We start from the raw sequence: 57085 nt of genomic DNA on the forward strand, positions 1-57085 counted from the left end.
GCCGCCGGTGCCGCCCGCGCCGCCGTGGCCGTCGCCGAGCGAGGCGCCGCCGGCGCCCCCGTTGCCGCCGCGACCGCCGGCCCCGCCGGCGATCCCGAGCCCCCCGTTGGCCCCATTCGCGCCGTCGCCGCCCGATCCGCCGGCTCCGCCGTTGCCGTGCAGGCTGCCGGTGCCGCCGCCGCCGCCGTTGCCGCCGTTGGTGCCGGGGGCGGCGTTGGGGTCGGCAGCCGCGTTGTAGCCGTTGCCGCCCGCACCGCCGTTGCCGGCGTAGTCCGATGGTGTACCGGTGGCGCCGTGCAGTCCTTGGACCGAGCCCGCCCCGCCGTCACCGCCGAATCCTCCGGCGCCGAAAGCGCCGCCGTTGCCGCCGCGTCCCCCGTCTGGGTTGCTGGCGTCGCCGTGGCCGCCGGCTCCGCCGTCGCCGGCGGCCCCGCCGGAACCGCCGTTGCCGCCGTTGCCGCCGGCACCCTGCAGGCCCGCAAGCCCGTGGGCCGAGTCGCCGCCGGCGCCGCCATTGCCGCCCACCCCGCCGTAACCGCCCTGCATGCCGTCGCCGCCGTTGCCGCCGGTCCCGCCCGCGATGATCGCGTCGATCCCGTCAACGCCGGCTCCGCCGGCACCGCCCCCTCCGCCGTTGCCGCCGGCCCCACCACGGCCGCCGTCGCCGTACTGGGCCAGGCTCGCCCCGCCGGCGCCGCCGTTTCCGCCCTGCGCGCCGTTGCCCCCGGTGAAGCCGGCTGCACCCGCATCACCGGCGGTCCCGGTTCCGCCTATTCCGCCGGCGCCGCCGTTGCCGAACAGCCAGGCGAGGGCGTCGCCGCCCGCGCCGCCGACACCAGCGGCCTCGCCGTCGATACCGATTCCGCCGGCGCCGCCGACACCGCCGTTGCCCATGAACCACCCGCCGGTGCCGCCGACGCCGCCTGCCGCGCCGGCCCCGCCGTCACCGCCGGCCCCGCCGTCGCCGAACATGCCGGCCGCTCCGCCGTTGCCGCCGGCCACTCCGGCGGCGCTCTGGTCGAAGCCGTCTCCGCCGTCGCCGAACCACAGGCCGCCGGAACCGCCGTTGGGGTTCAGTTCGGTGCCATCAGCACCGTCACCGATCAGAAACTGCCCGGCCGCGGTATTGATCCAGCCGTTGACCATCGACCCGAAGTCACTGTTGATCCAGTTCTGCATCGACGTGTGCAGCGGGTCGTAGAAGAGCTGATCAAACCACGCCGCGGAGTCGATGGGGGTCTCTGCGGCCACCCCGGCGACCGGCGTGAACATGTCGATCAGCCAGTCGAAGTCCAAGCCGTCGGCGTGTGCCGACGGGGTCGCGGGCGTCAGCCCGACGGCGAGGAAAGTGCCGACCGCCGCTCCGGCTCCCGCCAGGCGCCGGCGTGCTGACTTCGACGTGCCCGGCCCAGCCTGACGGTTCATCGCCCCAAAGTACTAGCTGAGTGATACCTGAGCAAAGCAGAACAGCGAACTGCTCACAGAAATAGTGCTTGTTAAGTCAGGGCGCTGGCGTGAGCTTCACCACCGGGATCGGCCGGGTGGTGCGGCGCTGGTAGCCATCGTAGCGATTGGCGTTGTTGGCGTTGACAATTCGCCACAGCCGGGCGTAGTCCGGGTCATCCGGCAGCACCGGCTGCGCGGTGGCCCGCAGGCGGTTGGGCCCGACGTTGATCTCTAGCTCAGGGTTGGCTTTGAGGTTGTGGTACCAGCCGGGGGAGCGGGGCGCGCCGCCCATCGACGCCACGATCAGATAATCGTCGCCGTCGCGGGCATAGCTCAGTGTCGAGGTGCGGGCCTTGCCGGTTTTCGCGCCGACGGTGTGCAGCAACAGGTTGGGCGGCAGACCCGGGATCTTGTGGCCGATCCGGCCGTCGGTCCATTGGTAGATCAGGTTGTGCAGGGTGAGCGCTCGGACGCCCACTTTTTCAATCCACGGGAGATGATCCATCGGTTCAGTCTGACTGGGTGGTGCCGCTGCTCGCCAGTGCGGTCCGCAAGATCCTCCCGGTGCCTTCGCGGTCCGGATCGCGGCGCACCAGCAGTCCTTTGGCGAAGGACAGCCGGTCACCGTCTCGGCGCGGGACCACGTGCAGGTGAATGTGGAACACGCTTTGAAAGGCTGCCCGGCCGTCGTTGATCACCAGGTTGTTGCCGTCGGCGTGCAGCCCGGAGGCGCGGGCGGCCTGGGCGATCCGCTGCCCGACGGTAAGCATGCCGGCCAGGGTGGCCGCCGGGGTGTCGGTCAAATCCACGAAGTGCTGTTTGGGGATCACCAGGGTGTGGCCGCGGGTGAACGGCCGGATGTCGAGAAACGCCAGGTACTCGTCGTCTTCGAAAACCCGTACCGCCGGCGCGGTACCGGCGACTACGGCGCAGAACACGCAGGACATGCCCGCCACGTTAGCGGCAGCTGTCACTGCAGCGCACCGGCCATCGCTTCGATCGCCCGGTCCAAGATGGCCCGGGGGGTCGCGAAGTTCAGCCGCGCGAAGCCCCGCCCGCCGCCGAACGGGATGCCCGGACTCAGCGCCACCCGTGCGTCGGCCAGCAGGATCTCGGCCGGTTCGACGGGCAGGCCCAGCGCCCGGAAATCCAGCCACGCCAAGTAGGTCGCCTCGGGATGGCTGACCCGCAGGCCCGGCAGCGCCGCGGGCAGCGCTCGGCTGAGGTGGTCGCGGTTGGCCCGCAGGTAGGTCAGCAGGGAGTCCAGCCAGGGCCCGCCGCGGGTGTAGGCGGCAAGGTTGGCGCTGATGCCGACGGTGGCGGCGCCCATGGTGTGCAGCATGTTGATCCGGCGCCAGTCGGCGGCGTCGCGCGGATTGGACAGGATCACCTGGGCGCACATCAGCCCGGGCAGGTTCCAGCCTTTGGAGGCCGACATCAGTGTGATGACAGTGTCGGCGGCGGCGGGCGATACCGAGGCTGCCGCGACGTGGGGCCGGTCGTAGACCAGCGGGGCGTGGATCTCGTCGGCGATCACCCGGGCGCCGTGGCGCGCGGCGATGTCCACGATCGCACTGAGCTCTTCGGCAGTGAATGCGGTGCCCAGCGGGTTGTTCGGGTTGCACAAGATGAGCGATCCGGCGCCGGCGGCGAATGCGGCGTCCAGCGCATCCAGATCCATGAGATAGCGACCCGAGTCCTGCTGCGTCATCGGGATTTCCACGCGCTGACGTCCGGTCACGGTCAACAGGTCGAAGAACGGCATGTAGGCCGGCACCGGCAGTACCACCGGGCTCTCCGGGCGGGTGAGGAACTCGATCACCACCTCCATGCCCTTGAGGACGTCGGGCACCACCCGCACCCATTCGGGCTGGATAAGCCAGCCGTAGCGCCGTTCGCACCACTGCGTGAGCGCCACCGGCAAGGTATCGGAGCTCAGCGCGGGATACCCGAACTCCTCGTTGGCCACGCAGGCGCGCACCCCGTCGAGCACCTCGGGTGCGGTGGGGAAGTCCATCTCGGCGATCCACAGCGCCAGCACGTCGGGGGCGAAGTGATTCCACTTGATGGTGTTGCGGGCACGGAGTTGTTCGGGGGTCAGCGCATCGAAGACTTCAGCCACCTCGTCAGTCTGCCGCGAGATACGTTTGGCGGTGTGGGGGACGCCGAGATCGAGGACTTGCTGGCCGGGCTGGAGGGCACTGCGCGTGCCGAGCGAGCCGAACTGATCGAATGGCTGCTGGGACAGGGCATCACTGCCGAGGAGATCCGCGGGAATGTCTCGCCGATGCTGCTGGCGTCGCGGCGGCTGGTCGGCGACGACGGCAGCTATGTCTCGGCGCGCGAGATCAGTGAATCCACCGGGGTCGGCCTCGAACAGTTGCAGCGGCTGTTGCGTGCGGTCGGGCTGCCCTGGATGGACGATCCGGACGCCCCGGCGCAGATGCGCGCCGACGCCAGCATCGCCATGCACGCGCGCCGCTTCATCGACGCCGGCATCGACGCCGAGCAGGCCCTGCAGACCGCTCGGCTGTTGGCCGACGGGCTGGCGCACACCGCGGAATTCATGCGCTTCACGGTGTTGTCTGCGATCGGCGAACCGGGTGTCACCGAGCTGCAGATCGCCCAGCGGTCGCGGGATCTGGTGGCCGGGCTGGCACCGATGTTGGGTCCGTTCGTGCAGGACATGCTGATGATGCAGCTGCGTCATCAGCTCGACATCGACGCCGTCACCGCCGGGGAGCGCTTGGCGGGCGCACCGCTGCCGGGAGCGCGTCAGATCACCGTCGCGTTCGCCGACCTGGTCGGCTTCACCCGGCTCGGGGAGATGGTGCCGCCCGAGGAGCTGGTGCAGCTCGCCGAGCGCCTGACCGTACTGGGCCGCGAGATCGCCGTTCCGCCGGTGCGATTCATCAAGACCATCGGCGACGCGGTGATGTTCGTCTGCCCGGAGCCGGCGCCGCTGGTCGATGCGGTGCTGAGGCTGGTCGAAGCGGCCCAGGCCGACGACACCCTGCCCCGGCTGCGTGCCGGCGTCGCCTCCGGGGAGGCGGTGAGCCGGGTCGGGGACTGGTTCGGCAGCCCGGTCAACACCGCGAGCCGAATTACCGGGGTCGCCCGACCGGGCACGGTGCTGGTCGCTGAGTCGGTGCGAGAGGCGTTGGCCGAATCTGCGGACTTCCAATGGTCGTTCGCCGGCGGACGTCACCTCAAGGGCATCAAGAATGAAGTGACTCTGTTCCGCGTCCGCCACCGCGCCGGTGACTGATTCGGGGTCCGACGCCGACTGGCCGGTGACCAACGGCCCCTGTTGCTCCTGGGAGCCGGCTGGGAGGCTGAAGGCGACAGACCCGCTGGAGGTGGCTGATGCTGGACATGACCGTGGATTACGAGGTCTTCACCGAAGCGGTGCGGTTGGCCTGCCGTGCGCCGTCGTTGCACAACAGCCAGCCATGGCGATGGGTGGCCGACGGAAGCCGGCTGCACCTGTATCTGGATCCGACTCGCGGTGTGCATGGCGACCAGTCGGCGCGGGAAGCGTTGATCAGTTGCGGCGCCGTCCTGGATCACCTGCGGGTCGCGATGGCCGCGGCCGGCTGGACCGCCGAGATCGAGCGGTTCCCTGATGCCGCGCAGCCGGAGCACTTGGCCTCGATCGGATTCACCGCCGCAGAACGGGTCACGGATCTGGACCGCTATCGCGCCGGCGCGATCCTGACGCGCCACACCGATCGACTTCCATTCATGGCACCGAGCAACTGGGAGCCCTTCGAGACGGTGCTGTACGACACGGTGACCGACCCGGTGCAGCTGAGCGTCCTCGCCGACGAGCTGCGCTCCAGACTTGCCGAGGCTTCCCAGCTCACCGAGGCGCTGCGCTTGTACGACTCGTCGTATCACGCTGAACTCGGCTGGTGGACAGCACCATTCGAAGTCTCTGACGGGATTCCCGAGAGCGCACTGATCTCGGCCGCCGAAAGCGACCGGGTGGACATCGGGCGGACCTTCCCGGTCACGCACAACCGGGAACGACGCGTCGAGGTCGGCGACGACCATTCGAAGATCGTGCTGCTGTCGACCGCCAGCGACGAGCCGGGCGATGCCCTGGCCTGCGGCGAGGCACTCTCGTCAGTGTTGCTGGAATGCACCATGGCTGGCCTGGCGACCTGTCCGGTAACGCATTTGACCGAGGTGCCCGCCGGCCGGGCGCTGCTGGCCGGACTGGTCGGGGGCGACGACCTTCCCCAGGTGCTGGTTCGAGTCGGTGGTGCGCCGGCGCTGGAGAAGCCGCCGGTGCCGACACCGCGGCGGCCACTGGCCGATGTGCTGCACCTGAAGCTCTGATCGGCGACCCCCGCGGTCTGGCGGCGCCTGGGGGATTAGGAGAGTTGCCCGCCTTTGAGCGACAACTGGGGTGCGTGGACGAGCGCGTTGCGTTTTGTCGCTCAAAGGCGGGCAACTATCCCTATGGTTCGGATTTCGACTGGTTCGGGATGTAATCGCCCCCATGGTTCGGGGTTCAGCCCCGACCGGCTCCGGATTGGGCCGCCACCGGAAAATTAGGGCAGGCTCGGACTGACAGGGGAGCGTCTACACTTCCAGCGCGGCTGGCTTTCACCCTCTTGTCCAGCTCTTCGGATTACGGTCATGTCCGAGCCTGCTTCGCAGTCGAATCTACGCCGACGGCCACCGGTGGGCAATGGTTGATCTCGGCTGAACTTCCAGCCGATTTCAGCTGCCCTCGGCCATCGCCCAGTAGGCCCCGCGGCGGGCCAGCAATTCGGCGTGAGTGCCCTGCTCGACGATCCGGCCGGCCTGCATCACCAGGATCAGGTCCGCGTCACGGATCGTCGAAAGCCGGTGGGCGATAATGAAACTGGTGCGGCCCCGGCGCAACTCCCGCATCGCCCGCTGAATCAGCAGTTCGGTGCGGGTGTCCACCGAACTGGTCGCCTCGTCGAGGACGAGCAGCTGCGGCTGGGCCAGAAACGCCCGGGCGATCGTGATCAGCTGTTTCTCGCCGGCGCTGATGGCCCCGCCGTCGTCGTTGACCCGGGTGCCGTAGCCGTCCGGCAGGGTTCGCACGAAGGCGTCGACGTGCGCGGCGCGGGCCGCCTCGACGATCTCGTCCTCGGTGGCATCAGGCCGGCCGTAGCCGATGTTCTCGGCGATGGTCCCGGTGAACAGCCAGGTGTCCTGCAGCACCATCCCGATCGAGGAACGCAGCGCGCAGCGGTCCACGCCGGTGATGTCGGTGCCGTCGATCAGGATCTGCCCGCGGTCCACGTCGTAGAAGCGCATCAGCAGGTTGACCAGGGTGGTCTTGCCGGCCCCGGTCGGGCCCACGATGGCCACCGTGCTGCCCGCCGCCACGCTAAGCGACAGGTCCTCGATCACCGGCACGCCGGGCCGGTAGCCGAAGCTGACGTCGCGGAACTCGACGCGGCCGCGCGGGCCGCCAAGGTCACCCCACAGCGGCGCCGGCGGAGCCGGAGGCTCTTCGGGTTCGTCGAGGAACGCAAACACCCGCTCGGCGCTCGCGGCACCGGACTGTAAGGCGTTGAACAATGACGCCAGATTGCCCAGCGGTTGATTGAACTGGCGCACGTAGGCGATGAACGCCTGGACGCTGCCCAGCGTGATCTGTCCGGTAGCCACCTGGAATCCGCCGATCACCGCGACCGCGACGTAACCGAGGTTGGCGATCAGTCCGGTTGCCGGCGCGATCAGCCCGGAGAAGAACTGGGCACCGAACCCGGCCCGGTACAACTCGTCGTTGCACTCGTCGAACTGTTGCTGCGCCCAGCCTCGGTGCCCGAACGTCCGCACCAGCGTGAAACCGCTGTAGGTCTCTTCCAGGTGGGCATTGAGTCGCCCGGTGGCCGCCCACTGCGCGGCGAACAGTCGTTGCGAGCGCCGGGTGATCGACCGTACCGCCAGCAATGTCACCGGGACTCCGGCCACGGTGATCACGGCCAGCAGCGGCGAGATGGACAGCATCATCGCCAGCACCACCAGCACGGTCAGCACCGAGGAGAACAGTTGACTGACCGTCATCGACACCGATGTCGCGGTGTTGTCCACATCGTTGGTGACTCGGCTCAACAGCTCGCCGCGCCGTTGAGTGTCGAAATACCGCAGGGGCAGTCGATGCAGCTTGTCCGCGACATCGCGGCGCAGCGCCCGCATGGTGCGCTGCAGGATCACGTTGAGCAACCGAGCCTGGGTCCAGACCATCAGCGCCGCAATCAGATACAGGCCCATCGCCAGCGCCAACGTGCGCGCCACCGCGGCGAAGTCGACGCCGGAGCCCGGGATCACGTCCATCCGCGACAGCATCTCGGCGTAGGTGCCGTGGCCGGCGGCCCGGGCGTCCTCGACGGCCTGCTGCTTGGTGATGCCCGCCTGCAGGCCGCGGCCGATGATGCCGTTGAACACCAGATCGGTGGCGTGTCCCAGGATGCGCGGCCCGGCCACGCCGAGCGCGATACCGCCCAGCGACAGGCTGAACACCGCCGCGACCAGCCGGCGCTGCGGGCCCATCCGGCGGGCCAGGCGCAGCGCGGTCGGCCAGAAGTTCGCGGCCCGCACCGTCGGAGCCGCCACCGGTGCGGTCACAGGCCACCGACCCCGGCGGCCACCGACTGGGATTCGGCGAACTCGGCATAAGCCGGGCAGTCGGCCAGCAGCTCGCGGTGGGTTCCACTGCCGACCACCCGGCCGTCGTCGAGGACGATCACCTGGTCGGCCTGGGTGACGGTGGAGATCCGCTGCGCCACGATGATCACCGTCGCGTCGGCGGCCACCTCGCGCAGTGCGGCGCGCACCCGGGCGTCGGTGCGGGTGTCCAGGGCAGAGAACGCGTCGTCGAACAGATAGATCGAGGGCCGCCGGATCACGGCCCGGGCGATCGCGAGCCGTTGCCGCTGCCCGCCGGACAGATTGATCCCGCCCTGAGCCACCGGCATCGCCAGCCCGTCCGGGTGGGCCGCCACGAAATCGTCGGCGGCGGCCACCCGCAGGGCCGCCCACATCTGCTCGTCGCTCACGACTGCCCCCGCCGCGGCGCCGTAGCGCAGGTTGTCGGCGACGGTGCCGGAGAACAGGTAGCCGCGCTGGGGCACCAGGCCGATACCCGACCACAGCTCCTCGGGGTCGCGGTCGCGCACGTCCACGCCGTCGATGAGCACCGCGCCGTCGGTCGCGTCGCGCAGCCTGCAGATCAGCGACACCAGGGTGGACTTGCCCGAACCGGTGGAGCCGACCACCGCGGTGGTGGTGCCGGGCCGCGCAATCATTGACACCTCGGTTAGCACCGAGCGGTCGGCGCCGGGGTAGCGGAAGCCGACACCGTCGAGGCGGACCTCGCCGGTCGGCGAGGGCGGCGACACCGGCTGGGCGGGCGGCCCGATGGTCGGTTCGGTGGACAGCACCGCGGTGATCCGCTCGGCGCAGACCGCGGCGCGCGGCAGGATCGCGAGCACCATGGTGGCCATCAGCACGGCCATCAGGATCTGCATGAAATAGGACAGGAACGCGATCAGCGACCCGATCTGCATCTGCCCGGCATCGATGCGCAGCGCGCCGAACCAGATCAGTACGACGCTGGAGGCGTTGATGATCAGCGTGGTGGTCGGCAACATCAGTACCTGTAGGTTCCCGACGGTCAGCGAGGCGTCCGACAGGGCCGTGTTGGCCTGGGCGAACCGGTCCTTTTCGAAAGGCTCACGGGCGAACGCGCGGATCACCCGGATGCCGGTGAGCTGGTCGCGGAGTACTCGGTTGATGTTGTCGATCAGCATCTGCATGCGGCGGAACAGCGGCAGCATCCGCGACACGATCAGGTAGTTGGTCAGTGCCAACACCGGCACACTGACCGCCAGTAGCCAGGCCAGTCCTGCGTCCTGGTGCACCGCCATCAGCACCCCGCCGACGCACATGATGGGCGCGGTGACCAGCGTGCTGGCGCCCAGCTGCACCACCAGCTGGATCTGGCGGACGTCGTTGGTGGTGCGGGTCAACAGGGTTGGCGCCCCGAACCTCGTGGTTTCGCTTTCGGAGAACCGGATCACCTGGGCGAACACCGCCCGGCGCAGATCGCGTCCGAAGCCGGTCCCGGTGCGCGCGCCGAAGTAGACCGCGGCGATGGCGCACAGCATCTGCACGCCGGTGACGCCGAGCATCACCGCGCCGAGCCGAATGATGATCGCGGTGTCCCCGCGGACCACGCCGTCGTCGATGATCGTGGCATTGACGGTCGGCAGGTACAGCGAAGCCAGGGTGCTGATCAGTTGCAGTGCCATCACCGCCGCGACCGGCCGGCGGTAGGGCCGCAGGTAGCAGCGCAGCAGCGCCAGAAGCATGGGGTTACTGTCGCACATCCGTGCGGTCGCGGCGTTGCTGTGACGCTACGCGGCGACACAAACCGACTGGTCACCGCTGTGTCGTGGTTGACGGGCGGCGGTGCCGCTACAGTGCATCGTGTGCGGCTCAAACTGACGGTCCCGGCCCTGGCGGCCGCTGCCCTGATTCCGATGGTCGGCGGATGTTCTGACTCCGACTCGCCTGAAGCTGCGGGCGGCAGCCAGTCTGCGTCGCCGACGGCCGAGCAGAGCAATCATGGTCCGTCGTTCCCGCAGTGCGGTGGCATCAGTGACGAGACGATGGCCAACCTGACCCGGGTGTCCGGGTTGGTCAGCACCGCGCAGAACTCGGTGGGCTGCCAGTGGCTGCTGCGCGGCGGGATCATGGGCCCGCACTTCTCCTTCTCCTGGTATCGCGGCAGCCCCATCGGTCGCGAGCGCAAGACCGAAGAGGTGTCGCGGACATCCGTGGAGGACATCAACATCGACGGCCACAGCGGTTTCATCGCGATCGGCACCGCCCCGACGATGGGCGACAACCTGTGTGAGGTCGGCATCCAATTCAAAGATGACTTCATCGAGTGGTCGGTGAGCTTCGCTCAGAAGCCGTTCCCGGATCCGTGCGACGTCGCCAAAGAGCTGACCCGCCAGTCGATTGCGAACGCCAAATGAGCCGCCGGGTTCTGGCCAGTGCGGTCGCGGTGCTGGCAGTGTTGACCAGCTTGACGGGCTGCTCCCGTGAGGTGGGCGGCACCGCCGTCAAGGCCGGCGCGGGCGACACCAAGCGCAACAACAACTCCGAGCGGCAGTACCCGAACCTGCTCAAAGAGTGCGAGGTGCTGACCACCGACATCTTGGCCAAGACGGTGGGAGCAGACCCGCTCGACATCCAGAGCACCTTCGTCGGCGCCATCTGCCGCTGGCAGGCGGCCAACCCGGCCGGGCTGATCGACATCACCCGGTTCTGGTTCGAGCAGGGCAGCCTGGACAACGAACGCAAGGTCGCCGAGTTCTTGAAGTATCAGATCGAGAACAAGACCATCGTGGGCGTGCCCTCGATAGTGATGCGTCCGGCCGACCCGAATGGCTCCTGCGGGGTCGCCAGCGACGCCGCCGGGGTGGTCGGCTGGTGGGTCAACCCGCAGGCGCCCGGGATCGACGCGTGCGAGCAGGCGCTCAAATTGATGGAGCTGACGCTCGCGACGAACTCGTAGTCGCTCGGAGGCGGCGCCCCAATCCCAGGTGAAATAATTGTTTGGCTATCGAAATGACAATTTTCCGGCGGGGCGAAATTGATTAGTTTCCGTTTGAACCAATTGGCCCGGCCCGGAGGTTCTCTCTTCGGTCCATAGTGTCCTGCTGACCTGCGCCATCACGCAAAATTGTCTTTGCTGAGTGTCGTTCGTGTCGCTGCGAATCCAGGTGACGTGTCGGAACTGACACGCGTTATCCATTTCTGAGGCGCATCCTTCGATAGCATCGCGCGCCGTGGACGAGATGCATGAACTGCAAGCAATAGCTTGGCTTCCTGGGCTCAATGGAATCGAGCAACACTGCTGGCAACAGTTTCTGGCTTGCTCACTGAACGTCGTTGACGCGGTGAATGTTTGCCTCAAGAACGCACATGACCTCTCGATACGTGACGTCCTTCTGCTGGAGCTGCTGAGCAGGCCTCGGCGTCGGGAGCACCGGCTGTGTGTCTTGGCGGAGAAGCTGGGTGTCACGCAGGGGCAGTTGTCTACCCAGATCCGCCGGTTGGAAGGCCATGGCTGGATCACCCGCAGCCCGAGCCCGGGGGACCCGCGCGGCATTCTGCCCCGGATCACCAGTGCGGGGCATACCCGGCTGCACGCGGTGATGGAGACCTACGCGCAGGGCATCCGCGTGCACTACCTCAACCAGCTCAAGCACGAGCAAATGGTGAATCTGGTCGACAGTTGCCAGCGGATCAACGACTCGCTCAGCACGAATCGGGGTCGACAGGCGCTCAAAGCCGCCCGCTGAGGCGGGGATGGGCGCCGGTCGCCGTCTGTTGGGGAAAGCTATTGCGCCGCATGCCCGCCACCGGTTGCCAGCGCGCGCAATTCGGCAACCACCTGCTCTGCCGTCGGCGCGCTGTCGGGGTCGATCAGTGACTGGATCATCATGCCCAGCACCACTGCCAGGGCAACTGAGCCGCCCATCTCGGTACGCGCACGGTGTTGACCTTCGGCAAGACGCGCGCGCAGTTCGTCGTTGCGTTGGGCTTGCACGATCGCTTCCAGATGCGAGGTCCACAGTGCCTTGTCGGTGGTGAAGGAGTCCAGCACCGCCTGCCATCGCTCCACGGCCGTGGCTGCCGGCTGCCCTTCGGGGGACATCCGGGCGTCGAGTTCGTCGAGTTCTTCGAACAGGGCCTGCACCAGCAGGCGTTCGCGGCTGCCGAAGTGATAGCCGATGGCGGCATGGCTGACACCGGCCGCCGCGGCGATGTCGCGCACCGTCGTATTGGCCCAGCCTCGTTCGACGAGGCAGCGCTTGGCGCCTTCCAGCAGATCCTCACGGTTGCCCATGAAGGCAGGTTAGCCAGGGCGGGAGCAGTTGCACAAATGGATTGACCATATGGATTGACCATTTGGACAAATCGGGAGTACGGTACTGACACCAATGGATCCCGTCGGGGGATCTGCCAGATCAGGAGGTGCCGGTTATGGCGCACGAAGTCCTCGAGCGCGTCGAGAAGATCGCCACCCAGCTGGCGGACACCGCCGAAGAGAGCGAACGCCTCGGCAAGCTTTCGCAGCAGTCGGTGGCACTGATTCGCGAAGCCGGCGTGATGCGGATGCTGCAGCCGACGGACTTCGGTGGTTACGCCGCCCACCCGCGCGACTTCGCCGAGGCGGTCATGGCGGTGGCCAAGCACTGCGGCTCCACCGGTTGGGTGTGCGGTGTTGGGGGAGTGCACCCCTGGGAGATGGCGCTGATGGACCGCCGGCTGCAAGCCGAGATCTGGGCCGAAGATCCCGATACCTGGATCGCGTCCCCGTATGCCGCACAAGGTATCGCGACCCCGGTCGAGGGTGGTTATCGGTTGACCGGGCGGTGGAACTTCTCCTCGGGCACCGACCACTGCGACTGGATCTTCCTCGGTGCGCGCGTCGCGGAGACCATGCCGCCCAAGGTCTTACACGTCGTGTTGCCGCGCGCCGACTACACCATCGTCGAGGACTCCTGGGACGTCATCGGCCTGTCGGGCACCGGCAGCAAGGACATCATCGTCGACGGCGCCTTCATCCCGGACTACCGCACCATCGACTTCGAGCACGTCGCCTCCGGTGCGAGCGCCGCCGAGGCCGCCGGGCGAGATGAGACGGTCTACAAACTGCCGTTCTGGGCGATGTTCCCGCTCGGGATCACCGCCGCGCTCATCGGAATCACCGAGGGCGCATTGGCAGCGCATCTGGACTATCAGCGCGACCGGGTGGCCGCCACCGGCACCAAGATCAAGGACGACCCTTATGTGCTCTACGCGATCTCCGAAGCCGCCGCGGAGATCGCCGCCTCACGCGTGCAGTTGCTCGACGGCATCAGCAGGATGTACGACCTCGCCGACGCCGGTAAGGAGATCAGCTTCGAAGACCGATCACTGGTGCGGCGCAACCAGATTCGCTGCGCCTGGCGGGCCGTTGCTGCCGCCGACGCGATCTTCGCCCGCTCCGGGGGCAATGCCGCGCGCCGGAACAACCCACTGCAGCGGTTCTGGCGCGACGCCCACGTCGGGCTGGGCCACGCCATCCAGACGCCGGGGACCATCTATCACTCCAGTGCCCTGACGGCCATGGGGGTGGAACCGGCGCCCGCGTTGCGGGCGATGATCTGAGGAGTGCTCCGGTAGCGCTGATATTGCACTGAGGGTCGTGGTTCTTGGGAAACCCACGACCCTCACGGCAATCCGAACTCACTCGGCTTGCGCCGCCGGCAGGGGCATCGCCTGATTGGTCCGCCTAGCCTGCGGGCTCGTCGGGGGGATTGGGGTGTAAGCGCCTTCAGGGAAGATTCGCGAGTGCTGCGGTGTCGGGGCGGCACATGAGGCGTTTATAGCTAACTTTCGAGATGCAAAACTATAATAATGATGGTTTTGGTATCAGTTACGTGAGAAGGGTTCGCTATGGGCTGGCCTGCGCATCAAGTCGAGCAGCGTGAGTGGGCGCCTCGCACGCGACAGGGTAACCGTGACGATCGCATGCTCAAGCAGATCGAAGTGGCGCTACCTCCAATGATCGGTGACCTGGACTATGACCCGGTGGGTGCAGCGGCGCGCGCGCATGAGGCCGCCCTTGTTGCCGTCGCTCGCCTGGAAGCCGGATTCGGCCAGCATCTTGCACCCTTAGCGGATTTCTTGCTCCGGAGCGAGTCCGTGGCGTCATCCAAGATCGAGCACATCGACGCTGGATGGCGTGCGTTCGGTAAGGCCTTCGTAGGCGGAAATGCCGGCGCGGAGGCAGAATCCCAACTCGCTGCCGTTCGGGCGTTGATGCAACTTGTTGACGCGGCCGACGCCGGTCCTCTTACTCTCGAAGCGGTCCTGGAAACCCATCGACTACTGATGACACCCGACCCCTACGCCGACAGCCCCGGGCAGCTGCGCAACGTCCAGAACTGGATCGGTGGCAGCGACCACACACCGATCGGGGCGCTCTATGTACCACCACCGCACGAGTTAGTGCTTTCTCTCGTAGAGGACCTGCTGATATTCGCCAACCGCACAGATCTGCCGATCGTTGCGCAGGCCGCTATCGCCCACGCCCAGTTCGAATCGATCCACCCTTTTACCGACGGCAACGGTCGCATCGGACGTGCGCTGATCAGTGCCATCCTCCGCAGGCGGGGGCTCACCCAACGAGTCACGGTGCCGCTGGCCTCGGTCATGTTGGCCAATACCGACGACTATTTCGGGCGGCTCACCAACTACCGCCACGGTAACGCCGATCAATTTGTCGGCTACCTCGCCGAAGCCGCCGTACATGCGAGCAGCGCTGCGGAAGAATCTGCAGTTCGCCTCGCCGAACTGCCCAACCACTGGCGGTCAGTGGCGCGCCCACGGTCCGGCTCTGCGGACGAGACTCTACTCGAGAGCCTCTTGGACGTTCCGATCTTCAATGCCGATACCGCCCAACAGATCACGGGAACGACAGATGCCAGCACATACCGGGCTCTCGGACGGCTGACGGAGGCGGGCATCCTTGAAATATTGTCTACTGGCGCGCGCAATCGCGTCTGGGCTGCCGCCGACGTGTTGACCGAGCTTGATGCACTCAGTGACGCGATCGGCCGGCGAGTTCGCCCCGGATAGTGGCTTCCGATCGACCATTCCTTCGGTGATTGCCACACTTACTACGTTTACTACGTATAGCGAGCAGTACGTTGTAAGCGTAGTATCGGAGCGAAGTCGCGCCCCGGCGACGTGAAGGTCGCAGCAGCGGGTGTTTCGGGCAGTGAGCATGTGGAGGAGGCGGTGGTGGAGCCTATTCCCCGCATGGCCGACGCCGGCGGCGGGCTGCACAGACACACGCACCGACAGTGGCGCATCGTGTTTGGCCCGATGGCAAGGCTGACGACTGAACCCGAGGCCGAGACCGCCGAGGGAGCCGGCGAGGCCGTGTTGCGGCTCGAACTGCCACTCGGGATCGCTGCGCCGGGGGACGTGGCCGTCGAAGTGGAGGACGGCACCTTGGTGGTTCGGCTTGGGGGCCTCGCCGTCGACCAGCCTGTATCGGTACGCGAAGTAGCCGAGGAATCCGCTGCGGTGGACGTGGAACAGGCCGCACCGGTACCGGTCGAGCTCCTGACCCAGCTCGCCGCCGTCGTCGAGGAGCAGCAGAACATCCTCCGCAAAATCGAAGCAGCAACGGCGGTTTCACCGGGGGAGCGGGTGACGCTGACCACGGCCACCGGGGAGTTGAAATACACGCTGCCGTTCGCGCCGGATGAGACCTACAGTCCGGGGGCCGTCAGCGCCATCTTGTCGCCCAGCGGTAAACCGCATCGGTCGATCGCGCAGGACCGGCGTCGCGCACACGAGCTGCTGGGCGTCAAGATCGGCAACCAGTATCGGTATCCCAAATTCCAGATCGACCCGGGACGCCAGCAGATCCGTCCCGTCGTTGCCTACGCGAACCGTCAACTGGAATGCGACGAGGACCCGTGGGGAACGCTGGACTGGTGGTACAGCCCCGATGAGGGCCTGGAGGATCGGCGCCCGATCGACCTACTCGAAAGCGGTGAACTGACCGAGGAGCTGGTCGATCTCGCGATCCAGCTCGGTCAACAGGGCATGGAGTGACCGATGCCGACCAATCGGTACAACGGACGCCCTGCCGATGTCGAAATCGTCCCCAAAGGGACTGTGCTGTACCGCATCATGGCCGCCAACGCGTCCTACCCGGCCGTTGGGCCATCCCAAGCAAGGTCGCTTCGAGCCCACCCATGCCGGGCTGGGCGGATACCTCTACGTCGCCGATACGTTGGCCGGCGCGGTCGCCGAGGGTGTCCTGCGCAACCAGACGATCTCGAAAGCGGGTGTGGTGCGTCGACCCTGGCTGGTCAACAAGAAGCTCGTTCGGGTGAGTCTGGTCAGCGATGTCACGGTGGCATCGGTATACGGCTCCGGTGCGACCAAACTCAACCTCGACTCGGCGTTGCTGTGCGGCGGCGTCAGCCAGTATTCGCAGACCCGCGAGACCGGCACCAAGATCCTGCTCAAGACCAAGCCCGCGTTCGGCATGCGGTACCGGTGCCGCAACCATGACAACCTGACGTCGCTGATGCTCATCACGCGAAAGGACCCCGCCCTGTCGCTGACCCTCGTCGACGAGGTTGACATCTTCTTCGACAAGCGGGGCAGAGATCTGATCCTCGGTGTCCTGCACACGGAGTTCCAGCTGCAGTACACCGGGCTGCTGCCGAACTGACGGTGGTGGCGGGAAATCCGCAGCGTTACCGCGGCACGCAGAAGTCGACCAGCGCGGCCGATCCCAGCTGTACGTCCGACCAGCCGCAGGGGACATGCAGGACCGCGATCCCCGATGTCGGATATTTCTCCGAGATCTGTTGGGCGACGGCGGCATCGGTGCCGTGGCCGGCCAGTCCCAGGGCGACGCTCGACATCGCCGGTTCGTGGCCGATCACCAGCAGGGTGTCGACGTCGGCGGCCACGGTATTGATCGTGTCGATGACGTTTCCGGGCATCGCGTCGTAGAGATCGTCGACGTAGCGCACCGGGGCGGTCAGGGCGGTTTGCGCGTAGGTCTGCCGGGTCCGGGTGGCGGTCGAACACAGCACCGCATCGATGGTCGGCGCGTGGGCGCGCAGCCAGTCCCCGGCCAGCCCGGCCTCCCGGATCCCGCGCGGCGCCAACGGGCGCTCGTGGTCGGCCGCCCCGGGCGGGTAGTCCGACTTGGCGTGCCGCAGCAGAATCAGGGTGCGATAAGTGCTCACCCGCTCCAGAGTAGGGGTGGCCGATCTTGCCCGCGCTAGCCGAGTCGGCCACCCTCGCACCGTGCGCCGGCGGTGCTCAAGTGCCGGATGTGACACACGAGTTCTGACCGCGCTTGCGGCTGGCGGACCTGCCGAGCGAGGTCCGCGAGGTTGTCGGTGACCGGCCATACACTCGCGATGCCCGGCTGATGGACCGGCGGAAAGGGACAGGACGACATGCGTTTCGTGCACACCGCCGACTGGCAGCTCGGCATGATCCGGCATTTCCTGGCCGGCGATGCCCAGCCGCGTTACTCGGCGGCCCGGCGCGACGCGGTGGCCGGGCTGGGCGCGCTGGCGAAGCAGACGGGTGCGGAGTTCGTCGTCGTCGCCGGCGACGTGTTCGAGGACAACCAGCTCGCGCCGGAGGTCATCAGTCAGTCCCTGGAGGCCATGCGCACCATCGGGATCCCGGTCTACCTGCTGCCCGGAAATCACGATCCGCTCGATGCGGGGTCGGTGTACACCAGCGCCTTGTTCACCGCCGAATGCCCCGACAACGTGGTGGTGCTCGACACCGCAGGCGTGCACCAGGTGCGCCCCGGCCTTGAGATCGTCGCCGCGCCGTGGCGCTCCAAACGTCCCACCACCGACCTGACCGCAGCCGCACTGGACGGCTTGCCGGCCGACGGCACCCTGCGGGTCCTGGTTGCCCACGGCGGCGTCGACGCCCTGGACCCCGACCCCGGCAACCCGGCGCTGATTCGGCTGGCCGGCCTGCAGGACGCCCTGTCTCGCGGCGCGATCCACTACGTTGCCTTGGGCGACAAGCACTCCCGCACCCAGGTCGGGGAGACGGGGCGCATCTGGTATTCCGGTTCGCCGGAACCCACCAACTTCGACGACATCGAATCCGACCCCGGCCACGTCCTGGTGGTCGACATCGACGAGGCCGACGGCGCCGTGAGCGTGGACTCCCACCACATCGGCCGCTGGCGTTTCCTGACACTGCACCGCCAGCTCGACACCGGCCGCGACGTCACCGACCTCGACATCAATCTCGATCAGCTGCCGGACAAGGAACGCACGGTCGTCCAACTGGCGCTGACGGGTTCGCTCAGCGTCACCGATCGGGCGGCCCTGGACGTCTGCCTGGACCGGTATTCGCGGCTGTTCGCGTGGGTGGGCACCTGGAAACGCCACACCCACCTGGTGGTGGTCCCCGCCGACGGCGAATTCTCCGACCTCGGAATCGGCGGTTTCGCCGCCGACGCGGTCGAGGAACTTCTCGCTGCCGCCCGCAGTGCCGACACCGGCGCCGCCGACGACGCGCACGCCGCGCTGGCGCTGCTGCTGCGCCTGGTCGATCGGACAGTGGCATGAGACTGCACCGGCTGGTGCTGACCAACTACCGCGGCGTGGCGCACCGAGAGATCGACTTCCCCGACCACGGCGTGGTGGTGGTGTCCGGCGCCAACGAGATCGGCAAGTCCTCGATGATCGAGGCGCTGGACCTGTTGCTGGAGTCCAAGGACCGCTCCGCGAAGAAGGACGTCAAACAGGTCAAGCCCACCTACGCCGATGTCGGTGCCGAGGTCACCGCGGAAATCAGCACCGGTCCTTACCGTTTCGTCTATCACAAGCGCTTCCACAAGGCGCCCCGGACGCAACTGACCATCTCCGAGCCGCGCCGCGAGCAGCTCACCGGCGATGAGGCGCACGACCGGGTCCGCACCATGCTGGAGCAGACCATGGACACCGGCCTCTGGCAGGCCCAGCGGGTGCTGCAGGCGTCGTCGACGGCGGCGGTGGACTTGTCCGGCTGCGATGCGCTGTCGCGGGCACTGGACGTCGCCGCCGGCGACACCGCCACCCTCAGCGGAACCGAGCCCGTTCTCATCGAACGGATCGACGCCGAGTATGCGCGCTATTTCACCGGGACCGGGCGTCCTACTGGCGAGTGGGCCGCTGTCATCGCCGCGCTGGCCGACGCCGACGCCGAGGTGGTGCGATGCACCGAGCTACTCGCCGAAGTGGACTACCGGGTGCACCGGCACGCCGAGCTGTCCGAGCAGTTGGCGCGGTTGACCGACGAGCAGGCCGCCGCGGACTCCCGGCACCGTGCGGCGCAGGCCGCCGGCGCCGCGATCGCCGACCTGCGCGGCCGGCTCCGCGATGCGCAGCTGGTGGCCACCGCCGCCAAAGCCACCGCTGCCGCGACCGATAGCGCCCAAGCCGAGCGGCGCCGGCAGCGTGACGAACTCGAATCCCGGGCGGCCGCGATCAGCCTGTTGGACAACGAGATCGACGCTGCCGCCCAGGCGCAGGCCGCCGCTGACACCGAGGCCACCACCGCCGACGCTGCCGCGGCCGACGCCGAACACGCCGTGGCCGCCGCCACCGAACGTGCTGCATCCGCCCGCCGCATCGGCGATCAACTCGCCGCCCGCGACGAGGCCGACCGGCTCGCCGACCGAATCGCCCGGATTGATGCCACCGAAGGTCAGCTGGCCGAGGTGGCGGCCGAGCTGGCGCAGATCGTCGTGACCGAGCCGATGCTGCGCCGGATCGAACAGGCGTCGGCGGCCTGCGACCGCAGTGAGGCGTCGCTGGCCGCGATCTCGGCGACCTTGGAACTCGCGGCGGTCGCCGACATCGATCTGGTGATCGCCGGCGACCCCACGGCGCTGCCGGCCGGACAGAGCTGGTCGGCCTCCGTCACCGACGGCCTTGAGGTCGAGGTGCCAGGCCTGCTGCGAGTGCGCGTCCGCCCGGGCGACAGTGCGCGTGAGGCCAGCGTCAAACATGCCGCGGCACAAGCCGAGCTTGCCGATGCCCTGGCGGAGGCAGGCGTGACTGATCTGGCGCAGGCACGCCAGGCCGACCAGCGACGCCGCGAACTGCAGGGCAGCCGCGACCAATTGGCCGCCGCGCTGGCAGCGTTGCGCGGTGAGGAGGAGCTCGAGGCATTGCGGGCCCGGCTGATACGCCTGCGCGATGAGCATGGCGAGATTCCCAGCGGGACCACACCGGAACAGGCCCGTGCCGATCGTGACGAGGCCGAGGCACTGCGGGCGCAGGCAGTCACCGACTGCGAAACCCTGCGCCGAACCGCCCAGCAAGCTGCGGCCCGTCGCACGGAAGCCGCCACACGGCTGACGCTGTTGCGGGAGAAGGCGGCAGCGCAGCGCAGCGAGCTGGCGGCGGTCGACCAGCGTCTCGCCGTGCAGCGGGCGACGGTCAGCGATGACGAGCTGGCGACTACCGCCGATGCCAACGCGCAGGAGTTGCGCAGCGCCGAGCAGCGGGTGACCGAGTTGACCGAGCAGCTGGGCGCCGCCGCCCCCGAGGCGATCGACGCCGAACTCGCGGCAGCGCAGTCGGCAGCGCAGGAGCTGCGGGCCCGGCACGCCGAGACCGCCCGCGCGCTGCACGAGGTGGAGGTCGAGCTCGCCGTGTTCGGAACCCAGGGCCGGCGGGGTCAACTCGACGCCGCCCAGACCGTGCTGGAACACGCTGCGGCCGAACATGGTCGGATCGGTCGCCGGGCACGCGCCGCGGCGCTGCTGCGGTCGACCATGGCCCGCCACCGCGACGACACCCGTCGGCGCTACGTTGAGCCGTTCCGTGCCGAGATCCAGCGGCTGGGGGCGCACGTGTTCGGCGCCGACTTCGAAGTCGACGTCGACACCGACCTGAAGATCTGCGCCCGCACCCTCGGTGGTCGCACCGTGCCTTATGAGTCGCTATCCGGCGGCGCCAAGGAACAGCTGGGCATCCTGACCCGGCTGGCCGGGGCGGCGCTGGTGGCCAAGGAAGACAGCGTTCCGGTGGTGATCGACGACGCGCTCGGTTTCACCGACCCCGACCGACTGGAGAAGATGGGCGCGGTGTTCGACGCGGTCGGCTCACACGGTCAGGTGATCGTGTTGACGTGCAGCCCGGATCGCTACCGCAGCGTCACCGATGCTCACCGCATCGACCTGACCGCCTGATCAGTCCTTCATGAACCCGACCACGGTGTAGTCCAGATCCGCCAGCCCCGGCGCCCCGAAGTTGGCCAGTGAACTGCGCACCGCCACATTGCCGGTGGTCTGAATCAGCGGCAGGCTGAATCCCTCGGCCCACAGCAGGCTGTCCACCTCGTTGGCCCGGGCCCGGGCCACCGCCGGATCGAGCGCCTCCAGGGTCTCCTCGATCTTGGCGTCGATGGCCGGGCTGCCGATCTTGCCGAAGTTGGCCTCCCCGTAGGAGGCGGAGATCTGGTTCAGCCCGGCCAGCGGGAACGCATCACCGACCCAACTGAATTGGGCGATGTCGAAGTCGCCGACATTGACGTAGTCGGTGAAGAAGCCGCCCCCGGCCTTGGCGTCCAACTGCAACTTCACCCCGATCTGGGCCAGGTTGTGCTGGGCGACTTGGGCGAATTGGCGGGTGCTCGACGCGTCGTAGAACAGGTGCCGGATCACCAGGGGGCGACCGTTCTTCTCCCGGAACTTGCCGTGCAGTGTCCAACCCAGCGCGTCGAGTTCGCGTGCGGCGCGCTCGGGGTCGTAGGCCACCACCGCACTGTTGTCCTGGTAGCCCTCCTGGCCGGCGACGTAGATGTGGTTGTTCAGCGGCACCGGGTCGGCCGTCAGGCCGCGCTGGGTGACCTTGGCGATGGTGGACCGGTCGATACCGCGCATGACCGCCAGTCGCAGCGCCTTGTCGGACAGAAGCGCCCCCGGTGCCCCGTTGAAGGTGAAGTGGTTCCAGGCCGGAGTCGGAGCACGGCGGATCGCGATGCCCTCAGTGCGGCGCGCGATCGTCAACTGATCCAAGGTGGCCACCCCGGTGGCGTCGATGGTGTGGTTCTGCAGCGCCGGCATTCGGGCGGACTCATCGAGCACCAGATAGGTGATGGTGTCCAGCTTCGGAGTCCGGCCCCACCATGCGGGGTTGCGGGTCAGGGTGATCCGCTGGCTGGTGCGATCCAGCGTCGACAGCACGAACGGTCCGGCCGACGGGCCCGGCCTGCTCAGCTGAGCCTTGTTGAAGGTATCCGGATCGGAGGTCATGCTGGCCGGCAACAGCATTGAGTTGCCGGCGAACATGCCCCGCCACTCGGCGTACGGCTTGGCGAAGCGCATCACAGCCTGGCGGTCGTCGACGCCGCGGGTCACCGAGGCGACGCGCTCAGCGCCGTTGGTGGTCGCGATCGCGTAGGCGCTGTCGGCGCCGCTGGTGGCATGGATCTGGCTGGCGATGTCTTTCCAGGTCAGTGGTGTTCCGTCGCTCCACACCGCTTTCGGGTTGATGGTGTAGGTGACCACCTGCGGATTGGTGCCGGTCAGCTCCACACTGGTGAAGTAGTCGGTGTCCACCGTCGCCGAGCCGTCCGGTCCGATGGTGAACGCCCGCGGCATGGTGGCCTTGAGCATGGCGGCGTTCTCGGCCAGGTTGCCGTCGATGTGCAGCGGGTTGAAGTTGGGCGGGAACTGCGTCATCGACAGCCGCAGGTTGCCGCCGTCACGCAGTTTCGCCGGGTCCTGCGGATTGATGTCGCTGGCGGTGCCGACCGCGGCGATGCCTTCGGGCGCGGTGATATCGACTGCCGCACAGCCGTTCAGTGCCAGTCCCAATGCCACCAGGAGCGCCACCCCGTTGGCGCTGCGTCCAGGGCGGCCTCTTCTCGCGCAACGTCGCCGTGAGCGCAGAGTCAGCGTCGGGCTCATGAGTTCACCACCGGTTGCGGCACCGCGGCCAGCAGCCGCCGGGTGTAGTCGTGTTGGGGATCGCGGAACACCTGATCGGCCTCGCCCTGTTCGACGATCGCCCCGGCATACATCACCGCTACCCGGTGCGCCAGGTGTTTGACCACCGAAAGGTCATGTGACACAAACAGGTAGGACAGTCCGAGTTGCTGTTGCAGATCCAGCAGCAGGTTGATGATCCCGGCCTGAATCGACACGTCGAGCGCGGACACCGGTTCATCGAGTGCGAGGATCTTCGGCTGCAACGCCAGGGCCCGGGCGATGCCGATCCGCTGCTTCTGCCCGCCGGAGAACTCCGAGGGGTAGCGCAGCGCGTCGCCGCGGCGCAGCCCCACCAGCTCCAGCAGCTCAGCGACCCGGGCATGGATGGCGGCCTTGTCGGAACCGTTGGCGCGCAGGGGTTCTGCCAGCAGCTCGAAGACCGGCAGCCGGGGATCCAGGGAAGCCACCGGATCCTGGAACACCACCTGCAGGTCGCGCCGCAGGGCGCGACGGCCGTCGCGCTTCAGCGCCGCGACGTCGGTGCCGAGCACTTCGATCGAGCCGGACTGCGGCGCGGCCAGCTCCAGGATCTGGTGCAACGTGGTGGATTTGCCCGAGCCGGATTCGCCGACGATGCCCAGCGTACGGCCCTGCTGCAACTCGAAGCTCACCCCGTCGACGGCACGCACCTCACCGGCGCGACGCCGCAGCACGCCCTTGGTCAGCGGGTAGGTCTTGACCAGGTCGCGCACCCGCAGCACGGTGGGGGATTGGTCGGCGACCGCCGCCGCCACTTGGGTGCGCACGCCATAGATGTCGGCGGCGCTGCGCCCGAGGACCTGGTCGGTGTGAATGCAGGCTGCGGAATGGTTCTCCCCGACGCTGAGCAGCTCCGGTTCCGCCACCAGGCAGTCATCGGCGGCCAACGGGCAGCGCGGTGCGAAGGGACAGCCCGCGTCGACCCCGGCCGTCAATGCCGGTGGTGCGCCCGGGATCGGCACCAACCGGGTGCCCTGCGGGGCGTCCAGGCGGGGCACCGAACCCAGCAGTCCCACCGTGTAGGGCATTCGCCGATCGCGGTAGAGAACTTCGACCGGCGCGGCTTCGACCACCCGGCCGGCGTACATCACCAGTGCCCGGTCGGCGAATTCGGCGACCACCCCCAGGTCGTGGGTGATGATCAGCACCCCGGCGCCGGTGACGTCCCGCGCGGTTTTGAGGACGTCGAGGATCTGGGCCTGCACGGTGACGTCGAGCGCGGTGGTGGGCTCGTCGCAGATGAGCAGGTCCGGGTCGCACGCGATGGCGATGGCGATCACCACCCGTTGGCGTTCCCCGCCGGACAGCTCGTGCGGAAATGCCCGTGCCCGCTGCTCGGGCCGGTTGATCCCGACCAGCTCCAGCAGCTCGACCGCCCGTCGGCGCGCTGCGGCACGGCCCACCTTCGGCTGGTGCACTTCGATGGCCTCGGCGATCTGATCGCCCACGGTGTACACCGGTGTCAGCGCCGACATCGGATCCTGGAACACCATTCCGATCGAGGCGCCGCGGAACTTCGACATCGCGGTGTCGCCGAGCCCGATCAGCTGCGTGCCGCCCAGCCGCACCGAACCGGACACCTGCGCATGCTCAGGCAGCAGGCCCATCACGGCCATCGCCGCCGCGGATTTCCCCGAGCCCGATTCGCCGACCATCGCTACCACTTCGCCGGCGTCGACGTGGTAGCTGACGCCGCGGACCGCACGCACCGCGTCGCGGCCGGCGCCGAACGTCACGGCCAGGTCGGAGACTTCCAGCAGGGTGCTCATCGGCTGCCCCGCAGCGTCGCGGCGTCGGGGTCCAGGGCGTCACGCAGGCCGTCCCCGGCGAGGTTGGCGCAGACCAGGATCGTGATCAACACCCCGGCCGGGAACAGGAAGACCCACGGGAAGGTGATGGCCGAGGCGGTGCCGTCGGCGATCAGGGTGCCCAGCGAGACGTCGGGCGGCTGGATGCCGAAACCCAGGTAGCTCAACCCGGTTTCGGCCAGGATCGCCACGGCGACGTTGAGCGCGGTGTCGATGATCAGGATGGACGCCACGTTGGGCACCACGTGATCGATGATGATGCGCCGGCTGGAGACGCCCATATAGCGTGCCGCCCGGATGAATTCACGTTCCCGCAGGCTCATGGTCAGCCCGCGCACCATGCGGGCGCTGATCATCCAGCTGAACCCGGCCAGCAACAACACCAGCAGGGCGATGTTGCCGCTGTTCTTGGTGCGCGGGGTGATGATCGCGATCAGGATGAATGCCGGCACCACCAGCAGCAGATCGACCAGCCACATCAGCACCCGGTCGCGCCATCCGCCGAAGTACCCCGAGATCGCTCCGACGGTCGCGGCGATCACCGTGGAGATCAGCGCCACGCACACCCCGATCAGCATCGACTTCTGCATGCCGCGCAGGATCTGTGCCAACAGATCCTGGCCCAAAGCGTTGGTGCCCAACCAATGTCGCGCACCCGGCGGAACCAGCAGCGCGTCGTAGTCCAGGTCGGTGTAGGAGTAGGGCAGCAGGCCGGGCAGGGTGTAGCAGCCGACGAACATCACCGCCAGCAGCCCCAGCGCCCCGACCGCGCTGCGGCTGCGCAGGAATCGGCGCAGTACCAGGGTGCGCCGCGAGGCGAACTCGATCTCGGTGGCCGCGGTCATGACACCCGCACCCGTGGGTCGAGCATCGCGTAGATGACGTCGGAGAGCAGTCCGGCCAGCAGCACCACCGCACCGGAGAACACTGTGATGGCCGCGACGATATTGGTGTCCTGGGTCGCCACGCCCTGCACCACCCATTCGCCCATGCCGTGCCAGCCGAAGATTTTCTCGACGAACACCGCGCCGGTGACCAGGCCGGCCACCCCGTAGGCGAACAGTGTGGCCATCGGGATCAGCGCGGTGCGCAGCCCGTGTTTGAACAGCGCGCGCCGGCGGGTCAGCCCCTTGGCCCGTGCGGTGCGGATGAAGTCCTGGCCGAGTACGTCGAGCATCGCGTTGCGCTGGTAGCGGCTGAAGCTGGCGGCGGCCCCCAGCGCCAGGGTCAACGACGGCAACACCAGGTGCTGCAATCGATCGGCCAGCCCGGGCCAGAAGCCGGTGACCAGCCCGGGGGAGGTCTCGCCGGTGTAGTCGAACAGTTGGGCGCCCAGCGCCCAGTTGACCCGCAGGGCGCTGAGGATCACCAGGTTGGCCAAAACGAAGGTCGGTACCGAGAGCACCAGCAGCGCCGCCATGGTGATGACCCGGTCCGACAGGCGGTATTGGCGTACTGCCCCCCACGCGCCGGCCACGACGCCGATCGCGGTGCCGGCCAGTGAACCGACGACCAGCAGGCGCAGGCTGACCCCGACGCGCCGGCCCAGTTCCTCGGAGACCGGCTGGCCGGTGACCGTGACGCCGAAGTCGCCACGCACGGCGTGGGTGGCCCAGTGCGCGTAGCGCAGCGGAATCGGCTTGTCCAGGCCCAGCTCGGCGGCCTTGGCGTCGATCACGGCCTGCGGCGGACGCGGATTGCGTTGCATGAGGCTGTCCAGCGGCGCGAACGCCAACGAGGTCAGGCAGAAGGTTAGAAACGAGGCGAGGCCCAGCAGCACCAGGTAGTTCAGCGCCCGGCCGGCCAGAAACCGCGTCATGGCCAAAAGGGTAGAGGGTGCCCCGGCGTCGACAGCGTGCATGTCTGTCCGCGACACACCGGGGCACGCTGTGCATCCACGCGCCACCGCGGCGGGTCAGGCGCCGCGGTGGGAGGATTTCTGCGTGATTTTTATCCGTGAAATCCGGGGGCGCCTTCACTAGGCTTCGCTGCACCGCGACAGAGGAGAAGACCTGTGACCGTCACCGATGACTACCTGGCCAACAACGCCGAATATGCGAAGACCTTCACCGGCCCGCTGCCCATGCCGCCGAGCAAGCACGTCGCGATCGTCGCCTGCATGGATGCGCGTCTGGACGTCTATCGGGTGCTTGGCCTCAACGAGGGCGAGGCGCATGCCATCCGCAACGCCGGGGGTGTCATCTCCGAGGACGCGATCCGCTCCCTGGCGATCAGCCAACGGCTGTTGGGCACTCGCGAGATCATCCTGATCCACCACACCGACTGCGGGATGCTGACCTTCACCGACGACGACTTCAAGCGTTCCATCCTGGAAGAGACCGGTATCCGCCCGACGTGGTCGGCCGAGGCGTTCCCCGACCCGGTCGAGGATGTTCGTCAGTCGCTGCGCCGGATCAAGGCCAGCCCGTTCATCACCCAGACCACCTCGCTGCGCGGGTTCGTCTTCGACGTCGCCACCGGCAAGCTCGACGAAGTCACCCTCTAGCGTCGGCCGGCCCCTTTCCGTCGGCGTGCATGGCGGTACCCGACGCAGCCTCGCGCGGGGGAAAGGGGCCGGGGGAGGGGTCCTGGACGAGCAGATCACATTGACAGCAGCGCGGGCCGGCTGGTTGCATAGCCAGCTATAACCAACAAATATGGTAAGTCTCACCAAGATTATCGGGTATCCCTGGCAAGGAAGTCATGACCAGTAACGTCACCGCGCCCCCCGAGGCCACCACCGTCGGGCACTACCAGCTCACGCATCTGCGCACCCTGGAGGCCGAGGCCATCCACATCATTCGGGAGGTGGCGGCGGAGTTCGAGCGTCCGGTGCTGCTGTTCTCCGGCGGCAAGGACTCCATCGTCATGCTGCACCTGGCCGTCAAGGCGTTCGCGCCGGGCCGGCTGCCCTTCCCGGTGATGCACGTCGACACCGGTCACAACTTCGATGAGGTCATCGCCGCGCGCGACGAGCTCGTCGCGCAGACCGGGGTCCGGCTGGTGGTGGCCTCGGTGCAAGATGACATCGACGCCGGACGCGTGGTGGACGACGGGCCGTCGCGCAACCCGTTGCAGACGGTCACCCTGCTGCGGGCGATCAGTGAGAACAAGTTCGACGCCGCGTTCGGCGGCGCCCGCCGCGACGAGGAGAAGGCCCGCGCCAAGGAGCGGGTGTTCAGCTTCCGCGACGAGTTCGGCCAGTGGGACCCCAAGGCGCAACGGCCCGAGCTGTGGAATCTCTACAACGGCCGGCATCGGGCCGGCGAACACATCCGGGCGTTCCCGCTGTCGAACTGGACCGAGTTCGACATCTGGTCCTACATCGGTGTCGAGGAGATCGCTCTGCCCTCCATCTATTTCGCGCACCAGCGCAAGGTGTTCAGGCGCGACGGCATGCTGCTGGCCGACCACGAGTTCCTGCGCCCCGCCGACGGCGAAGAGGCGTTCGAGACGCGGGTCCGGTTCCGCACCGTCGGTGACGTCACCTGCACGGGCTGCGTGGAATCCACGGCGGCCACCGTCGAAGAGGTGATCGAGGAGACCGCAGTGTCACGACTGACCGAGCGCGGGGCGACTCGCGCCGATGACCGGATCTCCGAAGCAGGCATGGAAGACCGCAAGCGGCAGGGGTATTTCTGATGGGTGCGGCAACCACATTGCTTCGAATCGCTACTGCCGGATCGGTCGACGACGGCAAGTCCACGCTGATCGGACGGTTGCTGTTCGACTCCAAGGCCGTCATGGAAGACCAGCTGGCCTCGGTCGAGCGCACTTCCCGGGAGCGCGGCAACGACTACACCGACCTGGCCCTGGTGACCGACGGGCTGCGCGCCGAGCGCGAGCAGGGCATCACCATCGATGTCGCCTACCGCTACTTCGCAACGCCCAAGCGGAAATTCATCATCGCCGACACCCCGGGGCACATCCAGTACACCCGCAACATGGTGACCGGTGCTTCGACCGCCCAGCTGGCGATCGTGCTGGTCGACGCGCGGCACGGGCTGCAGGAGCAGTCTCGCCGGCACACCTTCCTGGCGTCGCTGCTGGGGATTCGCCACATTGTGCTGGCGGTCAACAAGATGGACCTGATCGACTGGGACGCCGAGAAATTCGAGGCGATCCGCGACGACTTCCACTCGTTCGCCACCCGCCTGGACGTACACGACGTGACGACCATCCCGATGTCGGCGCTGCTCGGCGACAACGTGGTGACCAAGTCGGACAAGACGCCCTACTATGACGGTCCTGCGCTGCTGTCGCACCTTGAAGACGTCTACATCGCCGGTGACCGCAACCTGGTCGACGTGCGGTTCCCGGTGCAGTACGTGATCCGCCCGCAGACCCACGAGCACGCCGATCACCGCAGCTACGCCGGCACGGTGGCCAGCGGTGTGCTGCGGCCCGGCGACGACGTCGTGGTGCTGCCCTCGGGCAAGCCGAGCCGGATCGCCGCGATCGAGGGGCCGACCGGCGCAGTGGCCGAAGCGTTTCCGCCGATGGCGGTCTCGGTGAGCCTCACCGACGACATCGACATCTCCCGCGGCGACATGATCGCCCGCACCAACAACCAGCCCCGGGTCGTTCAGGACTTCGACGCCACGGTCTGCTGGATGGCCGACGGTGCGACGCTGCAGCCGGGCAATGACTACATCATCAAGCACACCACCCGGACCACCCGGGTGAAGGTGATGGCGCTGGACTACCGCCTCGACGTCAACACCTTGCACCGCGACAAAGACGCGAACACGTTGAAACTCAACGAACTCGGCCGCGTCTCGCTGCGCTCGCAGGTGCCGCTGATGCTCGACGAGTTCACCCGCAACGACGCCACCGGCTCGTTCATCCTGATCGACCAGGCGACCAACGGGACCGTGGCCGCCGGCATGGTGCTGCGCGACGTGTCACCGCGCACGGCGAGCCCCAACACCGTGCGGCACGAGTCGCTGGTCACCGCGACGGACCGGTTGTCGAAGGGCCGAACCGTCTGGCTGACCGGGCTGTCCGGCGCGGGCAAGTCCTCGGTGGCGATGCGCGTCGAACAGCTGTTGCTCGAAAGGGGAACGCCGGCTTACGTTCTCGACGGCGACAACCTGCGGCACGGCCTCAATGCCGACCTGGGCTTCTCGATGGCCGACCGTGCCGAGAACCTGCGCCGGCTGGCACACGTGGCCACCTTGCTGGCCGACTCCGGCCAGATCGTGCTGGTGCCGGCGATCAGCCCGCTGATCGAGCACCGCCAGCTGGCCCGCCAGGTGCACACCGACGCCGGGTTCGACTTCGTCGAGGTGTTCTGCGACACCTCGCTGGAGGAGTGCGAGCAGCGTGACCCCAAGGGGCTCTACGCGAAAGCGCGCGCCGGGCTGATCACGCACTTCACCGGTATCGACAGCCCCTATCAGCGGCCGCGGAATCCCGACGTGCGGCTGAGCTCGAAGAACAGCGTCGACGAGCAGGCCCGCCAGGTGATCGCGGCGATCGACTCCCGCAAGTGAACGATCACCAGCTGGCTGCGCACCTGGCCGCCGAGGCGGGCCGGCTGCTGTTGCGGGTCCGCGAGGAGCTGGCCGATGCGACTGAGGCGGAACGGAAGGCGGCCGGCGACCAGCGCTCGCACGACTTCCTGATGGCCGCGCTGGCCGGCGAGCGGCCCGACGACGCGGTGCTGTCCGAGGAGGGCGCCGACAATCCGGTCCGGCTCAGCGCTGAACGGGTGTGGATCGTCGACCCGCTGGACGGCACCCGCGAGTTCAGCGAACTCGGCCGGGACGACTGGGCCGTGCACGTGGCGCTGTGGCAGTCCGGCGAGTTGTCCGCCGGGGCGGTGGCCCTGCCCGCACGGGGCAGCACGCTGGCCACCCCGACGGTGGCCGCTCCGCCCGCGTACGCCGGCGCGCCCCGCATCGCGGTGTCGCGCAGCCGTCCGCCCGCGATCGCCGAAGCGGTTCGCGAGCGACTCGACGGCGTGCTGATACCGATGGGCTCGGCGGGGGTGAAGGTGGCCTCCGTCGTGGCGGGCACCACCGATGTCTACGTGCACGCCGGCGGACAGTACGAATGGGACTCGGCCGCCCCGGTGGCGGTAGCCCGGGCCGCGGGCCTGCACACCTCACGCATCGACGGTTCACCGCTGGTCTACAACCGGGCGGACCCGCTGCTTCCCGATCTGGTGGTGTGCCGGCCCGAATACGCCCAAGAGGTGCTCGCAGCGATCAGCTGAGCCGCCAGATGGAAGAATGCTCGCAATGCGCATGTCGGCCAAGGCGGAGTACGCGGTGCGAGCGATGGTCCAACTGGCCACCGCCGAGCCCGGCGCCCTGGTCAAGACCGACGAAATAGCGGCCGCGCAGGGTATTCCGGCGCAGTTTTTGGTCGACATCTTGTCGGATCTGCGCACCGACCGGCTGGTGCGCAGCCAGCGCGGCCGCGACGGCGGCTACGAACTGGCCCGGGCGGCCACCGCGATCAGCGTCGCCGACGTGTTGCGCTGCATCGACGGCCCGCTGGCCAGTGTGCGCGACATCGGTCTGGGCGATCTGCCCTACGCCGGGCCGACCGCCGCGCTGACCGACGTGTGGCGGGCGTTGCGGGCCAGCATGCGCTCGGTGCTCGAGCAGACCAGCCTGGCCGACGTGGCGGGCGGTGAGTTGCCGGCGCATGTCGCCGAACTCGCCACCGATTACCGCACCCAGGAGCGCCAGCGTGGCCATTCGCCCAGTTGATTCGGCGGTCCAGCGTCGGCTCTCCTGCGTCGAGCCTCGCTAACCGCCGGGCTGATTCGGCGGTCCATCGTCGGCTCTCCTGCGTCGAGCCTCGCTAGCCCGAGCCGTACGGCCGGGTCAGGATCTCCAGGTAGTGACCGCCGGGATCGCGGAAATACACCCCGCGTCCGCCGTCGTTGTGGTTGATCTCGCCCGGGCGTTCACCGCGCGGATCGGCCCAGTGCTCCAGCCCGCGCTCGCAGATCTTGGCGTAGATCGCGTCGAAGTCGGACTCGGAGACTAAGAACGCGTAGTGCTGCGGCCGGATCTCCTCGCCGTCGGGCACGTCGGCGTAATCGAGGCTGGCCTGGTGATCGAGTGCGACGACCTGGAAGTGGCCGAACGGCTGCGGTGCCGGCAGTCCGAACAGCTCGGCCAGAAACGCTGCCGATGCCTGCTTGTCGTGCGCGGCCACGATGGTGTGGTTGAACGAAATGCCCATTGCTCAAGTGTCGGCCGTGTAGGCCGCCCATGCCACAATCGCGGTCATGCAGGTGGGAATGACCATGCCCGTGATGGAACCGGACCTCGACGCAACGCTGTTGCGGGACTGGGCGCGAGCGATCGACGACGGGCCGTTCGCGTCGTTGTGCTGGGGCGAGCGGATCGCTTTCACCAACCCCGACAGCCTGACCCTGCTGGGTGCGCTGTCGGCCTGGACCGAGCGGGTGCGGCTGGTGACCACGGTGATCGTCCCGCAACTGCATGACCCGGTCATGCTCGCCAAAGCGCTGGCCACCGCCGACCTGCTCAGCGGCGGCCGGCTTACCGTCGGGCTCGGCATCGGCGGCCGGGACGAGGACTACCGGGCGGTCGGCGCCGATCCGGCGAGGCAGAAGATGGGCGAGTTGGCTGCCGCGGTGGCGATCATGCGGCGCGTCTGGGCCGGCGAGAAGCTCACCGAGTCGGTGCTGCCGGTCGGACCGGCGCCCACCCAACCCGGCGGGCCGCCACTGCTGGTCGGCACCATCGGCCCCAAGACGTTGCGTAGCGCGGCGACCTGGGCCGAAGGACTGGCCGGCATCACCATGGACCTGGATGTCGCCAAGCAGAACGACCTGTTCGACGTCGCCCGCGACGCCTGGCAGCAGGCGGGCCGGGCCAAGCCACATCTGGCGACGTCGTTCTGGTTCGCGCTGGGGGACCGTGACGAGGCCCGCGATCAGGTGCGTCGGCACCTGCTGCGCTACATGAACTGGATTCCCGCCGAGTATGTCGAGGCGATGGCCCCGAGCACCGGCTGGGCCGGCAGCGAGGACGAGCTGGCGCAGGTGCTGCAACGCTTTGCGGCGGTGGGCACCGATGAGGTGCATCTGATCCCGACCAGCTCTGACCTGGGCCAACTGCGCTGCGTGGCCGATGTGGTCGCCGAGGTCAACCGGGCCGGCTGAGCGGGCGATCCGCTGGTTGCGACACCGTCACGGAAGCGTCTCTATCGTCCTCCGGCAGCCACACCAGTCCTAGAAATCACTATCGTCACAGTGGTGCGAGGCCCGGGAGCGGGTCCTGGGAAAGGTGTGACATGTCGGCGACACGTCGAATCGTCTCGGCGGCAATGGTGCCAGTCGTCGTCCTGGGGATGGTCGCCGCCAGCGAGTTCGCGCCGGCGAGCGCGGCCACCTGCAACGCCCCCGAAGCCAATATCGATCCGCCACCGGGCTCGCCGACCACCGGAGCCGGTCAGCTGCCCACCGGGCGCCGTCCCCGCGGTACCAATGATCAAGCGCCGTTGCCCAAACTGGGCCCGCTGATCGCCGCGCTGATCAACCCCAACGGCACCATTCGGCAGCAGGCCGCGGTGGTACCCCCGCAGCCCAATCCCGGTGGCCAAGCCGTGCCGGACGTCGCCCAACCCGTCCAGCCCGTCCCGGTGCCCGGAGCAGATCCGGGGTTGTCGACGGCCGATCCCGGTGGCGCTATTGCCGGAGCCCAGACGTCGCTGGTGGAGTGGATGACCGGGCCCAACAGCCCCAACCAGACCCTGCAACGCTTCGGCATCTCCGGCACCGACCTCGGAATTCCCTGGGACAACGGCGATCCCGCCAACCGCCAGATCCTCTACGCGTTCGGCGACACCTTCGGCTACTGCCGTATCCAGGGCAAGCAGTGGCGACAGAACGTGCTGTTCCGCAGCAATGACAACAATCTCGCCGACGGCATCACCATCGGCCCCGGAGCAGTGGGCAACAAGTACTCGGGATCGCCACTGCGGCAGGCGAATTTCTCCAAGCAGATACTGCCCGCGGTGCAACTGGCGCCGCAGCAGGAGGGCATGATCCCCACCGCCGCGATCGGGATCGCCGGCAACCAGTACATGAACTTCATGTCCATCAAGCAGTGGGGCCGCGACGGCGAGTGGTCCACCAACTATTCGGCGATCGCGGTTTCCAACGACAACGGCGAAACGTGGGGCGTCTATCCCGGCACCGTGCGCTCGACGTCGCCGGAGAACGTTCCGCGGGCGCGTTTCGTCCCCGGTAACGAGAAATTCCAGATGGGCGCATTCCTGCGGGGCAACGACGGCTACCTGTACTCCTACGGAACGCCGTCCGGTCGTGGCGGCTCGGCGTATTTGTCGCGGGTGCCCGAGCGCGCCATTCCCGACCTGACCAAGTACCAGTACTGGAATGGCGACAGCGGATCCTGGGTGCTGGCCAACCCGGCTGCGGCCACGCCGGTGATCCCCGGCCCGGTGGGCGAGATGTCGGTGCAGTACAACACCTACCTGCGCCAGTACCTGGCGCTGTACGGCAACGGCGGCAATGACGTGGTGGCCCGCACCGCGCCCACCCCGCAGGGGCCGTGGAGCGCCGAGCAGACGCTGATCCCCACCGGCCAGATCCCCGGCGGCATCTACGCGCCCTACGTGCACCCGTGGTCGACCGGCAAGGACGTGTACTTCACGCTGTCGCTGTGGAACGCCTACGACGTGATGCTGATGCACACGGTGCTGGGGTAGCGGCTCAAAGGATCGTCAGGTGTCGATCTTCGGCACCGGAAACCGTTGTCAGAGCGATCGATTGATCGAACGTGACGAATCTGCCGTTGTTGGCGACGGCCAGTGCCAGCAAGTACGCGTCGGTGACCTGTTTGGAGCTGTGCACCCGGGCGGGATCGACAACGCCGGCATCGAGAAGGCTCACCGCGCAGGTCCAGAACTGGTGGTAGCGGGTCCCCGTGGCCTGAACCAACATGCCGATGGCGTAGTTGGGCGTGACCGGATTCGGATATCGGGGCTGGCTGATGATGCGCACGAAGCCGTTCTGGGTGATCGCGCACGATGCCCAGCCGTGGCCGATCTCGGTGTCCAGCCACGACCGTGCCCGTTCGTGGTCGACGTGATCGCGGTCGAGCAGCGCCAACAGCACATTGACGTCCAGCAATGACCGCATCTGATTCAGACGCCCTCTTCGTCGCGAAGTCGGTCGATGAGGGCATTGGAAACCGCGGTGCCGCGGTGCGGTAGCGGAGCGAAGCCGTGGAACGACTCGGACTCCTGCATCGAGGTGTCGTGCCTGGTCAGCGCCTGCCTGGCCAACTCGGAGAGCACTTCGCCCACTGGGCGCCGCTCGCGGTGTGCCCGCTCCTTGACCGCCAACAGCACGTCATCATCGATAGACAATGTGGTGCGCATACATCTGATGCTAATGCATCAATCCGTGGATCGGCTCCGGTGCTTAAGTTCACTTAGTGAACTAAGTGGAGTCAACTTTGATGGTTGACCTCACCTATCGTCAGGCGTCGAGCACCGCGCGCAACGCCGCACCCACCTTGGTGATCACCCCGGGGGTGTAGCCGGGGATGTTCATGGTGACCCCACCGACACCCGCATCGAGCACCTTGGTCTTGATCTGCTCGGCGATCGATTCGGGGCTGCCGGCCACCATCCGCTGACTCATTGCGGCGGGAATCTGATCGGTGGTCACGCCCTCGCCGGCCAGGGCGGTGAGCAGCATGGTGGTCTCCAGGGTCGCCGGGTCGCGGCCCACCTCGTCGCAGCTGCGCCGCACCGCGTCCATCTTCGCGCGGACCTCGTCGAACCCGGTGATGAGGTTGAGGTGGTCGAAGTGACGCGCGGCCAACGGGATTGTCTTCTTCTCGCCGCTGCCGCCGATCAGCAGCGGAATGTGGTCGCGGAAGCGGGGTTCGGCCATCGCCTCTTGGGTGCGGTACCACTTACCTTCGAATGTGGGTCGCTCGCCCTTGATCATCGGCAGGATGATCTGCAGCGCCTCGTCGAGCCGGTTGAAGCGGTCGGTGAAGGTACCGAATTCGAAGCCCAGCTGGTCGTGTTCGAGCTCGAACCAGCCAGTGCCGATGCCCAGGATGGCGCGGCCGGCACTGACCACATCGAGCGTGGTGATGATCTTGGCCAGCAGCGCCGGGTTGCGGTAGGTGTTGCCGGTGACCAGCGTGCCCAGCTGCACCTGCTGCGTCGCGGTCGCCAGCGCGCCCAGAGCGGTATAGGCCTCGAGCATCGGCTGATCGGGGGAGCCCAGCATGGGCAGTTGATAGAAGTGGTCCATCACGAAGACCGCGTCGAACCCGGCGGCCTCGGCCTCGCGGGCCTGTGCGATGACGGTGGGGAACAGCTCCGAAACGTCGGTGCCGTAGGAGAAGTCGGGAATCTGGAAGCCAAGGCGAATTGTCACTTAGCCGACCTTAGTTTCGAACGGCGCATCCCGGGCCGATTTGCGCTGTGCGCGAAAGGAACGTGCACCTCTTTGGCAGCTGATGCCCAGAGAACACAGGGCATCCGCCCGGAATTGCAAGGGATTTCCCTGATGCGCGCCGCGTCGACGGACCCATAGCTTTTTATCAGGTTCAGCGGGTTTGTCGAGGTGCCCGACGGGGGCGCCGTGATTGCGGGGAAGGCCGAGATGGTCGGCAAGGGCGTCGGCGGCAGTCCAGGCGGTGCCGGCGGCACTCCGTAGCCGCGGCGCAAGGGCCGCATCCGGAGGGGTTGACCGCTGGTGGCCGCCGTACTCAGTGGAAGCCCGTAGCGGCGGGCGAAACGGTGAAGCCTCCGAACGGACCTGCGCTGGCCTTTTCAGCGGTTACGCTTCGCCGAAAACCGCGCAAACCGCGGCAAGGCCGACTCTTTGGAGGTATGCCTCATGGGGCTCACCACAGGAATCATCGTCGTTGTAGCCATATTCCTGCTCCTCACGGTGCTCGTGATCGCGGGCTACAACGGCCTGGTTCGGGCGCGCAACGCGTACAAGAACGCCTTCGCCCAGATCGACGTTCAGTTGCGGCGTCGCTTCGACCTCATTCCCAACCTGATCGAAACCGCCAAGGCGTACATGGCGCATGAGCGCCAGACCCTGGAGGCGGTCGTCAATGCGCGTGGCGCCGCGATGAACGGCCTTGCCGCCGCCCAGGCCAATCCCGGTGACCCGGCGGCGATGCAGCAGTTGGCGCAGGGGCAGCAGGCGCTCGACGGCGCGCTGAGCCGGCTCAACCTGGTGGTCGAGCAGTATCCCGACCTCAAGGCGAACCAGAACATGATGCAACTGTCGGAGGAACTGACCTCCACCGAAAACAAGGTCGCGTTCGCCCGCCAGGCCTACAACGACGCGGTGATGAACTACAACAACCGGCGCGAGACGTTCCCCGGCAATGTCTATGCCGGCATGTTCAACTTTGCGCCGGCCGCCCTGCTCGAGATCCCGCCGGAGCAACCGGAGATGCGGGACGCGCCGAAGGTTCAGTTCTGACCGACCGGCGGCCATGAACTTCTTCGAGCATCAGCGGGCCGCCAAGGGAACCACGCTGAAGCTGGTGCTGCTCTTCGGGGCCGCGGTGATGGCGTTGGTCGCGGCGATCGATGCCGCCGCGGTGATTGCGATGCTCTATCTCTCAAAGGATTACGGCGGAATCGATTCATCATCGATTCTGGCGATCGTCATCGTCGTCACCGCGATCACGCTCGTGATCATCGCAGGGGGAACGTTGTTCAAGACAATTTCGCTGCGCAAGGGGGGCGCTGCTGTCGCCGCGGCCGTCGGCGCGGTGCCCGTGGACCCGACGACGACCGACCCGCAGTTGCGTAGGTACGTCAACATCGTCGAGGAGATGTCGCTGGCGTCCGGCGTGCCTGCGCCACGTCTGTTCGTCATGCCGGGTGAACCCGGAATCAACGCTTTCGCCGCAGGTTTCACACCGGCCGATGCTGCGATCGCGGTGACAGGCGGCGCCCTGGCACAACTCAACCGTGATGAATTACAGGGTGTCATCGCTCACGAGTTCAGCCACATCCTCAACGGTGATATGCGGCTGAACATTCGACTCATCGGGCTGCTCAGCGGAATCTTGCTGATCGGAATGATCGGCCTGCGCATGCTGCAGGTCGGCGGCCGCGGGAGCGACGGCAAACGCGCGCTTCCCCTCCTTGCGTTCGCGTTTGCGATGATGGTGCTCGGCTACGTCGGCGTGTTCTTCGCCAACGTGATCAAGGCCGCGGTCGCACGGCAACGGGAGTGGCTGGCCGACGCGTCGGCGGTGCAGTTCACGCGCCAGACCGACGGCCTCGAAGGCGCGCTGAAGAAGATCGGCGGCATACCGACCGGTTCGCGGCTGCGCGACTCCCGCAATGCCGCCGAGGTCAGCCACATGCTGTTCGGAGAGGGCGCGCGACGGTCATTCGCGTCGTTGTTCGCGACGCATCCGCCCCTCACGGACCGGATCAGGGCGCTCAACCCCACCTTCGACCCCGGCGAAATCGCCGAACTGCAGCAGCGGTACGCCAATCAGGCACCCGACGGCCTGGCCGAGGACGTCGCCGCAGGTTTCGCCCCCGCCGCAACGGCGCTCGGCCGTCAGACCCCCGCACCAGAGCAAGTCTCCGATGCCGGCTGGCGCACCAGCCCCGAGCAAGTCGTGGCTCGCGCAGGCACCTTCACTCCGGCCGACCTGAAGTACGGCGCGGCTCTGCATGCGCGGATTCCTGACGATGTCCGCGCGCTGGCCAGCCAGCCCACCACGGCCCCCGCGGCCGTCATCGCGTTGCTCCTGGCACCGTCGAGCGGGGGTCTGCACGCCCGCCAGCTTGCCTCGGTGACCGAGCTTCTGGGGCCGACGCAGGCACGGGAAGCCTCCGCGCTCGCCGACCGGATGCGCGCGCTGCCGCGCGAACTTCGGCTCCCGGTCGTCGCGCTGGCCTTGCCGCAGATCGCCACCCACTCTCGTGCCGAACAGGACGCGCTCATCGCGGTGCTCAATGCGCTCGCCGTCGCCGACGAGAAGGTGACGATGTTCGAATACTGCCTGACCCGCCTGGTCTGGGTTTACCTACTCGACACCAACGACCCGGCTCGCAGAAGCAAGGTGGGCAGCGATTCGCTCACCGGTGTGCGCCCGGTGGTGACGACCCTGCTGGCGACTCTCGCGGTCGCCGGGGGCGCCGACCAAAACGTGGCGACACAGACTTTGGACATTGCGCTGCAACGACTTTACGGTGATACCGCCAGGCTCGAGAACCCGCGCCGGTTGAGCTGGCAACAGACCCTCGACGAAGGCTGGGCCGCCCTCGACGCCTTGGATCCGAGGGCGAAGCAGGCACTCGTCGAAGCGATGGTGGAATCGGTGCTGCACGACGGCATCGTGACAGCATCGGAAGCTGAATTGCTCCGTGCGGCATGCTGCTTGATGCACGTTCCCCTGCCTGCGCTGTTGGGCTGACTGTCGTCGGTGGAGCAAGTCGAGGGGACCCACCACCAACGCTGCCGGGCCGACGCGCGCTCGGCAAGCTCACCCCGATCGAGCGGAACCACCGCGGGGTTCTTCGCTCCTCGCTGGAGCAGAGCGGCTGCCAATGCGGCGGTATCAGCTGTCCAGCTCCCTGTGGCGCGGGTGTACCCGATATTCCATCGACTGTTCGCGTCGGATGGGGTGGCGTCGGCCGGCGTAGTAGGCGGCCACGTATAAGAAGTAAAAAACACCGGCGGTGATGACTGTGTTGACGACGAACTGCACGTATTGTCCGCGTGCTATCGGGTAGCGCCAGCTGGCGTCGCCGTATGCGGTTCCGGCAATCAGGAGGGCAAGAAAGGTGACGCTCATGATCGCGGCCCATGATTCCCCCTTGCCGATAATGATCAAGTAGACGTGCCCCGTGGCGATTACCGACGGAATCAAGAAGAGCCACCACATGGTTGTGGCGGTGAGGAGCCCGCTGTAGGAGTCGGGATGGAGGTCGATCTCCTGCCGCGTGGAATCGGTTGTTGCAGGAGCATCTTCGGGATCGGGGTCTGTGATCGTCAGCGCATAGATTCTTCCGCGGATCTTGATGTAGGGAGTGGCTACGTAGGCTATAAACGCCATCGTCACGAGGGGAAATAGTCCTAGCGCTACTGCGTCGTCCCAGCTGGGATATTTCAGGAAGATGCCAGAGACGCCCGCTGTGCAAGCGAGGGTCCAGTAGATGCGCCGCTGGGCGCTGGTGCTGATCTTGAGGAACGAGAGTGTGAATCCCCCGACAAGGCACAGGATGATGACCCCAAAAGACAGATTGCTTACCGTCATTTGCCGATAGCCCACTCCACTAGCTTTTCCCCTCCCAACCCGCCTGCCGCAGCGCCGAGAAGGCCGACAATTACAGTGCCCTCTGGCCCCACCCATGAACCCCATGCCGCCCCGGCGATGAAGCCTCCGCCCCATGAGCCGAGGCTGCGTCCACCGAACTTGGCGAGCTCCTCACCTGTTTCGGAACCGAGGACGATGTTATCGATGGTCGCGGCCGCGTCCAGGCCAATTCCGGCCACGGACAGCCGTTTACCCAGCGTCTTGAGGGCATCGACATCCGCCTTCGACCACACTTGAGCTTCGCCCCAATGCTTGCCCTGGGGGAGGGCGTTTGCCTGCGAACCCAGGCCGCTGCCCAGACCGCCGACCCCGCTCGATATGCCAGAGCCCGCGTCGTGGAGCAGCTGCCGGGGCGACTTGCCGCTGTGCACCTCATCGAGCGCTTGCCGGACACCGGCCGGCGAGACCCCCGCCGACTTCAGCTGATTGGCGAAGCTGCCAAGCACCAATTCCCGGGCCTGGGATTCGCACCTATCAAGCATTCGGGTTGCTTCATCGGGTGTCAGCGGTGGTCGGTCTGGATAGGCCTGACCAGATTCCAGGAAAGCCTGAAGCTGCCGTCTGGCTTGGGCGCGGGTGCGCGCGTCGCCGCCCAGAACTGGATCGGCTGGTAGCGGGCCGATGAACTCCGAATTCCGGAAATCATCGAGACGTTCCTGAGCCAGCCGGCGTGCCGTGGGGTCGGCAGCGGGATCCTCGGCAATCGCCTGATCACGCCGCCGCGCTGCATCGGACGGGTCGGCGTCGACTGGCGCCGGAACATGCGGACGCCCGTTGCCGCCTGCCCCGCCGTCAGCGCCGTCTTCGCCGAAGCTGAAGGCGCGCAGTCCTGCGGTGGCGGTGCTGAGTTGGCGGCCTATCTCCTGCTCGTGATGGACCAGATTGTCGGCCCGAGATCTGATGAACGCCCGATGCCGCTCAGCCGCGAACTCGCGTGCCTCCTGCTCGGCCGCTGAAGTGTAGTAGGCCCAGGTGTCGGTGACGGAGTAGTCGTCGCCGACTCGGTATTCGTCGCGTTCGGCGAGGCCGATGGCTTCGAGTACAGCAGCCTTGTTGCCTTGTTGGGCCTGTGCGGCGCGGGCGGCAATATCGGCGGCGCGGCGCAGCATGTCTGCGGGGCCGTGGACGGTGACCACATCGGCGGCGGTGCGGTGTTGAAAGGCCTCAGCTCCGGCGCCGGTTCAGGGGGTCCCGCCAGGGGTCTTTGAGGCCTCGCGGACCTCGGTGAACGAGGCTTCCCAGGTGTCGGCGGGGGAGGCCCAGGCGGTTGCGTTGATGGTCAGGAAATCCCAATCGGCGTCCTCGATCTCGGTCAACGTCGGATAGGTCATCGCGGGTTACTCGCCCATCCCGGCCGCACCCGCGCCGCCGTCGGTGCCGGAGAGCGGGGCCAAGGGCGGGAGGCCAGCATCACGCTGGGGGACCGCTGTCAGGGCGGCGGCACCCTCGTTGTCCATCGCCACATACTCGTCGGCCGCGGCGGCGAGCTTTGTCGAGTCGGCGGTCATCCGTGTGCGCATCGCGGCAGCCGCTGCGCTGGCGCCGGTGTTGACAGTGTTGGAGGCAGCGCCGCTGGACTGCCACCGAGGCACCGCCGTTGTCGGCAAAGCCGGTGTGACATGACCAGACAGCACTGAACAGCGCTGCGCCAGCGCGCGAAGGCTGACCGGGGAGACCCGCAACACGGGAGTGGTCATGGGCAGAGCGTATAAGTGAACCGCGGTTTGCGAAATTCACTGGGAACCGGAAGCGTCGAACCCGATACAGGCCTGGTAGATGGGTGCCCCCGGCAGGATTCGAACCTGCGGCCTTCTGCTCCGGAGGCAGACGCTCTATCCCCTGAGCTACGGGGGCGCTCGCGTGATGCGGCGCCATGTGGGCTTTGACAGACTAGCGCATCAATGGCCGGACTTAAGAACCGGACGGATTCGGGGCCTGACCACGTCAGACCATAGGATGGGGCCTCGTGACCCCCGCCGATCTGGCCGAATTGCTCAAGAACACCGCCGCAGCGGTGCTGGCCGAGCACGACCTGGACACCGCCGCGCTGCCCGCGACGGTGACAGTCGAGCGGCCGCGCAACCCCGAACACGGTGATTACGCCACCAACCTGGCGCTGCAGCTGGGCAAGAAGGTGGGTGTCAACCCGCGTGAGCTGGCCGAGTGGCTGGCCGAAGCACTGGCGCAGGCCGACGGGATCGCCGCGGCCGAGATCGCCGGGCCGGGCTTTGTGAACCTACGCATCGAGGCTTCCGCGCAGGGTGCCGTGGTCGCCAACGTCATCGCCGCCGCAGAGAACTACGGCCACTCCCGCGAGTTCGACGGTCTCAACGTCAACCTGGAGTTCGTCTCGGCCAACCCCACCGGCCCCATCCACATCGGTGGCACCCGCTGGGCCGCGGTCGGCGACGCGCTGGGCCGGCTGCTGAGCACCCAGGGTGCCGCGGTCACCCGCGAGTACTACTTCAACGACCACGGCGCCCAGATCGACCGGTTCGCCAACTCGCTGATCGCCGCCGCCAAGGGCGAGCCCGCCCCCGAAGACGGCTACGCCGGCGCCTACATCACCGATATCGCGGCCCAAATCCAGGTCAAGGCCCCCGACGCCCTGACCAGTCCGGACGCGCAAGAGACATTCCGCGAGATCGGCGTCGACCTGATGTTCACCCACATCAAGAAGTCGCTGCACGAGTTCGGCACCGACTTCGACGTCTTCACCCACGAAGACTCGATGCACACCTCCGGCCGCGTCGAGCAGGCCATCGAGCGGCTGCGCGCCAACGACAACATCTACGAAAAAGACGGCGCCACCTGGCTGCGCACCAGCGCCTACGGCGACGACAAGGACCGCGTCGTCATCAAGAGCGACGGCAAGCCCGCCTACATCGCCGGCGACTTGGCCTACTACCTGGACAAGCGCGAGCGTGGCTTCAACCTGTGCATCTACATGCTCGGCGCCGACCACCACGGCTACATCGCCCGGCTCAAGGCCGCCGCCGCCGCATTCGGGGACGACCCGGCCACCGTCGAGGTGCTGATCGGCCAGATGGTCAATCTGGTCCGTGACGGCCAGCCGGTCAAGATGAGCAAGCGTGCCGGCACCGTCATCACCCTCGACGATCTGGTCGAGGCCATCGGCGTGGACGCCGCCCGCTACAGCCTGACCCGTTCCTCGGTGGACACTCCCATCGACATCGACCTGGCGCTGTGGTCCTCGGCGAGCAACGAAAACCCGGTCTACTACGTGCAATACGCGCACGCGCGGCTCTCGGCGCTGGCCCGCAACGCCGCCGAACTGGGCCTGGCACCCGACACCGCCAACCTCGGGCTGCTCAGCCACGACAAGGAAGGCGCGCTGATCCGCAACCTCGGGGAGTTCCCGCGGGTGCTGGAAACCGCTGCCGCACTGCGGGAACCGCACCGGGTCTGCCGCTACCTCGAAGACCTGGCCGGCGATTACCACCGGTTCTACGACAGCTGCCGAGTGCTGCCCCAAGGCGACGAGGATCCGGGTGATCTGCACGCGGCGCGGCTGGCGCTGTGTCAGGCCACTCGCCAGGTGATCGCCAACGGGCTGGGCATCCTCGGCGTGAGCGCACCGGAGCGGATGTGAACGTCCACCCCGCGGGCCCCCGCCACGCCGAAGAGATCCAGCACGACGGTCTGCCACCGCGGCCGCAGACTCCGCAGCAGCTGCTGCAGTTGGCGCCGAACGTCTGGCCGCGCAACACTGTTCGCGGCGAAGACGGCGTCACCCAGATCGCCGGGGTGAAGGTGACCGACCTGGCCGCCGAGTTCGGCACCCCGCTGTTCGTCATCGACGAGGACGACTTCCGGGGCCGTTGCCGCGAGATCGCCGAGGCGTTCGGCGGGGGCGACAACGTGCACTACGCCGCCAAGGCGTTCCTGTGCGGCGAGATCGCGCGCTGGATCGACCAGGAGGGCCTGTGCCTGGATGTCGCCACCGGAGGCGAGCTGGCCGTCGCGTTGCACGCTAACTTCCCCGCGCAGCGAATCACCTTGCACGGCAACAACAAATCCGTCGAAGAACTCGAGACCGCGGTCAACGCCGGAGTCGGCCACATCGTGCTCGACTCACTGATCGAGATCGACCGCCTTGAAGCGGTCGCCAAGGCTGCCGGGATCATCCAGGACGTGCTGGTCCGCGTCACCGTCGGTGTGGAAGCCCACACCCACGAGTTCATCTCGACCGCCCACGAAGACCAGAAGTTCGGCCTGTCGCTGGCCAGCGGTGCGGCGATGGACGCCATCAGAAAGGTGTTCGCCACCGAGCACCTGCGGTTGATCGGCCTGCACAGCCACATCGGCTCGCAGATCTTCGACGTCGCCGGCTTCGAGTTGGCCGCCCACCGGGTCATCGGGCTGCTGCGGGACGTGGTCGCCGAATTCGGTGTCGACAAGACCGCGCAGCTCTCGGTCATCGACCTGGGCGGGGGACTGGGCATCTCGTATCAGCCGCAGGATGACCCGCCGCCGATGGCCGAGCTGGCCGCCAAACTCGCCGCGATCGTGCGCGACGAGTCCGACGCGGTGGGCCTGCCCACCCCGCAGCTGGTCGTCGAACCCGGTCGGGCCATCGCCGGGCCGGGCACCATCACGCTCTATGAGGTCGGCACCGTCAAGGACGTCGCCGTCAGCGCCACCGGACATCGCCGCTACGTCAGCGTCGACGGCGGCATGAGCGACAACATCCGGCCGGCGCTGTATGACGCGCACTACGACGTGCGGCTGGTCTCGCGCGGCCTACCGGGCCTCGGAGAAGCAGGAGCGTTGCCGGAGCTGGGGCGCATCGTCGGCAAGCACTGCGAGAGCGGCGACATCATCGTCCGTGACGCCTGGGTGCCCGAAGGCATGGTTCCCGGCGACCTGATCGCAGTGGCCGCTACCGGCGCCTACTGTTACTCGATGTCGAGCAGGTACAACCTGCTCACCCGCCCGGCGGTGGTGGCGGTACGTGACGGGAAGGCCCGCCTTATGCTGCGCCGGGAGACCGTCGAAGACCTGATCAGCCTGGAGGTGGGGTAAAAAGTGTCCGGTTCACAGGTGTCCGGGGGCCCCGTAGGGGTGGCAGTCCTCGGCTTGGGCAATGTCGGCAGCGAAGTCGTCCGCATTCTTGAGGCCAGCGCTGATGATCTGGCCGCCCGCATCGGCGCACCGCTGGTATTGCGCGGGGTCGGAGTTCGCCGGGTGGCGGCCGACCGCGGCGTGCCCGAGGAGCTGCTCACCGACGACATCGACAGCCTGGTGGCGCGCAGCGACGTCGACATCGTCGTGGAACTGATGGGCCCGGTCGAGCCGGCCCGCAAGGCGATCCTGTCGGCGATCGCGCACGGCAAATCCGTCGTCACCGCCAACAAGGCCCTGCTGTCGCGGTCTACCGGGGAGCTGGCCGAGGCCGCCGAGAACGCGCGCGTGGACCTCTATTTCGAGGCCAGTGTCGCCGGCGCCATCCCGGTGATCCGGCCGCTGACTCAGTCGCTGGCCGGTGACACCGTCTTGCGGGTGGCCGGCATCGTCAACGGCACCACCAACTACATCCTGTCCGAAATGGACTCCACCGGCGCCGACTACAGCTCCGCGCTGGCCGACGCCAGTGCGCTGGGCTACGCCGAGGCCGACCCGACCGCCGACGTGGAGGGCTACGACGCCGCCGCCAAGGCCGCGATCCTGGCATCGATCGCCTTCCACACCCGGGTGACCGCCGACGACGTCTACCGCGAGGGCATCACCAGCATCAGTCCGGCGGACTTCACCACGGCCCGGGCATTGGGCTGCACGATCAAACTGCTGGCGATCTGCGAGCGCATCACCACCGCCGATGGGCAACAGCGGGTTTCGGCCCGGGTCTACCCGGCGCTGGTGCCGTTGACCCATCCGCTGGCCACGGTCAACGGGGCCTTCAACGCGGTGGTGGTCGAAGCCGAGGCGGCCGGCCGGCTGATGTTCTATGGCCAGGGTGCCGGTGGCGCGCCGACCGCATCCGCGGTCACCGGTGATCTGGTGATGGCCGCCCGCAACCGGGTGCAGGGCGGCCGCGGGCCGCGTGAATCCAAGTACGCCCAGCTGGCCATCGCACCGATCGGTGACGTGCAGACCCGCTACTACGTGAGCATGGATGTCGCCGACAAGCCGGGTGTGCTGTCCACGGTGGCAGCCGAGTTCGCCGCCCACGGCGTCAGCATCGCCGAGGTGCGCCAGGAGGGTGTGGCCGACGACGACGGCCAGCTGATCGGCGCTCGGATCGTTGTGGTCACCCACCGAGCTGCCGACGCAGCATTGTCGAAAACCGTTGCGGCGCTGGCTGACCTGGACGCAGTCCAGCGGATCGCCAGCGTGCTACGACTGGAAGGAACAGACCAGTGAGCTCCACCCGGACACCGATCCACCGCCCCTGGCCCGGCCTGATCGGCGCCTACCGCGATCGGCTTCCCATCGGCGACGACTGGACGGCCATCACCCTGCACGAGGGCGGCACCCCGCTGATCCACGCCAAGCGGATCTCCGAGCAGACCGGCTGCACGGTGCACCTGAAGGTGGAGGGGCTCAACCCCACCGGATCGTTCAAGGACCGCGGTATGACGATGGCGGTCACCGATGCGGTCGCGCGCGGCCAAAAGGCGGTGCTGTGCGCTTCGACCGGCAACACCTCGGCATCGGCGGCCGCTTACGCCGCCCGCGCCGGCATCACCTGTGCCGTGCTGATCCCGCAGGGCAAGATCGCGATGGGCAAGCTCGCGCAGGCAGTCATGCACGGCGCCAAGATCATTCAGATCGACGGCAACTTCGACGACTGCCTGGAATTGGCCCGCAAGATGGCCACCGACTTCCCGACCATCTCGCTGGTGAACTCGGTGAACCCGGTACGCATCGAAGGCCAGAAGACCGCGGCCTTCGAGATCGTCGACGCACTGGGCACCGCGCCCGACATCCACTCGCTGCCGGTCGGCAACGCCGGCAACATCACCGCGTACTGGAAGGGCTACCGCGAGTACTTCGCCGACGGCCTGACCGAGAAGCTGCCGAAGATGCTGGGCACCCAGGCTGCCGGGGCCGCACCGCTGGTGCTCGGTGAACCGGTCAAGAACCCGGAGACCATCGCCACCGCGATCCGCATCGGCTCGCCGGCCTCCTGGACGCAGGCCGTCGAAGCGCAGGTGGATTCGGGTGGCCGGTTCCTGGCCGCCACCGACGACGAGATCCTGGCCGCCTATCACCTGGTGGCGCAGACCGAGGGCGTGTTCGTCGAACCGGCCTCGGCGGCCAGCATCGCCGGGCTGCTCAAATCGGTGGAGGACGGCTGGGTGCCGCGCGGTTCGACCGTGGTGTGCACGGTGACCGGCAACGGGCTCAAAGACCCCGACACCGCGCTGAAGGACATGCCCGAGGTGACCGCGGTTCCCGTCGACGCGGCCACTGTGGTCGCCGAATTGGGGCTGGCCTAGTGGTTCAGTTGTTGCCGACCGGGTTGGCGGCCAGCGTCGCGGTAGCGGCGTCGAGCGCCAACCTGGGCCCCGGCTTCGACAGCCTGGGCCTGGCGCTGGGCCTCTACGACGAGGTGATCGTCGAGACGGTCGAGTCCGGTCTGGTGGTGCAGGTCGAGGGGGAGGGCGCCGGTCAGGTTCCACTCACCTCGGATCACCTTGTGGTGCAAGGAATCCTGCGCGGCATGCGTGAGGTTGGTGTCGAGGCGCCCGGCATGGTGGTGCGTTGCCGCAATGCGATCCCGCATCAGCGCGGCCTGGGCTCGTCGGCGGCCGCGGTGGTCGGCGGGCTGGCCGTAGTCAATGGCCTTGTCGCGCAAATCGATCGGCCCGGCCTGTCCGAAACACAACTGATCCAGCTGGCCTCGGAGTTCGAAGGCCACCCCGACAACGCTGCGGCAGCCGTACTGGGCGGTGCAGTGGTTTCGTGGACAGCAGAAGCAGCCGACGACCACGTGGACTATGCGGCGGCGCCGCTGCGGCTGCACCCCGACATCCGTCTGTTCCCGGCGATCCCGCAACTGCGCTCGTCGACTGCCGAGACCCGGGCTTTGCTGCCCGAGCAGGTCAGCCACCGCGATGCCCGGTTCAATGTCAGCCGGGCCGCGCTGCTGGTGGTGGCGCTGACCGAGCGGCCCGATCTGCTGCTGACGGCCACCGAGGACGTGCTGCACCAGCCGCAGCGCGGCGCCGCGCAACCGGAGTCGGCGGCGTTCCTGGAGTTGCTGCGTCGGCACGGCATCGCGGCCGTGCTGTCCGGTGCTGGACCTGCGGTGATCGCGCTGACGACAGCGGCCCAGCTGCCCGATGCGGTGCTGGAGTCCCCGGAGGCGCGTGTGTTCAACGTCACCGAGATGCCGGTCGGCGACGCGGTCAAGTGGAACTCCGGGGTGGCGGTACCGGGTTGAGGCGCGCCGCACGGTCTCTGTTGCGTCAAGCACAGAAGCGGGCTATTCTCGGTTCCGTCCCGCATTCGCGGCATCAGCACCTGTTTTCAGAATGTGATGTCAACCGGGATGCCACCAAATTCTTCCCGTAGCTGACGGTTTGTGTTACGACGCCGTCGATACGGGCTACACCGTTACACAGTCGACGGTGACACGCACTCGGCGAGTCCGCTGAATGCAACCAAGCCCCTCGCGTGAGAAAACCGACGAGGGAAGAAAGGAAATCCGTGACCGAAACGGACCTCTTCACGGCTGAAGGCAGCACCGACCAGGATTCGTTGCCGAACCCTCCCAGTAGTCCCGAGAACAGCCAGGACGTAGCCGCCGGCGGTAGTGACGCCGCGCCGTCCGCCCCGGAGACTGCCTCGGCGCCGGCCGCGACCGAGTCCGCTCCCGCTTCGGCGCCCGACCGCGGTGCCGCCCCCACCTCCTCCGATGACTCGCTGTCGGCGATGGTGTTGCCCGAGCTGAGAGCGCTGGCCAACCGCGTGGGCGTCAAGGGCTCCTCCGGGATGCGCAAGAGCGAACTGATCGCCGCGATCCGCGAGGTCGGCGGCAACGGCGGCGGGGACGCGGCCAAGTCCCAGCCCGCCACCGAACTGCCGGCCAACGGCGCGGCCAACACTGCACAGACGCCCCCGGCAGACGAAGCGGATGCCCCCGCGGCACCGCCGCGACGCGAGCGCCGTGGCGCCAGCCGTGCGACCGGCTCACCCGCTGCCAATGGCGGCGAGGCCGACAAGCCGGCAGAGCAGGACAAGCCCGCCGAGGCCGAGGCCCAGGGTGAGTCGCGCAAGCAGGGCCGCAACGACGACAAGGCGGAGCAGTCCGGTGGTCGGCGTGAGCGCGAGGGCGCCAAGACCGACGCCAAGGCCGATGAAGGCGCGCAGTCCAAGAACGACGACCACGGCGGCGACCAGTCCAACCGCGGCGGTGGCGACGACGACGAGGGACGCGGTGGCCGGCGCGGCCGGCGCTTCCGGGACCGGCGCCGTCGTGGCGAGCGTGGCGGCGAAGGCGGCGCTGCCGGCGGCGAAGCCGAACTGCGCGAGGACGACGTGGTCCAGCCGGTCGCCGGCATCCTCGACGTGCTCGACAACTACGCGTTCGTGCGCACCTCGGGCTACCTGGCCGGACCCAACGACGTCTACGTCTCGATGAACATGGTCCGCAAGAACGGGCTGCGCCGCGGCGACGCGGTGACCGGCGCCGTGCGGGTGGCCCGGGACGGCGACCAGCCCAACCAGCGGCAGAAGTTCAACCCGCTGGTGCGGTTGGACTCGGTCAACGGCGGCCCGGTCGAAGAGGCCCGGAACCGTCCGGACTTCACCAAGCTGACCCCGCTGTACCCGAACCAGCGGCTGCGGTTGGAGACCTCGGGGGAGAAGCTGACCACCCGCGTCATCGATCTGATCATGCCGATCGGCAAGGGGCAGCGCGCGCTGATCGTTTCGCCGCCCAAGGCCGGTAAGACCACGATCATGCAGGACATCGCCAACGCGATCACCCGCAACAACCCGGAGTGCCACCTGATGGTGGTGCTGGTCGACGAGCGTCCCGAAGAAGTCACCGACATGCAGCGCTCGGTCAAGGGTGAGGTCATCGCCTCGACCTTCGACCGGCCGCCGTCAGACCACACCCAGGCCGCCGAGCTGGCCATCGAGCGGGCCAAGCGCCTGGTCGAGCAGGGCAAGGACGTGGTCGTGCTGCTGGACTCGATCACCCGGCTGGGTCGTGCCTACAACAACGCCTCCCCGGCGTCGGGCCGCATCCTGTCCGGTGGTGTGGACTCCACCGCGCTCTACCCGCCCAAGCGGTTCCTGGGCGCGGCCCGCAACATCGAGGACGGCGGTTCGCTGACCATCATCGCCACCGCGATGGTGGAGACCGGCTCCACCGGTGACACGGTGATCTTCGAGGAGTTCAAGGGCACCGGCAACGCCGAGCTCAAGCTGGACCGCAAGATCGCCGAGCGCCGGGTGTTCCCGGCCGTCGACGTCAACCCGTCGGGCACCCGCAAGGACGAGCTGCTGCTCTCGCCGGACGAGTTCGCGATCGTGCACAAGCTGCGTCGCCTGCTGTCCGGTCTGGACTCGCATCAGGCCATCGACCTGTTGATGAGTCAGCTGCGCAAGACCAAGAACAACTACGAGTTCCTGGTGCAGGTGTCCAAGACCACCCCGGGAATGGACAACGACTGATCGGGCTGTCCACCTGCTGAAATTGCAGTCAGGGCTGTGATCGCGACCCGATCACAACCCTCGCTGCAGTCTCAGCGGGGTACCGAGACCCCGCTGACCGCAGGAATAGCGGGGAGCCTCCCGGCGTTTTGGGAGCCGACAGCGCAGCTGGCATAATCGAACACCTCAGGTTCCGGTTCACGTCCGCCCCGCAGGGCGGGCGACCCGGCGACCGACGATCGAAGAGGACATCATGAAAACTGGCATTCACCCCGCCTACGGCGAGACCACCGTGGTCTGCGGTTGTGGCAACACCTTCACGACCCGCAGCACCAAGGAGAGCGGCCACATCGTGGTCGAGGTCTGCTCGCAGTGCCACCCGTTCTACACCGGCAAGCAGAAGATCCTGGACAGCGGCGGCCGGGTCGCGCGCTTCGAGAAGCGCTACGGCAAGCGCAACGCCGGTGCCGCTGCAGCGGCAGCCGACGACAAGTAGCTCCCTCACCGACGCCCGGAACGTGCCAGCACGTCATCCGGGCGTCGGCTTGCGTTCGGGGATGGAGGTGAGATGACCCAGAGCATTCAGGGGATCGACGCCCTGCTGGCCGAGCATGCCGCCCTGGAAACGCAGCTGTCGGATCCCGAACTGCACAACGATCCGGCCGAGGCGCGACGAGCCGGTCGGCGCTTCGCCCAACTGGCGCCCATCATCGTCACCCACCGCAAGCTCGAGTCGGCTCGCGGCGACCTCGAGGCCGCCCGGGAACTGGCCGCCGACGACGCGTCGTTCGCCGCCGAGATACCGGAGCTTGAGGCGCGCGTCGCCGAACTCGACACCGCGCTCACCGACATGCTGGCGCCCCGCGACCCGCACGACGCCGACGACATCGTGCTCGAGGTCAAATCCGGCGAAGGCGGCGAGGAATCGGCGTTGTTCGCCGCCGACCTGGCCCGGATGTACATCCGCTACGCGGAACGCCAGGGCTGGAAGGTGACGGTCCTCGACGAGACCACGTCCGACCTCGGCGGCTACAAGGACGCCACCCTCACCATCGCGAGCAAGGGCGACAGCGCCGACGGCGTGTGGTCGCGGATGAAGTTCGAAGGCGGTGTGCACCGCGTGCAACGGGTGCCGGTGACCGAGTCGCAGGGCCGCGTCCACACCTCGGCGGCCGGCGTACTGGTCTACCCCGAGCCCGAAGAGGTCGGCGAGGTCGCCATCGACGAGTCGGACCTGCGCATCGACGTCTACCGGTCCTCGGGCAAGGGCGGCCAGGGCGTCAACACCACCGACTCCGCGGTGCGTATCACCCACCTGCCGACCGGGATCGTCGTCACCTGCCAGAACGAGCGGTCGCAGCTGCAGAACAAGGCCCGTGCTTTGCAGGTTTTGGCGGCCCGGCTGCAGGCGGTGGCCGAGGAGCAGGCCCAGGCGGATGCCTCGGCCGATCGGGCCAGCCAGATCCGCACCGTGGACCGCAGCGAGCGCATCCGCACCTACAACTTCCCGGAGAACCGGATCACCGACCACCGCATCGGCTACAAGGCGCACAACCTCGACCAGGTCCTCGACGGGGATCTCGATCCGATGTTCGATGCGCTGGCAGCCGCCGATAAGGAAACCCGGTTACAGGGGACGGCGTGAGCCGCATACGGGACGCGATCGACTCCGCTGCAGCGCTTTTCGCTGATGCCGGGATTGACTCCGCCCGCTATGACGCGGAAGAGCTCGCCGCCCATGCGGCCGGCACTGACCGCGGCCGGCTGGCGCTGCTGGATCCACTCGGCGACGAGTTCTTCAGCCGCTACCGGGAATTGGTTGCCGCCCGCAGCTCTCGGATCCCGCTGCAGCACCTGATCGGCACCGCGGCTTTCGGCCCGGTGCTGGTGCAGGTCGGTCCGGGGGTGTTCATCCCGCGACCGGAAACCGAAGCCCTGCTCGACTGGGTGCTGAAACGGGCTGCGGTTCAACCGCTCGGTTCGCATCTGGTGATCGTCGACGCCTGCACCGGTTCCGGTGCGCTGGCGATTGCGTTGTCCCGCAGCTTTCCCGGCGCCCGTGTCCTCGCGGTCGAGGATTCGGAACCCGCGTTGGACTACGCACAGCGCAACTGCGCCGGAACGTCGGTGGAGCTGATCCACGCCGATGTGACCACGCCGGGGCTGCTGTCGGAGCTCGACGGTCAAGTGGACTTGATGGTGAGCAACCCGCCCTACATCCCCGACGGTGCGGCGCTGGATCCCGAAGTGGCCCAGCATGATCCAGAGCACGCGCTGTTCGGCGGACCGGACGGTATGTCGGTGATCGCCCCGCTGGCCCACCTCGCAGCGCGACTGCTGCGCCCGGGTGGGCTGTTCGCCGTCGAACATGACGACACCACGCCGACGGCCACCGTCCACACTGTGTTCGGCACCGGCTTTTTTGACGAGGTAGTTTCCCGGCCCGACCTGACTGGGCGGCTCCGGTTCGTGACGGCGATCAGGAACGATCAACCATGACAGAGGTTTTCGACTGCTCCGATGCTGACCAGCGTGCGGCCGGAATCGCGGCGGCGATCGACGCGGTGCGCGGTGGTCGCCTGGTGGTGCTGCCGACCGACACGGTCTATGGCATCGGTGCCGACGCCTTCAACGCCGCCGGGGTCACCGCGCTGCTGGCGGCCAAACGGCGCGGCCGCGACATGCCGGTGGGCGTGCTGGTGGGATCGTGGAACTCCATCGACGGGTTGGCCCTGATCGTGCCGCAGACCGCCCGTGAACTGATCCGCGCCTTCTGGCCGGGTGCGCTCAGCCTGATCGTCACCCAGGCCCCGTCGCTGCAATGGGACCTCGGCGAAGCCCGCGGCACGGTCATGGTGCGCATGCCGCTGCATCCGGTGGCACTGGAGGTCCTCAAGGCGGTGGGCCCGATGGCAGTGTCCAGCGCCAACGTCTCCGGTGGATCGCCCGCCGTCGTGGCCGGCGAAGCGCAAAGTCAGCTGGGAGAGTCCGTCGACGTCTACCTCGACGCCGGGCCGGCCGAACAGGGTGCGGCCTCGACGATCGTGGATCTCACCGGCCCCGCACCGCGGATCGTGCGGACCGGCCCGGTCTCCGCCGAACAGATCGGTGCCGTGCTGGGGCTGGATCCGGACTCGCTGACGGGGACACCGTGACCAGCCTGCTGGCTTTGGCCGACCGCGGCGCCGGCGTGCCGCTGCGAGAACTCGCTCTGGTGGGCCTGACCGCGGCCATCATCACCTACTTCACCACCGGGCCCGTCCGCTGGATGGCCACCCGGATCGGGGCGGTCGCCTACCCGCGCGAACGCGACGTCCACGTGCAGCCCACACCGCGAATGGGCGGACTGGCGATGTACGTCGGCGTCGTGGCGGGCATCTTCCTGGCCTCGCAGCTGCCGGCCCTGACCCGCGGCTTCGTCTACTCCACCGGCATGCCGGCGGTGGTGCTGGCCGGCGGCGTCATCATGGGAATCGGTCTGCTCGACGACAAGTGGGGCCTGGACGCCCTGACCAAGTTCGCCGGCCAGATCACCGCGGCCAGCGTGCTCGTCACCATGGGTGTGGCCTGGAGCGTGCTCTACATCCCGATCGGCGGCGTCGGCACCGTGGTGCTCGACCAGGTGTCGTCGATCCTGCTGACGCTGGCGTTGACGGTCTCGATCGTCAACGCGATGAACTTCGTCGACGGCCTCGACGGGCTGGCTGCCGGCCTGGGGCTGATCACCGCACTGGCGATCTGCATGTTCTCGGTCGGCGTGCTGCAGGACCACGGCGGTGACGTGCTGTTCTACCCGCCGGCGTTGATCTCGGTGGTCTTGGCCGGCGCTTGTCTGGGTTTCCTGCCACACAATTTCAGCCCCGCGAAGATCTTCATGGGCGACTCCGGTTCGATGCTGATCGGGCTGATGCTGGCCGCGGCGTCCACCACGGCCGCCGGTCCGATCTCGCAAACGGCGTACGGCGCACGCGACGTGTTCGCGCTGCTGTCGCCGTTCCTGTTGGTGGCGGCCGTGATGTGCGTGCCGGCGCTGGACGTGCTGCTGGCGATCATCCGTCGTACCCGCGCCGGGCTCAGCCCGTTCAGCCCGGACAAGATGCACCTGCACCACCGACTGCTGCAGATCGGCCATTCCGATCGCCGGGTGGTGCTGCTGATCTACTTGTGGACGGCGATCGTCGCATTCGGGGCGGCCGGCACCATCTTCTTCGACCCGCGCTACACCGGGGCGGTGATGTTGGCTGCCATGCTCATCGCGATTGTCGTTACGCTCATCCCGTTACTACGCCGGGGAGGCGCCTCGGAAGACGACCCCTACGACACGCGGTAGTAGCACCGTCTAAGATGGTGTTGTAGGTGGTTCCACAGTGCGTTCGGGCATCCGATACGCTCGGCGGGCGACTGCACGATCACGACGCAGGGCAGATTCAGATTGGGGTGAGGCGGTGACGACACCAGCGCAGGATGCGCCGTTGGTGTTGCCGTCGGTGGTGTTCCAGCCGATCCGGCTGTCACTGATCTGTGTCGCTCTGACCGCTGCCGCTGTCGCTGCGGCTGCCCAATTCGGCCGACCGCTCTTCGGAGTGTTCTTCGGGCTGGGTCTGGCGCTCGGCCTGGGCAACGCACTGCTGATTCGCCGGTCGGCGCTGAAGATCACCGCCTCCGACCATCCGCTGAAGAAGAAGATGGCGCTGAATTCGGCGACTCGTTTGCTGGTCATCAGCGTGATCGGCTTGGCTATCGCCTACCAGTTCCGTCCAGAGGGCCTCGGCGCACTGTTCGGATTGGCCCTGTTCGAGGTAGTGCTGGTGCTGACCACCATGCTGCCAGTGGTAAAAAAGCTCCGCGCGCAAGCGGCAGAGTCCGGCGCTGAAGGGACGAAAAATGACTGAGTCGATCCTGGCTGAGGGGGCCATCGAGGTCGGCCACCACGAGACCGCGGTATGGCCGCTGGTCGGCGAGGTCAACATCGACACCATCACCTCCACCGCGATCGCAGCGGTGATCGTGATCGCCCTGGCGCTCTTCCTGCGCGCCAAGGTCACCTCGACCGGGGTTCCCAGCGGCGTGCAGCTGTTCTTCGAGGCGATCACCATCCAGATGCGCAACCAGATCGAGGGTGCCATCGGGATGAAGATCGCCCCGTTCGTTCTGCCGCTGGCGGTGACGATCTTCGTCTTCATCCTGGTCTGTAACTGGCTGTCGGTGCTGCCGGTGCAGTACGCCGACGAGCACGGCATCCATGAGCTGATTACCTCTGCCGCCGGCGACATCAACTTCGTGCTGGCGCTGGCGCTCTTCGTATTCTGCGGCTACCACCTGGCCGGATTCTGGCGCCGGGGCTTCCTCGGCCACCCGCTGCGGCTGCTCAAGGGCCACGTTGCCGTCCTGGCGCCGATCAACCTGGTCGAAGAGGTCGCCAAGCCGGTCTCGCTGTCGCTGCGTCTGTTCGGCAACATCTTCGCCGGCGGCATCCTGGTCAGCCTGATCGCGTTGCTCGGGCCCTACTTCATGGTCGCGCCGAACGCGATCTGGAAGACCTTCGACCTGTTCGTCGGCCTGATCCAGGCGTTCATCTTCGCGCTGCTGACCATCCTGTACTTCAGTCAGGCCATGGAGCTCGAAGAAGACCACCACTAGTACCACCTGCACGACCACATCAGACCTGGTAGAGCACTACCAGCTAGCAAGGAGGAATGAAATGGCAGATCCCAATCTGATCGGACTTGGTGCCCTCATCGGCGGCGGTCTCATCATGGGCGGCGGTGCCATCGGCGCCGGTATCGGTGACGGTATCGCCGGTAACGCGCTGATCGCCGGTATCGCCCGTCAGCCCGAAGCTCAGGGTCGCCTGTTCACCCCGTTCTTTATCACGGTTGGTCTGGTCGAAGCGGCCTACTTCATCAACCTGGCCTTCATGGCGTTGTTCGTCTTCGCCACCCCGATCGCCGCACAGCAGTAACGCACAAGATGGGTGACATGAGCGTTGCTGTCCTCGCCTTGAGCGAGGCGGCTGAGGAAGGCCCGAAGAAGAGCTTCCTCATTCCCGACGGCACCTTCTTCGTCGTGCTCGCGATCTTCCTGATCGTGCTCGCCGTGATCAGTACCTTCGTGGTGCCGCCGATCATGAAGGTGCTGCGGGAGCGCGAGAACATGGTCACCAAGACTCTCGCCGACAATCGGGAGTCCGCCGAGCAGTTCGCGGCCGCCGATGCCGACTATGAGAAGCAGATGGCGGCGGCGCGCCTTGAGGCAAGCAC

The 57085-nt window shown here is 67.5% G+C and carries 55 protein-coding genes and 1 tRNA gene (1 of these 56 cut by a window edge); 35 read left to right on the plus strand and 21 right to left on the minus strand.

From position 1 onward, the window contains the following. From N416_RS24130 to N416_RS0111700, 4 genes are all read right to left on the minus strand, one after another. Positions 1-1425: PGRS repeat-containing protein (locus N416_RS24130; protein ID WP_024442288.1), on the minus strand; the 1425-nt coding region annotated here is incomplete at its 3' end. A gap of 76 nt (positions 1426-1501) precedes the next feature. Continuing rightward, positions 1502-1951 (minus strand): nitroreductase family deazaflavin-dependent oxidoreductase, encoded by a 450-nt coding sequence (locus N416_RS0111690; RefSeq protein ID WP_024442289.1) that lies wholly within the window; start codon positions 1949-1951, stop codon positions 1502-1504. Positions 1952-1955: 4 nt separating this feature from the next. Beyond that, positions 1956-2393: an HIT family protein gene (locus tag N416_RS0111695; RefSeq protein WP_024442290.1), complete on the minus strand. Its 438-nt coding sequence runs from the start codon at positions 2391-2393 to the stop codon at positions 1956-1958. A 23-nt stretch (positions 2394-2416) separates the two neighbouring features. Beyond that, positions 2417-3568, minus strand: coding sequence for a MalY/PatB family protein (locus N416_RS0111700; protein ID WP_024442291.1), 1152 nt, complete (start codon positions 3566-3568; stop codon positions 2417-2419). 33 nt (positions 3569-3601) lie between these two features. Here N416_RS0111700 and N416_RS0111705 point away from each other — a divergent pair, with 33 nt between their 5' ends. Together N416_RS0111705 and N416_RS0111710 are read left to right on the plus strand one after the other, a co-directional pair. After that, entirely contained in the window at positions 3602-4714 is a 1113-nt protein-coding gene (locus tag N416_RS0111705) for an adenylate/guanylate cyclase domain-containing protein (protein ID WP_024442292.1), read from the plus strand. A gap of 98 nt (positions 4715-4812) precedes the next feature. Next, positions 4813-5790, plus strand: coding sequence for an NAD(P)H nitroreductase (locus tag N416_RS0111710; RefSeq protein WP_024442293.1), 978 nt, complete (start codon positions 4813-4815; stop codon positions 5788-5790). Positions 5791-6177: 387 nt separating this feature from the next. On the opposite strand, the gene N416_RS0111715 is transcribed toward N416_RS0111710, so the two are convergent. Both N416_RS0111715 and N416_RS0111720 read right to left on the minus strand, forming a co-directional pair. Beyond that, positions 6178-8064, minus strand: a complete 1887-nt coding sequence (locus tag N416_RS0111715) for an ABC transporter ATP-binding protein (RefSeq protein WP_024442294.1) — start codon at positions 8062-8064, stop codon at positions 6178-6180. After that, positions 8061-9809, minus strand: coding sequence for an ABC transporter ATP-binding protein (locus N416_RS0111720; RefSeq protein WP_024442295.1), 1749 nt, complete (start codon positions 9807-9809; stop codon positions 8061-8063). Before N416_RS0111720 ends, N416_RS0111715 begins: the two co-directional genes overlap by 4 nt. A gap of 171 nt (positions 9810-9980) precedes the next feature. Here N416_RS0111720 and N416_RS0111725 point away from each other — a divergent pair, with 171 nt between their 5' ends. The 3 genes from N416_RS0111725 to N416_RS0111735 all read left to right on the plus strand — a co-directional run bounded on the left by N416_RS0111725 (position 9981) and on the right by N416_RS0111735 (position 11813). Beyond that, positions 9981-10481 carry a DUF3558 domain-containing protein gene (locus N416_RS0111725; protein WP_051190248.1) on the plus strand — a complete coding sequence of 167 codons (501 nt, stop codon included), beginning with the start codon at positions 9981-9983 and terminating at the stop codon, positions 10479-10481. After that, a complete protein-coding gene (locus tag N416_RS0111730; RefSeq protein ID WP_024442297.1) occupies positions 10478-11023 on the plus strand; it encodes a DUF3558 domain-containing protein in 546 nt (181 codons plus the stop codon). Before N416_RS0111725 ends, N416_RS0111730 begins: the two co-directional genes overlap by 4 nt. Before the next feature lie 283 nt (positions 11024-11306). After that, positions 11307-11813, plus strand: a complete 507-nt coding sequence (locus N416_RS0111735; protein ID WP_046301772.1) for a MarR family winged helix-turn-helix transcriptional regulator — start codon at positions 11307-11309, stop codon at positions 11811-11813. A gap of 38 nt (positions 11814-11851) precedes the next feature. Here N416_RS0111735 and N416_RS0111740 read toward each other — a convergent pair whose 3' ends face one another. Continuing rightward, positions 11852-12361, minus strand: a complete 510-nt coding sequence (locus N416_RS0111740; protein WP_024442299.1) for a TetR family transcriptional regulator — start codon at positions 12359-12361, stop codon at positions 11852-11854. Between the two features lie 137 nt (positions 12362-12498). On the opposite strand from N416_RS0111740, the gene N416_RS0111745 reads away from it, so the two are divergent. The 4 genes from N416_RS0111745 to N416_RS0111760 all read left to right on the plus strand — a co-directional run bounded on the left by N416_RS0111745 (position 12499) and on the right by N416_RS0111760 (position 16759). Next, on the plus strand, positions 12499-13668 hold the full coding sequence (locus N416_RS0111745; protein ID WP_024442300.1) for an acyl-CoA dehydrogenase family protein: 1170 nt from the start codon (positions 12499-12501) through the stop codon (positions 13666-13668). A gap of 288 nt (positions 13669-13956) precedes the next feature. Beyond that, complete coding sequence (locus N416_RS0111750; protein WP_024442301.1) at positions 13957-15141, plus strand: Fic family protein; 1185 nt, start codon at positions 13957-13959, stop codon at positions 15139-15141. 111 nt (positions 15142-15252) lie between these two features. Further along, positions 15253-16131 carry a hypothetical protein gene (locus N416_RS22135; RefSeq protein WP_024442302.1) on the plus strand — a complete coding sequence of 293 codons (879 nt, stop codon included), beginning with the start codon at positions 15253-15255 and terminating at the stop codon, positions 16129-16131. A 106-nt stretch (positions 16132-16237) separates the two neighbouring features. After that, positions 16238-16759 (plus strand): RES domain-containing protein, encoded by a 522-nt coding sequence (locus N416_RS0111760; protein ID WP_024442303.1) that lies wholly within the window; start codon positions 16238-16240, stop codon positions 16757-16759. A 25-nt stretch (positions 16760-16784) separates the two neighbouring features. On the opposite strand, the gene N416_RS0111765 is transcribed toward N416_RS0111760, so the two are convergent. Then, positions 16785-17285 (minus strand): histidine phosphatase family protein, encoded by a 501-nt coding sequence (locus tag N416_RS0111765; protein ID WP_024442304.1) that lies wholly within the window; start codon positions 17283-17285, stop codon positions 16785-16787. Positions 17286-17501: 216 nt separating this feature from the next. Between N416_RS0111765 and N416_RS0111770 the strand changes: the two genes are divergently transcribed. Beyond that, entirely contained in the window at positions 17502-18647 is a 1146-nt protein-coding gene (locus N416_RS0111770; protein WP_024442305.1) for an exonuclease SbcCD subunit D, read from the plus strand. Then, the gene (locus tag N416_RS0111775; RefSeq protein WP_024442306.1) at positions 18644-21259 is read left to right on the plus strand and encodes an AAA family ATPase; all 2616 of its coding nucleotides are present in this window, start codon (positions 18644-18646) and stop codon (positions 21257-21259) included. The genes N416_RS0111770 and N416_RS0111775 overlap by 4 nt, the downstream gene beginning before the upstream one ends. On the opposite strand, the gene N416_RS0111780 is transcribed toward N416_RS0111775, so the two are convergent. The 4 genes from N416_RS0111780 to N416_RS0111795 are packed head-to-tail and all read right to left on the minus strand — an operon-like array spanning position 21260 to position 26668. Beyond that, positions 21260-22981: an ABC transporter family substrate-binding protein gene (locus N416_RS0111780; protein WP_231384179.1), complete on the minus strand. Its 1722-nt coding sequence runs from the start codon at positions 22979-22981 to the stop codon at positions 21260-21262. Further along, positions 22978-24810 carry an ABC transporter ATP-binding protein gene (locus N416_RS0111785; RefSeq protein WP_024442308.1) on the minus strand — a complete coding sequence of 611 codons (1833 nt, stop codon included), beginning with the start codon at positions 24808-24810 and terminating at the stop codon, positions 22978-22980. Before N416_RS0111785 ends, N416_RS0111780 begins: the two co-directional genes overlap by 4 nt. Further along, complete coding sequence (locus N416_RS0111790; RefSeq protein ID WP_024442309.1) at positions 24807-25694, minus strand: ABC transporter permease; 888 nt, start codon at positions 25692-25694, stop codon at positions 24807-24809. Before N416_RS0111790 ends, N416_RS0111785 begins: the two co-directional genes overlap by 4 nt. Next, positions 25691-26668, minus strand: coding sequence for an ABC transporter permease (locus N416_RS0111795; protein WP_024442310.1), 978 nt, complete (start codon positions 26666-26668; stop codon positions 25691-25693). Before N416_RS0111795 ends, N416_RS0111790 begins: the two co-directional genes overlap by 4 nt. A gap of 195 nt (positions 26669-26863) precedes the next feature. Between N416_RS0111795 and N416_RS0111800 the strand changes: the two genes are divergently transcribed. The 5 genes from N416_RS0111800 to N416_RS0111820 all read left to right on the plus strand — a co-directional run bounded on the left by N416_RS0111800 (position 26864) and on the right by N416_RS0111820 (position 31571). Next, positions 26864-27355, plus strand: a complete 492-nt coding sequence (locus tag N416_RS0111800) for a carbonic anhydrase (protein ID WP_024442311.1) — start codon at positions 26864-26866, stop codon at positions 27353-27355. 197 nt (positions 27356-27552) lie between these two features. Further along, positions 27553-28491, plus strand: coding sequence for a sulfate adenylyltransferase subunit CysD (cysD, locus tag N416_RS0111805; protein WP_024442312.1), 939 nt, complete (start codon positions 27553-27555; stop codon positions 28489-28491). After that, positions 28491-30344: an adenylyl-sulfate kinase gene (gene cysC, locus N416_RS0111810; RefSeq protein WP_024442313.1), complete on the plus strand. Its 1854-nt coding sequence runs from the start codon at positions 28491-28493 to the stop codon at positions 30342-30344. The genes cysD and cysC overlap by 1 nt, the downstream gene beginning before the upstream one ends. Next, positions 30341-31069, plus strand: coding sequence for a 3'(2'),5'-bisphosphate nucleotidase CysQ (locus tag N416_RS0111815; RefSeq protein ID WP_024442314.1), 729 nt, complete (start codon positions 30341-30343; stop codon positions 31067-31069). Before cysC ends, N416_RS0111815 begins: the two co-directional genes overlap by 4 nt. A 25-nt stretch (positions 31070-31094) precedes the next feature. Continuing rightward, positions 31095-31571: an RrF2 family transcriptional regulator gene (locus tag N416_RS0111820; protein WP_024442315.1), complete on the plus strand. Its 477-nt coding sequence runs from the start codon at positions 31095-31097 to the stop codon at positions 31569-31571. A gap of 94 nt (positions 31572-31665) precedes the next feature. On the opposite strand, the gene N416_RS0111825 is transcribed toward N416_RS0111820, so the two are convergent. Then, positions 31666-32052 (minus strand): VOC family protein, encoded by a 387-nt coding sequence (locus tag N416_RS0111825; protein WP_024442316.1) that lies wholly within the window; start codon positions 32050-32052, stop codon positions 31666-31668. 58 nt (positions 32053-32110) lie between these two features. Between N416_RS0111825 and N416_RS0111830 the strand changes: the two genes are divergently transcribed. Together N416_RS0111830 and N416_RS0111835 are read left to right on the plus strand one after the other, a co-directional pair. Beyond that, the gene (locus N416_RS0111830) at positions 32111-33001 is read left to right on the plus strand and encodes an LLM class flavin-dependent oxidoreductase (protein WP_024442317.1); all 891 of its coding nucleotides are present in this window, start codon (positions 32111-32113) and stop codon (positions 32999-33001) included. Between the two features lie 131 nt (positions 33002-33132). Continuing rightward, a complete protein-coding gene (locus tag N416_RS0111835; protein WP_024442318.1) occupies positions 33133-34569 on the plus strand; it encodes a DUF4185 domain-containing protein in 1437 nt (478 codons plus the stop codon). A gap of 4 nt (positions 34570-34573) precedes the next feature. Here N416_RS0111835 and N416_RS0111840 read toward each other — a convergent pair whose 3' ends face one another. The 3 genes from N416_RS0111840 to N416_RS0111850 all read right to left on the minus strand — a co-directional run bounded on the left by N416_RS0111840 (position 34574) and on the right by N416_RS0111850 (position 36262). After that, entirely contained in the window at positions 34574-35002 is a 429-nt protein-coding gene (locus N416_RS0111840) for a TA system VapC family ribonuclease toxin (RefSeq protein WP_024442319.1), read from the minus strand. Between the two features lie 5 nt (positions 35003-35007). Next, complete coding sequence (locus tag N416_RS0111845; protein WP_024442320.1) at positions 35008-35244, minus strand: antitoxin; 237 nt, start codon at positions 35242-35244, stop codon at positions 35008-35010. 100 nt (positions 35245-35344) lie between these two features. Further along, positions 35345-36262 carry an LLM class F420-dependent oxidoreductase gene (locus N416_RS0111850; protein ID WP_024442321.1) on the minus strand — a complete coding sequence of 306 codons (918 nt, stop codon included), beginning with the start codon at positions 36260-36262 and terminating at the stop codon, positions 35345-35347. Between the two features lie 465 nt (positions 36263-36727). On the opposite strand from N416_RS0111850, the gene N416_RS0111855 reads away from it, so the two are divergent. Continuing rightward, the gene (locus tag N416_RS0111855) at positions 36728-37330 is read left to right on the plus strand and encodes a LemA family protein (protein WP_024442322.1); all 603 of its coding nucleotides are present in this window, start codon (positions 36728-36730) and stop codon (positions 37328-37330) included. A gap of 13 nt (positions 37331-37343) precedes the next feature. Continuing rightward, on the plus strand, positions 37344-39293 hold the full coding sequence (locus N416_RS0111860) for a M48 family metallopeptidase (RefSeq protein WP_024442323.1): 1950 nt from the start codon (positions 37344-37346) through the stop codon (positions 39291-39293). A 144-nt stretch (positions 39294-39437) separates the two neighbouring features. On the opposite strand, the gene N416_RS0111865 is transcribed toward N416_RS0111860, so the two are convergent. The 5 genes from N416_RS0111865 to N416_RS0111885 all read right to left on the minus strand — a co-directional run bounded on the left by N416_RS0111865 (position 39438) and on the right by N416_RS0111885 (position 42050). After that, on the minus strand, positions 39438-40151 hold the full coding sequence (locus N416_RS0111865) for a hypothetical protein (protein WP_155943356.1): 714 nt from the start codon (positions 40149-40151) through the stop codon (positions 39438-39440). Further along, a complete protein-coding gene (locus tag N416_RS0111870; RefSeq protein WP_024442325.1) occupies positions 40133-41332 on the minus strand; it encodes a hypothetical protein in 1200 nt (399 codons plus the stop codon). Before N416_RS0111870 ends, N416_RS0111865 begins: the two co-directional genes overlap by 19 nt. 45 nt (positions 41333-41377) lie before the next feature. Then, complete coding sequence (locus N416_RS23240) at positions 41378-41527, minus strand: hypothetical protein (RefSeq protein WP_155943357.1); 150 nt, start codon at positions 41525-41527, stop codon at positions 41378-41380. A 6-nt stretch (positions 41528-41533) separates the two neighbouring features. After that, complete coding sequence (locus N416_RS21575; RefSeq protein WP_024442326.1) at positions 41534-41893, minus strand: hypothetical protein; 360 nt, start codon at positions 41891-41893, stop codon at positions 41534-41536. Between the two features lie 84 nt (positions 41894-41977). Further along, a tRNA-Arg gene (locus N416_RS0111885) sits at positions 41978-42050 on the minus strand. 112 nt (positions 42051-42162) lie between these two features. Between N416_RS0111885 and argS the strand changes: the two genes are divergently transcribed. The 15 genes from argS to N416_RS0111960 all read left to right on the plus strand — a co-directional run. After that, positions 42163-43809, plus strand: coding sequence for an arginine--tRNA ligase (gene argS / locus N416_RS0111890; protein ID WP_024442327.1), 1647 nt, complete (start codon positions 42163-42165; stop codon positions 43807-43809). A 50-nt stretch (positions 43810-43859) separates the two neighbouring features. Beyond that, positions 43860-45242 carry a diaminopimelate decarboxylase gene (gene lysA, locus N416_RS0111895; protein WP_231384192.1) on the plus strand — a complete coding sequence of 461 codons (1383 nt, stop codon included), beginning with the start codon at positions 43860-43862 and terminating at the stop codon, positions 45240-45242. Positions 45243-45260: 18 nt separating this feature from the next. Then, positions 45261-46580 (plus strand): homoserine dehydrogenase, encoded by a 1320-nt coding sequence (locus tag N416_RS0111900; protein WP_024442329.1) that lies wholly within the window; start codon positions 45261-45263, stop codon positions 46578-46580. Then, positions 46577-47659: a threonine synthase gene (gene thrC / locus N416_RS0111905; RefSeq protein ID WP_024442330.1), complete on the plus strand. Its 1083-nt coding sequence runs from the start codon at positions 46577-46579 to the stop codon at positions 47657-47659. Before N416_RS0111900 ends, thrC begins: the two co-directional genes overlap by 4 nt. After that, a complete protein-coding gene (thrB, locus tag N416_RS0111910; protein WP_024442331.1) occupies positions 47659-48606 on the plus strand; it encodes a homoserine kinase in 948 nt (315 codons plus the stop codon). Before thrC ends, thrB begins: the two co-directional genes overlap by 1 nt. A gap of 266 nt (positions 48607-48872) precedes the next feature. Further along, positions 48873-50846 carry a transcription termination factor Rho gene (gene rho, locus N416_RS0111915; protein ID WP_024442332.1) on the plus strand — a complete coding sequence of 658 codons (1974 nt, stop codon included), beginning with the start codon at positions 48873-48875 and terminating at the stop codon, positions 50844-50846. A 232-nt stretch (positions 50847-51078) separates the two neighbouring features. Continuing rightward, entirely contained in the window at positions 51079-51321 is a 243-nt protein-coding gene (gene rpmE / locus N416_RS0111920; protein ID WP_024442333.1) for a 50S ribosomal protein L31, read from the plus strand. 72 nt (positions 51322-51393) lie between these two features. Next, a complete protein-coding gene (gene prfA, locus N416_RS0111925) occupies positions 51394-52470 on the plus strand; it encodes a peptide chain release factor 1 (RefSeq protein ID WP_024442334.1) in 1077 nt (358 codons plus the stop codon). Continuing rightward, entirely contained in the window at positions 52467-53324 is an 858-nt protein-coding gene (prmC, locus tag N416_RS0111930; protein ID WP_024442335.1) for a peptide chain release factor N(5)-glutamine methyltransferase, read from the plus strand. Before prfA ends, prmC begins: the two co-directional genes overlap by 4 nt. After that, the gene (locus tag N416_RS0111935; protein WP_024442336.1) at positions 53321-53980 is read left to right on the plus strand and encodes an L-threonylcarbamoyladenylate synthase; all 660 of its coding nucleotides are present in this window, start codon (positions 53321-53323) and stop codon (positions 53978-53980) included. Before prmC ends, N416_RS0111935 begins: the two co-directional genes overlap by 4 nt. Continuing rightward, a complete protein-coding gene (locus N416_RS0111940; protein ID WP_024442337.1) occupies positions 53977-55155 on the plus strand; it encodes a glycosyltransferase family 4 protein in 1179 nt (392 codons plus the stop codon). The genes N416_RS0111935 and N416_RS0111940 overlap by 4 nt, the downstream gene beginning before the upstream one ends. 115 nt (positions 55156-55270) lie before the next feature. Continuing rightward, positions 55271-55717, plus strand: coding sequence for a hypothetical protein (locus N416_RS0111945; RefSeq protein ID WP_024442338.1), 447 nt, complete (start codon positions 55271-55273; stop codon positions 55715-55717). Then, entirely contained in the window at positions 55710-56465 is a 756-nt protein-coding gene (gene atpB / locus N416_RS0111950) for a F0F1 ATP synthase subunit A (RefSeq protein WP_024442339.1), read from the plus strand. Before N416_RS0111945 ends, atpB begins: the two co-directional genes overlap by 8 nt. A gap of 61 nt (positions 56466-56526) precedes the next feature. Further along, positions 56527-56787 carry a F0F1 ATP synthase subunit C gene (locus N416_RS0111955; protein WP_019735417.1) on the plus strand — a complete coding sequence of 87 codons (261 nt, stop codon included), beginning with the start codon at positions 56527-56529 and terminating at the stop codon, positions 56785-56787. 8 nt (positions 56788-56795) lie between these two features. Further along, positions 56796-57085: the 5' portion of a F0F1 ATP synthase subunit B gene (locus N416_RS0111960; protein ID WP_024442340.1), read on the plus strand. 232 nt of this gene lie beyond the right edge of the window; 290 of the gene's 522 nt are visible here — the first part of the coding sequence; its start codon is at positions 56796-56798; the stop codon falls past the right edge of the window.

Source organism: Mycobacterium sp. UM_WGJ, from assembly GCF_000455125.1.
Classification (GTDB): domain Bacteria; phylum Actinomycetota; class Actinomycetes; order Mycobacteriales; family Mycobacteriaceae; genus Mycobacterium.

What these genes read in the sequence shown, in the direction of transcription:
- N416_RS23240 (WP_155943357.1), bottom strand. Translation starts at nt 41,527, where the DNA reads ATGACCTATCCGACGTTGACCGAGATCGAGGACGCCGATTGGGATTTC.
- N416_RS0111840 (WP_024442319.1), bottom strand. Translation starts at nt 35,002, where the DNA reads ATGCGGTCATTGCTGGACGTCAATGTGCTGTTGGCGCTGCTCGACCGC.
- N416_RS0111740 (WP_024442299.1), bottom strand. Translation starts at nt 12,361, where the DNA reads ATGGGCAACCGTGAGGATCTGCTGGAAGGCGCCAAGCGCTGCCTCGTC.
- N416_RS0111780 (WP_231384179.1), bottom strand. Translation starts at nt 22,981, where the DNA reads ATGAGCCCGACGCTGACTCTGCGCTCACGGCGACGTTGCGCGAGAAGA.
- N416_RS0111775 (WP_024442306.1), top strand. Translation starts at nt 18,644, where the DNA reads ATGAGACTGCACCGGCTGGTGCTGACCAACTACCGCGGCGTGGCGCAC.
- N416_RS0111820 (WP_024442315.1), top strand. Translation starts at nt 31,095, where the DNA reads ATGCGCATGTCGGCCAAGGCGGAGTACGCGGTGCGAGCGATGGTCCAA.
- N416_RS0111855 (WP_024442322.1), top strand. Translation starts at nt 36,728, where the DNA reads ATGGGGCTCACCACAGGAATCATCGTCGTTGTAGCCATATTCCTGCTC.
- cysC (WP_024442313.1), top strand. Translation starts at nt 28,491, where the DNA reads ATGGGTGCGGCAACCACATTGCTTCGAATCGCTACTGCCGGATCGGTC.
- N416_RS21575 (WP_024442326.1), bottom strand. Translation starts at nt 41,893, where the DNA reads ATGACCACTCCCGTGTTGCGGGTCTCCCCGGTCAGCCTTCGCGCGCTG.
- N416_RS0111795 (WP_024442310.1), bottom strand. Translation starts at nt 26,668, where the DNA reads ATGACGCGGTTTCTGGCCGGCCGGGCGCTGAACTACCTGGTGCTGCTG.
- N416_RS0111785 (WP_024442308.1), bottom strand. Translation starts at nt 24,810, where the DNA reads ATGAGCACCCTGCTGGAAGTCTCCGACCTGGCCGTGACGTTCGGCGCC.
- N416_RS0111730 (WP_024442297.1), top strand. Translation starts at nt 10,478, where the DNA reads ATGAGCCGCCGGGTTCTGGCCAGTGCGGTCGCGGTGCTGGCAGTGTTG.
- rpmE (WP_024442333.1), top strand. Translation starts at nt 51,079, where the DNA reads ATGAAAACTGGCATTCACCCCGCCTACGGCGAGACCACCGTGGTCTGC.
- prfA (WP_024442334.1), top strand. Translation starts at nt 51,394, where the DNA reads ATGACCCAGAGCATTCAGGGGATCGACGCCCTGCTGGCCGAGCATGCC.
- N416_RS0111845 (WP_024442320.1), bottom strand. Translation starts at nt 35,244, where the DNA reads ATGCGCACCACATTGTCTATCGATGATGACGTGCTGTTGGCGGTCAAG.
- N416_RS0111710 (WP_024442293.1), top strand. Translation starts at nt 4,813, where the DNA reads ATGCTGGACATGACCGTGGATTACGAGGTCTTCACCGAAGCGGTGCGG.
- N416_RS0111825 (WP_024442316.1), bottom strand. Translation starts at nt 32,052, where the DNA reads ATGGGCATTTCGTTCAACCACACCATCGTGGCCGCGCACGACAAGCAG.
- cysD (WP_024442312.1), top strand. Translation starts at nt 27,553, where the DNA reads ATGACCAGTAACGTCACCGCGCCCCCCGAGGCCACCACCGTCGGGCAC.
- N416_RS0111955 (WP_019735417.1), top strand. Translation starts at nt 56,527, where the DNA reads ATGGCAGATCCCAATCTGATCGGACTTGGTGCCCTCATCGGCGGCGGT.
- N416_RS0111690 (WP_024442289.1), bottom strand. Translation starts at nt 1,951, where the DNA reads ATGGATCATCTCCCGTGGATTGAAAAAGTGGGCGTCCGAGCGCTCACC.
- N416_RS0111735 (WP_046301772.1), top strand. Translation starts at nt 11,307, where the DNA reads ATGCATGAACTGCAAGCAATAGCTTGGCTTCCTGGGCTCAATGGAATC.
- N416_RS0111935 (WP_024442336.1), top strand. Translation starts at nt 53,321, where the DNA reads ATGACAGAGGTTTTCGACTGCTCCGATGCTGACCAGCGTGCGGCCGGA.
- N416_RS0111835 (WP_024442318.1), top strand. Translation starts at nt 33,133, where the DNA reads ATGTCGGCGACACGTCGAATCGTCTCGGCGGCAATGGTGCCAGTCGTC.
- N416_RS0111695 (WP_024442290.1), bottom strand. Translation starts at nt 2,393, where the DNA reads ATGTCCTGCGTGTTCTGCGCCGTAGTCGCCGGTACCGCGCCGGCGGTA.
- atpB (WP_024442339.1), top strand. Translation starts at nt 55,710, where the DNA reads ATGACTGAGTCGATCCTGGCTGAGGGGGCCATCGAGGTCGGCCACCAC.
- N416_RS0111720 (WP_024442295.1), bottom strand. Translation starts at nt 9,809, where the DNA reads ATGCTTCTGGCGCTGCTGCGCTGCTACCTGCGGCCCTACCGCCGGCCG.
- N416_RS0111745 (WP_024442300.1), top strand. Translation starts at nt 12,499, where the DNA reads ATGGCGCACGAAGTCCTCGAGCGCGTCGAGAAGATCGCCACCCAGCTG.
- N416_RS0111830 (WP_024442317.1), top strand. Translation starts at nt 32,111, where the DNA reads ATGACCATGCCCGTGATGGAACCGGACCTCGACGCAACGCTGTTGCGG.
- N416_RS0111790 (WP_024442309.1), bottom strand. Translation starts at nt 25,694, where the DNA reads ATGACCGCGGCCACCGAGATCGAGTTCGCCTCGCGGCGCACCCTGGTA.
- N416_RS0111725 (WP_051190248.1), top strand. Translation starts at nt 9,981, where the DNA reads ATGGTCGGCGGATGTTCTGACTCCGACTCGCCTGAAGCTGCGGGCGGC.
- N416_RS0111770 (WP_024442305.1), top strand. Translation starts at nt 17,502, where the DNA reads ATGCGTTTCGTGCACACCGCCGACTGGCAGCTCGGCATGATCCGGCAT.
- N416_RS0111860 (WP_024442323.1), top strand. Translation starts at nt 37,344, where the DNA reads ATGAACTTCTTCGAGCATCAGCGGGCCGCCAAGGGAACCACGCTGAAG.
- N416_RS0111750 (WP_024442301.1), top strand. Translation starts at nt 13,957, where the DNA reads ATGGGCTGGCCTGCGCATCAAGTCGAGCAGCGTGAGTGGGCGCCTCGC.